At 72.2% G+C, this 57,671-nt stretch carries 44 protein-coding genes (2 of these 44 running past the window's edge); 22 read left to right on the forward strand and 22 right to left on the reverse strand.

The window, feature by feature from the left end; genetic code table 11:
• From H305_RS0128920 to H305_RS0128930, 3 genes are all read left to right on the forward strand, one after another.
• Positions 1–899, forward strand: the 3' portion of a protein-coding gene (locus tag H305_RS0128920; protein WP_028803528.1) for a sodium:solute symporter. The gene continues 562 nt to the left of window position 1, outside the view; only the last 899 of its 1,461 coding nucleotides appear in the window; the start codon falls outside the window, past its left edge; its stop codon occupies positions 897–899.
• A gap of 103 nt (positions 900–1,002) precedes the next feature.
• Positions 1,003–1,971, forward strand: a complete 969-nt coding sequence (gene speB / locus H305_RS0128925) for an agmatinase (protein ID WP_028803529.1) — start codon at positions 1,003–1,005, stop codon at positions 1,969–1,971.
• A complete protein-coding gene (locus H305_RS0128930) occupies positions 1,968–3,653 on the forward strand; it encodes a thiamine pyrophosphate-binding protein (RefSeq protein ID WP_028803530.1) in 1,686 nt (561 codons plus the stop codon). The genes speB and H305_RS0128930 overlap by 4 nt, the downstream gene beginning before the upstream one ends.
• A 69-nt stretch (positions 3,654–3,722) precedes the next feature.
• Here the strand turns inward: H305_RS0128930 and H305_RS0128935 are convergent, their stop codons facing one another.
• On the reverse strand, positions 3,723–4,526 hold the full coding sequence (locus tag H305_RS0128935) for an endonuclease I family protein (protein ID WP_028803531.1): 804 nt from the start codon (positions 4,524–4,526) through the stop codon (positions 3,723–3,725).
• A gap of 366 nt (positions 4,527–4,892) precedes the next feature.
• On the opposite strand from H305_RS0128935, the gene H305_RS0128940 reads away from it, so the two are divergent.
• On the forward strand, positions 4,893–5,828 hold the full coding sequence (locus tag H305_RS0128940) for a serine hydrolase (protein WP_028803532.1): 936 nt from the start codon (positions 4,893–4,895) through the stop codon (positions 5,826–5,828).
• Positions 5,829–6,161: 333 nt separating this feature from the next.
• Positions 6,162–9,896 (forward strand): ABC transporter ATP-binding protein, encoded by a 3,735-nt coding sequence (locus H305_RS0128945; protein ID WP_037765660.1) that lies wholly within the window; start codon positions 6,162–6,164, stop codon positions 9,894–9,896.
• 52 nt (positions 9,897–9,948) lie between these two features.
• Here H305_RS0128945 and H305_RS0128950 read toward each other — a convergent pair whose 3' ends face one another.
• Entirely contained in the window at positions 9,949–10,425 is a 477-nt protein-coding gene (locus tag H305_RS0128950) for a hypothetical protein (protein ID WP_028803534.1), read from the reverse strand.
• 155 nt (positions 10,426–10,580) lie between these two features.
• Here H305_RS0128950 and H305_RS0128955 point away from each other — a divergent pair, with 155 nt between their 5' ends.
• Together H305_RS0128955 and H305_RS0128960 are read left to right on the forward strand one after the other, a co-directional pair.
• A complete protein-coding gene (locus H305_RS0128955; protein WP_028803535.1) occupies positions 10,581–10,970 on the forward strand; it encodes a hypothetical protein in 390 nt (129 codons plus the stop codon).
• A gap of 92 nt (positions 10,971–11,062) precedes the next feature.
• Entirely contained in the window at positions 11,063–12,511 is a 1,449-nt protein-coding gene (locus H305_RS0128960; RefSeq protein WP_028803536.1) for a S28 family serine protease, read from the forward strand.
• Between the two features lie 28 nt (positions 12,512–12,539).
• On the opposite strand, the gene H305_RS0128965 is transcribed toward H305_RS0128960, so the two are convergent.
• The 3 genes from H305_RS0128965 to H305_RS0128975 all read right to left on the reverse strand — a co-directional run bounded on the left by H305_RS0128965 (position 12,540) and on the right by H305_RS0128975 (position 16,845).
• Positions 12,540–13,139, reverse strand: coding sequence for a hypothetical protein (locus tag H305_RS0128965; protein WP_037765662.1), 600 nt, complete (start codon positions 13,137–13,139; stop codon positions 12,540–12,542).
• Positions 13,140–13,342: 203 nt separating this feature from the next.
• Positions 13,343–15,241, reverse strand: a complete 1,899-nt coding sequence (locus H305_RS0128970) for a glycoside hydrolase family 3 protein (RefSeq protein WP_028803538.1) — start codon at positions 15,239–15,241, stop codon at positions 13,343–13,345.
• 692 nt (positions 15,242–15,933) lie between these two features.
• The gene (locus H305_RS0128975) at positions 15,934–16,845 is read right to left on the reverse strand and encodes a LysR family transcriptional regulator (protein ID WP_028803539.1); all 912 of its coding nucleotides are present in this window, start codon (positions 16,843–16,845) and stop codon (positions 15,934–15,936) included.
• Between the two features lie 88 nt (positions 16,846–16,933).
• Here H305_RS0128975 and H305_RS47275 point away from each other — a divergent pair, with 88 nt between their 5' ends.
• Together H305_RS47275 and aroA are read left to right on the forward strand one after the other, a co-directional pair.
• On the forward strand, positions 16,934–17,842 hold the full coding sequence (locus tag H305_RS47275) for an EamA family transporter (RefSeq protein WP_037765671.1): 909 nt from the start codon (positions 16,934–16,936) through the stop codon (positions 17,840–17,842).
• Between the two features lie 4 nt (positions 17,843–17,846).
• Complete coding sequence (gene aroA, locus H305_RS0128985; protein ID WP_028803540.1) at positions 17,847–19,082, forward strand: 3-phosphoshikimate 1-carboxyvinyltransferase; 1,236 nt, start codon at positions 17,847–17,849, stop codon at positions 19,080–19,082.
• 23 nt (positions 19,083–19,105) lie between these two features.
• On the opposite strand, the gene H305_RS56450 is transcribed toward aroA, so the two are convergent.
• Positions 19,106–20,752, reverse strand: coding sequence for a caspase, EACC1-associated type (locus H305_RS56450; RefSeq protein ID WP_028803541.1), 1,647 nt, complete (start codon positions 20,750–20,752; stop codon positions 19,106–19,108).
• A gap of 206 nt (positions 20,753–20,958) precedes the next feature.
• Between H305_RS56450 and H305_RS0128995 the strand changes: the two genes are divergently transcribed.
• Positions 20,959–21,603 carry a GNAT family N-acetyltransferase gene (locus H305_RS0128995; RefSeq protein ID WP_028803542.1) on the forward strand — a complete coding sequence of 215 codons (645 nt, stop codon included), beginning with the start codon at positions 20,959–20,961 and terminating at the stop codon, positions 21,601–21,603.
• Between the two features lie 79 nt (positions 21,604–21,682).
• Here H305_RS0128995 and H305_RS0129000 read toward each other — a convergent pair whose 3' ends face one another.
• The 4 genes from H305_RS0129000 to H305_RS0129015 all read right to left on the reverse strand — a co-directional run bounded on the left by H305_RS0129000 (position 21,683) and on the right by H305_RS0129015 (position 25,982).
• Positions 21,683–22,483: a sugar phosphate isomerase/epimerase family protein gene (locus H305_RS0129000; protein ID WP_028803543.1), complete on the reverse strand. Its 801-nt coding sequence runs from the start codon at positions 22,481–22,483 to the stop codon at positions 21,683–21,685.
• Positions 22,484–22,538: 55 nt separating this feature from the next.
• Positions 22,539–23,471: a bifunctional helix-turn-helix transcriptional regulator/GNAT family N-acetyltransferase gene (locus tag H305_RS0129005; RefSeq protein ID WP_028803544.1), complete on the reverse strand. Its 933-nt coding sequence runs from the start codon at positions 23,469–23,471 to the stop codon at positions 22,539–22,541.
• A gap of 692 nt (positions 23,472–24,163) precedes the next feature.
• The gene (locus H305_RS0129010; protein ID WP_028803545.1) at positions 24,164–24,760 is read right to left on the reverse strand and encodes a dihydrofolate reductase family protein; all 597 of its coding nucleotides are present in this window, start codon (positions 24,758–24,760) and stop codon (positions 24,164–24,166) included.
• 172 nt (positions 24,761–24,932) lie between these two features.
• Positions 24,933–25,982 (reverse strand): LacI family DNA-binding transcriptional regulator, encoded by a 1,050-nt coding sequence (locus H305_RS0129015; protein WP_028803546.1) that lies wholly within the window; start codon positions 25,980–25,982, stop codon positions 24,933–24,935.
• A 722-nt stretch (positions 25,983–26,704) separates the two neighbouring features.
• Here H305_RS0129015 and H305_RS0129025 point away from each other — a divergent pair.
• Genes H305_RS0129025 through H305_RS0129035 form a run of 3 tightly spaced genes read left to right on the forward strand, consistent with a single transcriptional unit; the run spans position 26,705 to position 29,831 of the window.
• Entirely contained in the window at positions 26,705–27,856 is a 1,152-nt protein-coding gene (locus H305_RS0129025) for a Gfo/Idh/MocA family protein (RefSeq protein ID WP_028803547.1), read from the forward strand.
• Positions 27,853–29,007: a dihydrodipicolinate synthase family protein gene (locus H305_RS0129030; RefSeq protein ID WP_028803548.1), complete on the forward strand. Its 1,155-nt coding sequence runs from the start codon at positions 27,853–27,855 to the stop codon at positions 29,005–29,007. Before H305_RS0129025 ends, H305_RS0129030 begins: the two co-directional genes overlap by 4 nt.
• Positions 29,004–29,831: a sugar phosphate isomerase/epimerase family protein gene (locus H305_RS0129035; RefSeq protein ID WP_028803549.1), complete on the forward strand. Its 828-nt coding sequence runs from the start codon at positions 29,004–29,006 to the stop codon at positions 29,829–29,831. Before H305_RS0129030 ends, H305_RS0129035 begins: the two co-directional genes overlap by 4 nt.
• 307 nt (positions 29,832–30,138) lie before the next feature.
• On the opposite strand, the gene rbsD is transcribed toward H305_RS0129035, so the two are convergent.
• The 5 genes from rbsD to H305_RS0129060 form a co-directional block, all read right to left on the reverse strand.
• Positions 30,139–30,528, reverse strand: a complete 390-nt coding sequence (gene rbsD, locus H305_RS0129040) for a D-ribose pyranase (RefSeq protein WP_028803550.1) — start codon at positions 30,526–30,528, stop codon at positions 30,139–30,141.
• Positions 30,525–31,427 (reverse strand): ribokinase, encoded by a 903-nt coding sequence (locus tag H305_RS0129045; RefSeq protein WP_028803551.1) that lies wholly within the window; start codon positions 31,425–31,427, stop codon positions 30,525–30,527. Before H305_RS0129045 ends, rbsD begins: the two co-directional genes overlap by 4 nt.
• 159 nt (positions 31,428–31,586) lie before the next feature.
• Positions 31,587–33,539, reverse strand: coding sequence for a substrate-binding domain-containing protein (locus H305_RS0129050; RefSeq protein ID WP_028803552.1), 1,953 nt, complete (start codon positions 33,537–33,539; stop codon positions 31,587–31,589).
• Positions 33,529–35,091: a sugar ABC transporter ATP-binding protein gene (locus H305_RS0129055; RefSeq protein WP_028803553.1), complete on the reverse strand. Its 1,563-nt coding sequence runs from the start codon at positions 35,089–35,091 to the stop codon at positions 33,529–33,531. Before H305_RS0129055 ends, H305_RS0129050 begins: the two co-directional genes overlap by 11 nt.
• Complete coding sequence (locus H305_RS0129060) at positions 35,088–36,104, reverse strand: LacI family DNA-binding transcriptional regulator (RefSeq protein ID WP_028803554.1); 1,017 nt, start codon at positions 36,102–36,104, stop codon at positions 35,088–35,090. The genes H305_RS0129055 and H305_RS0129060 overlap by 4 nt, the downstream gene beginning before the upstream one ends.
• Positions 36,105–36,336: 232 nt before the next feature.
• Here H305_RS0129060 and H305_RS0129065 point away from each other — a divergent pair, with 232 nt between their 5' ends.
• Both H305_RS0129065 and H305_RS0129070 read left to right on the forward strand, forming a co-directional pair.
• The gene (locus H305_RS0129065; protein WP_028803555.1) at positions 36,337–38,583 is read left to right on the forward strand and encodes an ATP-dependent RecD-like DNA helicase; all 2,247 of its coding nucleotides are present in this window, start codon (positions 36,337–36,339) and stop codon (positions 38,581–38,583) included.
• Positions 38,584–39,023: 440 nt separating this feature from the next.
• Positions 39,024–40,313, forward strand: a complete 1,290-nt coding sequence (locus tag H305_RS0129070) for a citrate synthase (RefSeq protein WP_028803556.1) — start codon at positions 39,024–39,026, stop codon at positions 40,311–40,313.
• 666 nt (positions 40,314–40,979) lie between these two features.
• On the opposite strand, the gene H305_RS0129075 is transcribed toward H305_RS0129070, so the two are convergent.
• From H305_RS0129075 to H305_RS47280, 4 genes are all read right to left on the reverse strand, one after another.
• Positions 40,980–43,271 (reverse strand): heavy metal translocating P-type ATPase, encoded by a 2,292-nt coding sequence (locus tag H305_RS0129075; RefSeq protein ID WP_028803557.1) that lies wholly within the window; start codon positions 43,269–43,271, stop codon positions 40,980–40,982.
• A 110-nt stretch (positions 43,272–43,381) separates the two neighbouring features.
• Positions 43,382–43,621, reverse strand: a complete 240-nt coding sequence (locus tag H305_RS0129080) for a heavy-metal-associated domain-containing protein (RefSeq protein WP_028803558.1) — start codon at positions 43,619–43,621, stop codon at positions 43,382–43,384.
• Positions 43,622–43,711: 90 nt separating this feature from the next.
• Positions 43,712–44,662 (reverse strand): PrsW family intramembrane metalloprotease, encoded by a 951-nt coding sequence (locus H305_RS0129085; RefSeq protein WP_028803559.1) that lies wholly within the window; start codon positions 44,660–44,662, stop codon positions 43,712–43,714.
• A 326-nt stretch (positions 44,663–44,988) separates the two neighbouring features.
• Positions 44,989–45,660 carry a TetR/AcrR family transcriptional regulator gene (locus H305_RS47280; RefSeq protein WP_051371044.1) on the reverse strand — a complete coding sequence of 224 codons (672 nt, stop codon included), beginning with the start codon at positions 45,658–45,660 and terminating at the stop codon, positions 44,989–44,991.
• 172 nt (positions 45,661–45,832) lie between these two features.
• On the opposite strand from H305_RS47280, the gene H305_RS47285 reads away from it, so the two are divergent.
• Both H305_RS47285 and H305_RS0129100 read left to right on the forward strand, forming a co-directional pair.
• A complete protein-coding gene (locus tag H305_RS47285; protein WP_234021089.1) occupies positions 45,833–48,295 on the forward strand; it encodes an MMPL family transporter in 2,463 nt (820 codons plus the stop codon).
• Between the two features lie 42 nt (positions 48,296–48,337).
• Positions 48,338–49,381 (forward strand): zinc-dependent alcohol dehydrogenase family protein, encoded by a 1,044-nt coding sequence (locus tag H305_RS0129100; RefSeq protein ID WP_028803560.1) that lies wholly within the window; start codon positions 48,338–48,340, stop codon positions 49,379–49,381.
• On the opposite strand, the gene H305_RS0129105 is transcribed toward H305_RS0129100, so the two are convergent.
• The 3 genes from H305_RS0129105 to H305_RS0129115 form a co-directional block, all read right to left on the reverse strand.
• Positions 49,362–49,955, reverse strand: coding sequence for a GNAT family N-acetyltransferase (locus H305_RS0129105; protein ID WP_028803561.1), 594 nt, complete (start codon positions 49,953–49,955; stop codon positions 49,362–49,364). The two genes, H305_RS0129100 and H305_RS0129105, sit on opposite strands and share 20 nt — an antisense overlap.
• 48 nt (positions 49,956–50,003) lie before the next feature.
• The gene (locus tag H305_RS0129110; RefSeq protein ID WP_028803562.1) at positions 50,004–50,204 is read right to left on the reverse strand and encodes a helix-turn-helix transcriptional regulator; all 201 of its coding nucleotides are present in this window, start codon (positions 50,202–50,204) and stop codon (positions 50,004–50,006) included.
• Positions 50,205–50,794: 590 nt separating this feature from the next.
• Positions 50,795–51,748 carry a sugar phosphate isomerase/epimerase family protein gene (locus tag H305_RS0129115; protein WP_037765676.1) on the reverse strand — a complete coding sequence of 318 codons (954 nt, stop codon included), beginning with the start codon at positions 51,746–51,748 and terminating at the stop codon, positions 50,795–50,797.
• A gap of 122 nt (positions 51,749–51,870) precedes the next feature.
• Between H305_RS0129115 and iolC the strand changes: the two genes are divergently transcribed.
• The 5 genes in view from iolC to mmsA are tightly spaced (at most 14 nt apart) and all read left to right on the forward strand, a layout consistent with a single transcriptional unit that may run on beyond the window.
• A complete protein-coding gene (gene iolC, locus H305_RS0129120) occupies positions 51,871–52,821 on the forward strand; it encodes a 5-dehydro-2-deoxygluconokinase (RefSeq protein WP_028803564.1) in 951 nt (316 codons plus the stop codon).
• Positions 52,818–53,813 carry a Cgl0159 family (beta/alpha)8-fold protein gene (locus tag H305_RS0129125; protein WP_028803565.1) on the forward strand — a complete coding sequence of 332 codons (996 nt, stop codon included), beginning with the start codon at positions 52,818–52,820 and terminating at the stop codon, positions 53,811–53,813. The genes iolC and H305_RS0129125 overlap by 4 nt, the downstream gene beginning before the upstream one ends.
• Before the next feature lie 7 nt (positions 53,814–53,820).
• On the forward strand, positions 53,821–54,654 hold the full coding sequence (gene iolB, locus H305_RS0129130) for a 5-deoxy-glucuronate isomerase (protein ID WP_028803566.1): 834 nt from the start codon (positions 53,821–53,823) through the stop codon (positions 54,652–54,654).
• Positions 54,651–56,534: a 3D-(3,5/4)-trihydroxycyclohexane-1,2-dione acylhydrolase (decyclizing) gene (gene iolD, locus H305_RS0129135; protein ID WP_028803567.1), complete on the forward strand. Its 1,884-nt coding sequence runs from the start codon at positions 54,651–54,653 to the stop codon at positions 56,532–56,534. The genes iolB and iolD overlap by 4 nt, the downstream gene beginning before the upstream one ends.
• 14 nt (positions 56,535–56,548) lie before the next feature.
• Positions 56,549–57,671, forward strand: partial view of a CoA-acylating methylmalonate-semialdehyde dehydrogenase gene (mmsA, locus tag H305_RS0129140; protein ID WP_028803568.1) — the 5' portion only. The gene runs 380 nt beyond the window's last position; the window shows 1,123 of its 1,503 coding nt (coding positions 1–1,123); the start codon lies at positions 56,549–56,551; its stop codon lies off the right edge, out of view.

Here is a 57,671-nt window from a genome sequence, read left to right on the forward strand (position 1 = left end):
TGCTGCTCCTGCTGCCCATCGCGGTGGTCAAGGCCGGCGGCTTCAGCGAGATGAAGGCCAAGCTGCCCACCGAGTACTTCGACCCGCTGGGCATCGGCGGCGAGACGATCTTCACCTACGTGCTCATATACACCTTCGGCATGCTGATCGGGCAGGACATCTGGCAGCGCGTGTTCACCGCGCGCAGTGACAAGACGGCCAAGTGGGGTGGCACCGTCGCGGGCACCTACTGCCTGGTCTACGCCCTCGCCGGCGCCGTCATCGGCACCGCCGCCAAGGTGATGTACCCCAAGCTGCCCAGCGCCGACACCGCCTTCGCGACCATCGTCAAGGACGAACTCCCCGTCGGTGTGCGCGGACTGGTGCTGGCCGCCGCCCTCGCGGCCGTCATGTCCACCTCCTCCGGCGCCCTCATCGCCTGCGCCACCGTCGCCAACAACGACATCTGGTCGCGGCTGCGCGGTGTCGTGCGGCGGGACGGCGAGGAGCACGACGAGGTCAAGGGCAACCGCGTCTTCATCCTCGTCATGGGTGTCGCGGTGATCTGCACGGCCATCGCGCTCAACAACGTCGTCGAGGCGCTGACCGTCGCCTACAACCTGCTCGTCGGCGGCCTGCTCGTGCCGATCCTCGGCGGCCTGCTGTGGAAGCGCGGCACCGCGGCCGGCGCGCTGGCCTCCGTCGTCGTCGGCGGCCTCGCGGTCATCGGCCTGATGGCCTCCTACGGCATCCTCGCCAACGAGCCCGTCTACTACGGCCTGCTGTCCTCGCTCGCCGCCTACGTGGTGGCCTCCCTGTCCACCGAGCCGACCGAGGCCGCCGTCCTCGCCGCCTGGCGGGAGCGCCTGGCCGGCCGGGGCACCGAACCCCAGTCCGAGCCGGTCCCGGTTCACCAGTAGAGTCCTCGCAGCCGTACAAAGAAGTACATAGCCGTGCATACATGTACAGCGCTGCGTATAGCTGTAAATACGCGATGACGCGTAAGAGGAAAGGCACTTCACCATGAGCAGCAACGAGACGCCCCGCGGTCCCGTCGACTCGTCCCGCATCCCGCGGTACGCGGGCCCCGCGACCTTCGCCCGGCTGCCGCGCCTCGACGAGGTCGGCACCGCCGACGTCGCCGTGGTCGGCGTGCCGTTCGACTCCGGCGTCTCGTACCGGCCGGGCGCCCGCTTCGGCGGCAACGCGATCCGCGAGGCGTCCCGGCTGCTGCGCCCCTACAACCCCGCGCAGGACGCCTCCCCGTTCGCCCTCGCGCAGGTCGCCGACGCCGGCGACATCGCGGCGAACCCGTTCAACATCAACGAGGCCGTGGAGACCGTCGAGGCCGCCGCGGACGAGATCCTCGGCACCGGCGCCCGCATGATGACTCTGGGCGGCGACCACACCATCGCGCTGCCCCTGCTGCGCTCGGTCGCCAAGAAGCACGGCCCGGTCGCGCTGCTCCACTTCGACGCGCACCTCGACACCTGGGACACGTACTTCGGCGCCGAGTACACGCACGGCACCCCGTTCCGCCGTGCCGTCGAGGAGGGCATCCTCGACACCGAGGCGCTCTCCCACGTCGGCACCCGCGGCCCTCTGTACGGCAAGCAGGACCTCACCGACGACGAGAAGATGGGCTTCGGCATCGTCACCTCGGCCGACATCTACCGCCGCGGCGCGGACGAGGTCGCCGACCAGCTCCGCCAGCGCATCGGCGACCGCCCGCTCTACATCTCCATCGACATCGACTGCCTCGACCCGGCCCACGCCCCGGGCACCGGCACCCCCGAGGCGGGCGGCATGACCTCCCGCGAGCTGCTGGAGATCCTGCGCGGACTGTCCTCCTGCAACCTGGTCTCCGCCGACGTCGTGGAGGTCGCGCCGGCCTACGACCACGCGGAGATCACCGCCGTGGCCGCGTCCCACACGGCGTACGAGCTGACCACCATCATGTCCCGCCAGATCGCCGAGGCCCGGAACAAGTGACCCACGACCACGACCTGGTACTCCGCCCGACGCCGGCACAGACGCAGGCCGCGCTCGACCCGCCCGCCGGCCGCAACGGCGGAGACCTGGTCGTGGAGACTCTCACGGGTCTCGGGGCGACCACCGTCTTCGGACTGCCCGGCCAGCACGCGCTGGGCATGTTCGACGCGCTGAGCCGTTCCTCGCTGCGGTACGTCGGTCTACGCGTCGAGAACAACGCGGGGTTCGCGGCCGACGCCTACGGCCGGATCACCGGCGAGGCGGCGCCGCTGCTGCTGTCGACCGGCCCGGGGGCGCTGACCTCCCTGGCCGCGCTCCAGGAGGCGGCGGCGGCCTCCGCCCCCGTCCTCGCGATCAGCAGCCAGATCCCCACCACGGGTCTCGGCGGCGGACGCCACGGCTATCTGCACGAACTCCCCGACCAGCAGGCGTCGTTCCGGGGCATCGTGAAGTCGGTCCACACGGTCCGTACGCAGTCGCAGATCCCGTCGGCGATCGCGGCGGCGTGGAAGTCGGCGCTGACCGCTCCGCACGGACCGGTCTGGGTGGAGATCCCGCAGGACGTGCTCCTCGCCGGGACGGACCTGCCGGTCGTGACCGCCGTGGACGCGACCCCCGAGGACCTGGCGCCGCGCCCCGAACTGACCGCGGTGGCGGCCGACCTGCTGTCGAAGGCGGCCCGCCCGGCGATCATCGCGGGCGGGGGAGTGGTCCGCGCGGACGCCGCGGGCAAGCTGCTCCAGCTGGCGGAGCGGCTCCAGGCCCCCGTCGTCACGACCTTCGGCGGCAAGGGCGCGTTCCCCTGGGAGCACCCCCTCTCCCTCCAGTCCTGGCTGGAGGACCGTCACACCACCGACTTCCTGGAGGACGCGGACGTCCTCCTGGTCGTGGGCTCCGGCCTCGGCGAACTCTCCTCGAACTACCACACGTTCAAGCCCCGCGGCCGGGTGATCCAGATCGAGGCGGACCTCGGCAAGCTGGAGTCCAACCACCCCGCGCTCGGTGTCCACGCCGATGCCCGCCTCGCCCTCCAGGCGCTGCTGGAGACGGTCGGGGAGCGCACGGACCCGACGGCCGCCGAGCGGGTGCGCACGGTCCTCGACAAGGTCGCCGAGCGCATCGGCTCCCAGGAACTCACCCTGGAGCAGCAGGTGCTGGCGGCGGTGCGCCGGGCCCTGCCGGACGACTCCCCGTCGTTCTGGGACATGACGATCCTGGCGTACTGGGCGTGGTCGGCGTTCGACGCGCGCGGCGCGAACACCATGCACTCCGCCCAGGGCGCGGGCGGCCTCGGCTACGGCTTCCCGGCGGCCCTCGGCGCCGCGGTGGCCGACCCCACCCGCCCGGTCCTCGCGGTCTCCGGCGACGGCGGCGCCCTCTACTCGATCGCCGAGCTCGCCGCGGCCCGGCAGCACGACCTGAACGTCACCTGGCTCATCGTCGACGACGGCGGGTACGGCATCCTCCGCGAGTACATGAAGGACGCCTTCGGCCGGCCGACCGCGACGGAGCTGTCCCGCCCGGACTACGTGGCCCTGGCCGAGTCCTTCGGGGTGCCGGGCGTGCGCACGAGCCCCGAGACCCTGGAGGAGGACCTGGCGCAGGCGCTGGCCACGTCCGGCCCCTCGGTGGTGCTGCTCCCCGCGGTCCTGCGGATGTTCGCGCCGACCCACCTGGACTGACCGGCCGCGCCGGACGCCGGACGGCGGTGAACTCCTCTCGTGGAGGGGGAGTCCACCGCCGTCGTGGTGCTACCAGATCGCGTCCACCCACTCCGGGTGGTCGATGAACGGGTTGCGGTTGTGCTGGTAGGTGTCGTAGATGACCTGGTTGCGCTTCTCCTCGAAGGCGCTCGGCGGGTCCTCGTCGTTCCACTGCTTGAGGACGGACAGCTTGCCGATGTACGGGTCGCTGCCGTTGCCGACCTTCTCGTTGGGCTCCAGGTCGGCGAAGCCGTCGCCCCCGTCGTAGCGGACCGCCATGTAGAGGATCATGCGGGCCACGTCGCCCTTGTCCGCGTCGCGCGGCTCGAAGGAGTCGGAGTCGGTGAGGCTGCCGCCCCCGCCGCTGACCGCGCTGCCGCCGTCGTCGAAGTCCTTGTTGCCGCGGATGCTGTTGACCTGGACGTCCGCGGGGCGCAGGTGGTGCAGGTCGGTGCCGGGTCCGGTCACCTCGCCGAAGTCGCCGTGCGATTTGGCCCACACGTGCTCGCGGTTCCAGTCGCCCGTGTCGCCGCCGTTGAGGGACTTGGCGCGCGAGACGCCGCTGTAGAGCAGGATCACGTTGTTGCTGTTGTTCGGGTCCTGGTCGGTGACCTTCAGCGCGTCCCAGACCGCCGCGTACGAGATCTTGCTCTGGCTGCTGATGATGGTGTGCAGCGAGGACTTGAGGCTCGCGCCCGACTTGCCGACGGCGTTCTTGTAGTACGTGCTGTCGTACGAGGTCGTCGTCGCGCTCGCCGGGCCGGCGGTCGCCGCGGGCAGCGTGAGGCCGACGAGCAGGGCCGAAACGGCCAGTGCCGGCGTCTTCCAGCGGTGCATGTGCGTCACGGGCATGTGGGGGCCGTCCGATCTACGCGGGTTGATTGAGCGGGCAACCGGAGCGTGACATGGACATGTGCACCAGGTGGTGAAGGCGAGGTGACCGTTGTGTGTCGGACCCTCGCAAGTCGCCCGCCGTGAAGGCCCTTTGGCGTGCCGGCGGCCCTCGTCCCGGAGCACGACGGCAGGCCCGCCCGGCGAGCTGGATCGGGGCCCGCGCGGCGGGGTGGTCCGGCCCCCGCCGGGCGGCTTGGCCGGGGGCGCCGGACCCGAACCACCCCGCGGGGAACGTCCGTACAACTTTCGGCCAGGAACGTGAGTCAACAGAGGCGAGCGCGCCTCAGGCGCCCTCGTATCGGTTCAAGGGGATGGGAAGCCTCCATGACTCACCGGATATCCCGGGGTGCCCGTGTGCTCGCAGCGAGCCTCGGTGCCGCGGTGGTCGTGCCGTTCGTGGCGTCCGCCGCACCCGCCGCCGCCGCGACACCGCAAGTCAGCTGCACATCGGCCAAGGCGGGCCTGGCCGCCAAACTGCAGAGGGACATCACCGCCGCGCTCGCGGGCCGTTCGGGCACCGTCGCCGTCGGTCTCTACGACCGGACCACGAAGACGACGTGCTCGCTGCGCTCGAGCACGGCCTACGACTCCGCCAGCGTCGTCAAGGTGACCGTCCTCGCCACACTGCTGTGGGACGCCAAGAAGCACAACCGCTACCTCACGCAGCGCGAGGCCGACCTCGCCAAGGCCATGATCACCAAGTCGGACAACAACGCGACCACGAGCCTGTGGAATCAGCTCGGCATGACGAAGATCAAGGGCTTCCTCGCGGCCGCGGCCATGACCCAGACCAAGCCGGGTACCGGCGGCTACTGGGGTCTGACCCAGATCACCGTGACGGACGAGCAGAAGCTGCTCAAGCTCGTCACCGCCAAGAACACCGTGCTGAGCGACAACTCCCGGGCGTACATCCTCAAGCTCATGGGCCAGGTCATCTCCTCCCAGCGCTGGGGCACGCCGGCCGGTGCGCCCTCGTCGGTCGCCGTGCACGTCAAGAACGGCTGGCTGTCGCGGTCCACGCACGGCTGGCGGGTGCACAGTGTCGGCACCTTCGACGGCGGCGGCCACGACTACATGATCACGGTGCTCACCCACGGCAACAGCACCATGAGCTACGGCGTCACCACCATCCAGAACGTCGCCAAGGTCATCCACAGGGACCTGGTCCCGACGACGTCCACGAGCAGCGCCACCGTCCAGCGGTACGTGCCGACCAGCACGCCCCAGGAGGCGTTCCCGGCGGTCCCGTCCAACGGCTGACCCGCCCCACGGGCCCCGGAGCACGGCCAGCCGGCTCCGAGGCCCGGCCGGGTGGACCTCCCGCGTCGTCGCGCGCAGCGAACGGCCCGGTCCACCCCTCTCCACGGCGACACCGAGGCGGACCACGGTCACGGACCGTGGCCGAGGCCGCGCGGCCTCCCGCCTCCGGCCGGCGACGACGGCCGCGGCACCGTGCAGGTCACCTCACACGGAACTTCGTCACCGAGCGTGACTCCCACCGTCGTTCCGTACCGGAATCGTTGCGGAGGGATGAAATCCGGTTGTTTCGGCGTTGGCCCTTCCGGCAGATCAGGACGGACGGAAGGCATCGGCGTGGAGACGCAGCGGGGATGGGCACGGCGGCTCGCCGGGTACGCGTGGCGCTACCCGAAGGACGTTGTGCTCGCGCTCGGCTCCTCGCTCGCGGGCATGGCGGTCCTGGCGCTGGTCCCGCTGATCACCAAGGTGATCATCGACGACGTCGTCGGTGACCACACCCGCGGCATGGCTCCCTGGGCCGGCGCGCTGATCGGCGCCGCAGTCCTCGTCTACGGCCTCACCTACGTCCGCCGCTTCTACGGGGGACGGCTCGCGCTCGACGTCCAGCACGACCTGCGGACCGAGATGTACGAGACGATCACCCGGCTCGACGGGCGGCGTCAGGACGAGCTGTCCACCGGCCAGGTCGTCGGGCGGGCCACCAGCGACCTCCAGCTGATCCAGGGCCTGCTCTTCATGCTCCCGATGACCATCGGGAACCTGTTGCTCTTCGTGATGTCTCTCGTGATCATGGCCTGGCTGTCCCCGCCGCTGACCCTGGTCGCGCTCGCCGTCGCCCCGGCCCTCTGGTTCATCGCCAAGCGCAGTCGCTCCCGTCTGCACCCCGCCACCTGGTACGCGCAGGCACAGGCCGCCGCCGTCGCGGGCGTCGTCGACGGCGCCGTCACCGGAGTCCGCGTGGTGAAGGGCTTCGGACAGGAGGAACAGGAGACCGGAAAGCTCCGCGAGGTCGGGCGCCGGCTCTTCGCCGGGCGCCTGCGCACCATACGGCTGAACGCCAAGTACACCCCCGCGCTCCAGGCCGTCCCGGCCCTCGGCCAGGTCGCGATGCTGGCCCTGGGCGGCTGGCTCGCGGTGCGCGGACAGATCACCCTCGGCACCTTCGTCGCGTTCTCCTCCTACCTCGCCCAGCTCGTCGGACCCGTGCGGATGCTCGCCGTCGTGCTCACCGTCGGACAGCAGGCCCGCGCCGGTGCCGAGCGCGTGCTGGAACTGATCGACACCCGGCCGTCCATCCAGGAGGGCACCAAGACGCTGCCCGCCGACGCGCCCGCGAGCGTCGAGTTCGACGACGTGTCCTTCGGCTACGAGAAGGGGCGGCCGGTCCTCGACGGGCTCAGCTTCGAGATCCGGCCGGGCGAGACCCTCGCCGTCGTCGGCTCCTCGGGATCGGGCAAGTCGACGGTGTCGCTGCTCATGCCCCGCTTCTACGACGTGACGCACGGTGCCGTCCTCATCGGCGGGCACGACGTCCGCGAGCTGACGACCGAGTCGCTGCGCGCCGCGATCGGGCTCGTCCCCGAGGACTCCTTCCTCTTCTCCGACACCGTGCGCGCCAACATCGCGTACGGCCGCCCCGAGGCCACCCAGGACGAGATCGAGACGGCCGCGCGTGCCGCCCAGGCCGACCGGTTCATAGCCGAGCTGCCCGACGGGTACGACACGAAGGTCGGCGAGCACGGCCTCACGCTCTCCGGCGGCCAGCGCCAGCGGGTCGCGCTGGCCCGCGCCATCCTGACCGACCCCCGCCTGCTGGTCCTCGACGACGCCACGTCCGCCGTCGACGCCCGTGTCGAGCACGAGATCCACGAGGCGCTGAAGCACGTCATGGAGGGCCGCACGACCCTGCTGATCGCGCACCGGCGGTCCACCCTCAACCTCGCCGACCGCATCGCCGTGCTCGACGCCGGGCGCCTCGCCGACATCGGCACCCACGAGGAGCTCCAGGACCGCTCCCCGCTCTACCGGCGGCTGCTCACCGACCCGGACGAGCTCGGCGGGGTCTCGCCGGGCCACGAACAGCCGTCCGCCCCGCCGGAGGACACCTCCGTACGGGATGAGCTGGACGCCGAGTTCGACGCCGAGCGTGGCGTCACCCCGCACCTGTGGACCGGCGACCGGGAGCCCAAGGACGACGCGCTCACCGGCATGCCCGCCACCCCCGAGCTCCTCGCCCAGGTGGAGGCCCTGCCGCCCGCCGTGGACGCCCCGCACGTCGACGAGGCCCGCGCCGTCACCCCCGAGGACTCCTACGGTCTGCGGCGGCTGCTGCGCGGCTTCGGGACGCCCCTCCTGGTGAGCCTCGGGCTCGTCGCCGTCGACGCGGGCATGGGCCTGTTGCTTCCCGTGCTGATCCGGCACGGCATCGACGAGGGCGTGACCCGCATGGCCCTCGGCGCGGTGTGGGCGGCGGCCGGCCTCGGACTGGTCACCGTGCTCGTCCAGTGGGCGGCCCAGATCGGCGAGACCCGGATGACGGGACGGACCGGCGAGCGCGTCCTGTACACGCTGCGCCTGAAGATCTTCGCGCAGCTCCAGCGTCTCGGACTGGACTACTACGAGCGGGAGCTGACGGGCCGGATCATGACCCGCATGACGACCGACGTCGACGCCTTGTCGACGTTCCTCCAGACGGGCCTGGTCACCGCGTTCGTCTCGGTCGTCACCTTCTTCGGCATCATGGGCGTACTGCTGGTGATCGACGTGCAGCTGGCGCTGGTCGTCTTCGTCACGCTGCCGCCGCTGATCGTCGCCACGTTCTTCTTCCGCCGGGCGAGCGTGAAGGCGTACGAACTCGCCCGCGAGCGCGTGTCGGTGGTCAACGCCGACCTCCAGGAGTCGGTGTCCGGACTGCTGATCCTCCAGGCCTTCCGGCGCGAGGGCTCCGGCGGGCGGCGGTTCGCCGAGCGCAGCGACAGCTACCGCCAGGCGCGGATCCGCGGGCAGCGGCTGATATCCGTGTACTTCCCGTTCGTGCAGCTGCTGTCGTCGGTCGCGGCGGCGGCCGTGCTGATCGTGGGCGCCCGCCGGGTGGACGCGGGCACACTGACGACCGGAGCCCTGGTCGCCTATCTCCTCTACATCGACCTGTTCTTCGCGCCCGTCCAGCAGCTCTCCCAGGTCTTCGACGGCTACCAGCAGGCCACCGTCTCGCTCGGCCGTATCCAGGAACTGCTGCGGGAGCCGACGTCGACGAAGGCCGCCGACGCGCCGATGAAGGTGCGCTCGCTGCGCGGCGAGATCGCCTTCCAGGACGTCGACTTCGCCTACAACGCCGCCGACGGCCAGGACGCGGAGGAGGCCCTCAGCGGGGTGTCGCTGCGCATACCCGCCGGGCAGACCGTCGCCTTCGTCGGCGAGACCGGCGCCGGCAAGTCGACGCTGGTGAAGCTGGTCGCGCGGTTCTACGACCCGACGGGCGGGCGGGTCACCGTCGACGGCACCGACCTGCGGGCCCTCGACATCACGGAGTACCGTCACCGGCTCGGGGTGGTCCCGCAGGAGGCGTACCTCTTCCAGGGCACTGTCCGCGACGCCATCGCGTACGGCCGCCCGGACGCCGCCGACGCCGAGGTGGAGGCCGCCGCCCGCGCGGTGGGTGCGCACGACATGATCGCCACCCTGGAGGGCGGCTATCTGCACGAGGTCGCCGAGCGTGGCCGCAACCTGTCCGCCGGGCAGCGCCAGCTGATCGCGCTGGCCCGTGCCGAGCTGGTGGATCCGGACGTCCTGCTGCTCGACGAGGCCACCGCCGCGCTGGACCTGGCGACCGAGGCCCTCGTCAACCAGGCCACCGACCGGCTCGCCGGGCGCCGTACCACCCTGGTCGTCGCCCACCGGCTGACGACCGCCGCCCGCGCGGACCGGGTCGTCGTGATGGACCACGGCCGGGTCGTCGAGGACGGCACGCACGACGAACTGCTGCGGCAGGACGGCCGTTACGCCGAGTTGTGGCGGACGTTCGTGGGGGCGCCGGAGCCGGAGGAACCCGTGGGATCCACCGCCTGACGCCCCCGGTGGCCCGGCGGCGGCGGGTGCGCCGCCGCCCGGTGTGCCCGCGTCAGGACCTGGGCTTGATGTCGGAGATCTTCTTCGTGGCGAGGTCGGACCGCACCGTCAGATAGGTGTACGTCGGGTGCTGGGCGGACCCCCAGGTCAGGCGGACCGTCGACCAGGTGTGGCCCATGCCGCTGTCCCCGGCCGTGACCTTCCAGGCGCGCGGCACGTCCTGGGCGCGCAGGACGCCGTCCGCGTGTTCGCGGTTCTCCCAGCCGGCCAGGCGCGAGCGGAGGCCCGAGGTCAGGTAGAAGCCGCGCAACTGGCTGTCGAGGCGGCCGGATCCGGAGTCGGTCACCGCGTCGATGTAGGCGCCGTAGAAGTCGGCCACCCGGTCGTAGGCGGGGCCGTTGCTGCCGCTGCGGGCCGGTGGCGGAGCGGTGGAACTGGCGACTGCGGGCACGGAGGCGCCGGCCGTGGCGAGGAGGGCCGCCGCGACGAGTGCGCGCGTGGTGGTACGAGAGGGCTTCATGCCGGTCATGGATTACCGCCTTTCGTTTTCCGACCAGTTGGACCTCGGGTAAACGGGCACGGTTGCCCCAAACTCGGAAAAAACCTCTCATGGGCGAACGCAACCATTCGCCGCACGTCGTGCGTCCGTACACCAGTACGCTGATTGCTGCGGGAGGGACGACAGTGGACAGTGGTGCGATACGCCGACGACTGGCGATCGGTATGGCCGTGCTGACCGCCTCCGGTCTGTTCGCCCTGGCGAGCCCCGGCAGCGCGCAGGCCGCCACCTCCTACTGCGCCGGACGCAAGGTCCGCACCCTGCCCTTCTCGACCGGTTCGGTACAGGTCTACAAGCGCGGCGGCTACGTCTGCGCCGTCACCTTCCCCAAGACGCAGGGCGGCCGCAGGACGATGTCCGTCAGCGTGCAGGCGCGCGGCAACCGGCCCGTGGTCGACTCCGGCCACTTCGCCCACCACGCGGGCCCGGTGACCGTGCACGCCGGCCACCGCTGCGTCCGGATCAAGGGCTCGGTGGGCTCGGGCTCGGTGAACTCGGGCTGGATTCTGTGCTGAGTCGGTGACGCGTTCGCGCAAGCACCCCTGGTGTCACGGGAGTTGCTCCGCTAGGTTCCGGCGGACATCTGCGTAATCCCAGGGGAGGGCGTATGCGCAAGGCGCTCAGATGGCTGCTGGCGCTCACAGTGCTCATAGGCACGCTGAGCACGGCCGGGGCGGCCACCGCCGCCCAGCCGGAGGCCACCGGCACCAGCGGCACGACCAGCGAGGACATCAAGGACAGACTGCTCGCGATACCGGGCATGAGCCTCATCCAGGAGAAGCCCTACACCGGCTACCGGTACTTCGTCCTCAACTACACCCAGCCGGTGGACCACCGGCACCCGTCCAAGGGCACGTTCCAGCAGCGGATCACCGTGCTGCACAAGGACACCGCGCGCCCGACGGTCTTCTACACCGGCGGCTACAACGTCTCCACCACGCCCAGCCGCCGTGAGCCGACCCAGATCGTGGACGGCAACCAGGTCTCCATGGAGTACCGCTTCTTCACCCCGTCCCGTCCCGCCCCGGCCGACTGGTCCAAGCTCGACATCTGGCAGGCGGCCAGCGACCAGCACCGCATCTTCCAGGCGCTGAAGCCGATCTACGGCAAGAAGTGGATCTCCACGGGCGGCTCCAAGGGCGGTATGACCGCCACCTACTACGAGCGGTTCTACCCGCGCGACATGGACGGTGTCGTCGCCTACGTCGCACCCAACGACGTCGTCAACCAGGAGGACTCCGCCTACGACCGCTTCTTCGCGGGTGTCGGCACCAAGGAGTGCCGGGACAGGCTGAACGCCGTGCAGCGCGAGGCGCTGGTGCGCCGGGAGCCGCTGGAGAAGAAGTACGCGGCCTACGCCGCCGACAACGGCTACACGTTCACCACCGTCGGCGGCCTCGACCGGGCGTACGAGGCGGTCGTGCTCGACTACGTGTGGGGCTTTTGGCAGTACAGCCTGCTGTCCGACTGCGACGCGATCCCCGCGGACGCCGCGCACGCCGGCGACGACGACATCTGGAACTCCATCGACACGATCTCCGGCTTTTCGTTCTACACCGACCAGGGCCTGGAGCCGTACACCCCGTACTACTACCAGGCGGGCACCCAGCTCGGCGCGCCGACGATCCACTTCCCGTACATCGAGAAGAAGTACGTCCGTTACGGCTACCAGCCGCCGCGCAACTTCGTGCCGCGGTCCATCCCGATGAAGTTCCAGCCGTCGGCGATGCGTGACGTGGACACCTGGGTCCGCCACAACGCCCACCACATGCTGTTCGTCTACGGCCAGAACGACCCGTGGGGAGCCGAGCGCTTCCGCCTCGGTTCCGGCGCGCGCGACTCCTACGTCTTCACGGCACCGGGCCTGAACCACGGTGCCAACGTCGCCGGTCTCGCGGCCGACGAGAAGGCGCTCGCGACCGCACGCATCCTGGAATGGGCGGGCGTGGCCTCCGGCACGGTCCGGTCGGACCCGTCGGCCGCGAAGCCGCTGGCCGCGTTCGACGCGAAGCTGGACCGGCGTGACGTGGAGCGGGAGCCCGCCCTGCGTCCGTGACCCGCGCCGCGTGGGCTGGGCCCGTCCGCTACACGGGGCGGGCGCAGCCCACCGGCCTGTCGCCGCCGAGCCGCACGTACAGCTCCGTGGAGGCCGGGCACTTCGCCCGGGTCGTGACCGCCGATACGACCTTGTACTCCGGGGGGTTCTTGCCCTCGCCGTCGCAGGCCGTCTCGCGGACCTGCCCGGTGCCCGCGCCGTAGACGCAGTCGCCGACGACGGTGCGGGGACCTCCGCCGCCGCCCGGGTCGCCGGGGTGCGGGGGTTCGAGCTTGCGCATGCAGGCGTAGCCCTGGGGGATCGCGCCGTCGCCGTCCTCGTCGGAGGAGGGCCGCGTCTCGCTGATGTGCAGGACGAAGTCGGTGGTCGCGGGGCAGGACGGCCCGTCCGCCACCTTGCCGTCGTAGCGGGCGACCACCCGAGCCGCCGCCCGTTCGCTGGAGCACGGCACCTCGGTGAAGCTGGTCGTGCCGAAGGAGCTGCACTCGTCGCGAGCGAGGAACTCCGCCCCGTGGCCCGACGGCCGCTTCGACGCCGCGGCCGTGCCGGGCGTGTCCTGCGCGGAGCCGGAGTCGGTCCAGCGCTGGCAGCCGCAGAGCACGGCCAGGGTCAGCACGAGCGTGCACACCGCCCCGATGCAACCCCGACCCGCCCCGCTGCCTCGCATGGCTTCCCCCCGATACCCCCGTCCAGCGTGGCCCGCGGCAGCGGGCACACGCCAGACGTGCGGGGGCCTTTGCGCCAGTTGGGGGCGGGGCGCAGGTGGTGCGGCGTAGCCGTCGTACGACGGATGGACCGGGTGTACGACAGCGGGTGTCCGACCCGGTGGCCCTAGAAGCGCAATCCGTAGCCGATCGGATAGAGCTCCTTCGTCGGATCGTCCGCCCGCTGGACCGGCACCGGCAGTTCGCCCCGCGGACGCACGCGCCCGGCGATCACCCGCGCGGCGGCGCGCAGTTCGACGTCCGTCCAGGAGTAGGCGGCCAGACAGGCGCCCACGCCCGGGAGCTGGGCGACGTCGTACGGGTTGCGGATCGCGACGGCGATCACCGGGACGCCGGTGGCGACCAGTTGGTCGACGAGCGTCTTCTGACTGCCGGCCGCCGTCACGTTGTACGTGCCGACCACCACCGCGTCCGCGTCCTTCGCCGCCGCGACCGCCTTGGCGATCGTCGCCGACGAGGGCGCGGTGCCGGTGGACAGGGCCGTCGCCGTGAAGCCCAGTTCGGTGAGGGCGCCCGCGAGGACCGTGGTGGGCGGCCCGTCCGACAGGGACGGAGAAGCCGGGTCCGCTCCCACGACCAGCACCTTCGGAGTGCGCCGGCGCGACAGCGGCAGCAGCCCCTCCTTGTTGACCAGCAGGGTGGTGGTGCGCTCGGCGATCCGGTCGGCCTCCTTCAGGTGCGCCGGGATGCCCACCACACGGTCGACACCGGCGTCGCTGACGTACGGGTCGGACAGCAGGCCCAGCTTCGACTTCAGGCGCAGGATGCGCAGGATCGACTCGTCGAGGCGCGCCTCGGTCAGCTCGCCGCCGCGCACCGCGTTCAGGACCGCGTTCCAGGCCACCTCCATCGAGGGCGGGTTGAGGAGCTGGTCGACACCCGCCTTGAGCGCGAGGACGGGCACCCGGTCGTCGCCGTACTTCGTCCGGACGCCCTCCATGCCGAGCGCGTCCGTCACCACGACGCCGTCGTAGCCGAGTTCCTCACGCAGGATGCCGGTGAGGATGGGGTGCGAGAGCGTGGCGGGATCGCCCGCCGGATCGAGCGCCGGGACCATGATGTGCGCGGTCATGATGGAGTCGATGCCGGCCCGGATCGCCGCGCGGAACGGCACGGCGTCCAGGGTCTCCCACACCTCGCGGCTGTGCGTGATGACCGGGAAGCCGAAGTGGCTGTCCACCGCGGTGTCGCCGTGGCCGGGGAAGTGCTTGGCCGTGGCCGCGACGCCCGAGCTCTGGTACCCCTTCACCTCGGCGGCCACCAGGCCGGCCACCGCGTCCGGGTCGGCGCCGAAGGACCGTACGCCGATGACCGGGTTGGCCGGGTTGACGTTCACGTCGGAGACCGGGGAGTAGTCCTGGCGGATGCCGATGGCGTGCAGTTCGGCGCCGCCGATGCGGCCCACCGTGCGCGCGTCGGACCGCGATCCGCCCGCGCCCAGCGCCATCGCGCCCGGGAACAGCGTCGCGGGCTTGCCCACGCGTGCCACTATCCCGTGCTCCTGGTCGGTGGACACGAGGAGGGGCAGCCCGCCCGGCTGGTCCAGCGAGGCCTTCTGGAGGCCGTTGGAGAGCGCCGCGATCTGGTGCGGATCACGGGTGTTGTGCGCCCACGCGAAGTAGATGATCCCGCCGACGCGGTACTTGGCGATCAGCTCGGCGGCCGTCCGGATGCCGAGTTCCTTGAGGTTGGCGTCGATGTCGGCCTGGTCGGGTGCGGTGGCCGAGTGGCCGTAGACCCGCGAGACGAAGACCTGCCCGACCTTCTCCTCCAGCGTCATACGGGAGATCAGGGCGCGCAGTTGCCTGTCGTCGTGCCGGTCCGCCGGGACGGTCGTGCCGGCGGCCTGGGCGGCGGACGCGGTGGTGCCGGTGGCCAGGGCGCCGGTGACGCCCGCCGTCGCGGCGAGAACGGTCCGCCGGGACGGTCTCGGCGGTCCCGACCGCTCCGACGGTCTGTACGGGTCGTTCGGTCTTGCGGTGCTTCCCGTGCTGGAGTCGCGCACGTGCGCCCCTTCCCTCGTGAAGGAAACTTCCGAGGAGTCACGATTATCCGGGAAGTTTCTTCCAGTCAAGAGTGTGCACAGTAACCCGGGTTGGGGCCGCCACCGGCGCAGTTGGAGGGGGCGCGCCGGTGACGGCGTGCTGCCGGCCGCAGGCGGCGGAGAGGGTGGTCAGCGATCGCAGCCAGCAGCGAGGCCGACACCGCACTGCGGAGACTCGTCCGGCAGCACGCGCGTTGGACGAAGGCCGGACCTCCCGGGTTCCCCGCTTCGCCCCCGCCCCCGAAAGTCGTGACACGGGTGCCCCAGGAGCCGAATGAGCCCCCCGTAGGGTGTGCCCACGCGCTGCGGCGGACGTCTCGGCAGGGGGCGTCGTGGCCCAGGGTCCCGACGGACGGCGTCGTCGACCGCGGCGCCGGCGGGTGTCGCCCCGAGGCCCGCCGGGCGGTGTCGTCGACCGCGGACGATCGTGCCGCTGGGGCGGCACGGTTGGGCGCGGCGGCACCCCGTCGGCGCCGGTTGCGCAGCGGGCCTGCACCCGGACCCGAGCGGACCTCGGCTGGAGAACCGGCCTGCGTGGGGCGACGCCACGCGCGAGCGGAGGCAGCCCCATGGACCGGACGGCGCGTCAGCAAGGCGCCCCACCAAGCGCAGAGGGCGCAACAGCGGGACGGCGGACCCGGCGGCCCGTGGGCTCAGGCGTGCTCCGAGACCAGAGGCCAGTGCCCCTGAAGCGTCCGTACCGTCTCCGCGATGGCCGGCCGCCGCGCCGCCCCCGCCCGCCACAGCGCGTACAACCGCCGTACGGGCATCGGATCCAGCGGCACCTCCACGACCCCTTCTGGCAGGGCCCCGCGCCCGAGCCGTGGAATGAGCGCCACACCGAGCCCCGCGGCGACGAGCGCGACCAGCGTCGGGTTCTCGTCGGCCTGGTGCACGATGTCCGGCTCGCATCCCGCCGCCCGCAGCGTCCGCACCAGCCAGTCGTGGCACACCCGCCCCGGCGGCTGACAGATCCACCGCTCGCCCGCGAGGTCCTCGCGCCGCACGGCGGCACGCCCGGCGAACGGATGCCCCGCGGGGACGAGCAGATCGCACAGGTCGTCCCCGATCACCGCCTGCTCCACTCCGGCCGGGGCGGGCAGCGGCGCGATGTCCCAGTCGTGCGCGACGGCCAGGTCCACCGCGCCCTTGGCGACCAGGTCGATGGACAGGTGCGGGTCGACCTCCGACAGCCGGGTGTCGAGCGCGGGATGCCGGACCGCGAGATCCGCCAGCACGCCCGGCATCAGCCCGCGCGCCGCCGAGGCGAACGCGGCCACGGTCAGCCGCCCCGCGGGCAGCCCCCGACGCTCCTCCAGCTCGGTCTCGGCCCGTTCCACGAGCGCCATCAACTCCTGCGCGGTGGCGGCGAGTCGCTCGGCCTGCTCGGTGAGCCGCACACCGCGCCCCTGCCGCTCAAGGAGCACGGTCCTGGTCTCCCGCTCCAGCTTCGCGATCTGCTGGGACACCGCCGACGGGGTGTATCCGAGCGCTGCCGCGGCGGCGCCGACCGTGCCGTGCACGGAGACGGCGTGCAGGGCGCGCAGGCGTTGCAGATCGAGCACGGCCCGCCCCTTTCATTAGGAATGCTTCACCCCATCATGCAGCAGACTTTGCTGGTGCTTAACGGTCGACCGGGGTGATCCTCGACCCATGCGACCCGCCCACATCTGTCTCGCCGTCCTCGTCGCCGCCGTCTGGGGCGTCAACTTCACGGTCATCGAGGTCGGCCTCGACCACTTCCCGCCGCTCCTCTTCTCGGCGCTCCGCTTCCTGGTGGCGGCCTTGCCCGCGGTGTTCTTCGTGGGCCGGCCCAAGGTCGCCTGGAAGTGGATCGTGTCGGTGGGACTGGTGCTGGGCGTGGCGAAGTTCGGGCTGCTGTTCATCGGGATGGACGCGGGCATGCCGGCGGGCCTGTCCTCCCTCGTCCTGCAGATCCAGGCCGTCTTCACGGCGCTCATCGCCTTCGCGGCGCTCGGTGAACGCCCCACCCGCGTACGGCTGGCGGGCATGGCGGTGGCGCTGTGCGGGGTGGGCCTGGCCGCCCTGGACGAGGGCGCGTCCGGCCCCCTCGGCGCCTTCGCCCTGGTCGTCGCCGCGGCGGCCTGCTGGGGCCTGTCCAACGTCCTCACCCGCAAGGCGTCCCCGCCCGACTCGCTCAACTTCATGGTGTGGGTGAGCACCGTCCCCGTCCTGCCGCTGCTCGGCCTGTCGCTGCTGACGGAGGGCCCGTCCCGGGACCTCGACGCGCTGCGCGCACTGGACCCGCAGGGGGCGGCCGTCATCGTCTACGTCGCCTGGATCACCACGGTCTTCGGCTTCGGCGCGTGGGGCCGGCTGCTGCACCGCTACCCCGCCTCCACGGTGGCCCCCTTCTCGCTCCTCGTGCCGGTCTTCGGCATGTCCTCGGCCGCGCTCCTCCTGGGCGAGCCGGTCGGACCGCTGCGGTGGGGCGCGGCGGCGCTGCTGGTCGGAGGCGTGGCCCTGACCTCGTTCGCGGCGCCGACACGGGTCCATCTGGCGGACGTTCCGGCGCAGGAGCGGGCGCGGGAGCCAGCATGAGGGCATGGCCGTCGTCGACATCCCCGGTTCCAAGTCCATCACCGCCCGCGCCCTCTTCCTGGCGGCGGCTGCCGACGGGGTCACCACCCTCGTGCGCCCGCTCCGCTCGGACGACACGGAGGGCTTCGCCGAGGGGCTGACCCGGCTCGGCTACCGCGTCGGACGGGCCCCGGAGGCGTGGCACGTGGACGGCCGCCCGCAGGGCCCCGCCGTCCCCGAGGCCGACGTCCACTGCCGGGACGGCGCGACCACCGCCCGCTTCCTCCCGACGCTGGCGGCGGCCGGCCACGGCCGGTACCGCTTCGACGCGTCGGCCCAGATGCGCCGCCGACCGCTGCTCCCGCTCACCCGGGCGCTGCGCGACCTGGGGGTCGACCTGCGGCACGAGGAGGCCGAGGGCCACCATCCGCTGCGCATCGCGGCGGCCGGGGTGACAGGCGGCGACGTGACCCTGGACGCGGGCCAGTCCTCGCAGTACCTGACGGCGCTGCTCCTGTTGGGCCCGCTGACCCGCGAGGGCCTGCGGATCGAGGTCACGGACCTGGTGTCGGCGCCGTACGTGGACATCACCGTCGCGATGATGCGCGCCTTCGGGGCGGACGTGCGCCGCGACGGCGACGTCTTCACCGTGCCGCCGGGCGGCTACCGCGCCACCACCTACGCCGTCGAGCCGGACGCCTCCACCGCGAGCTACTTCTTCGCGGCGGCCGCTCTCACCGGCGGCGAGGTCACCGTACGGGGCCTCGGCGAGGAGGCGCTCCAGGGCGATCTGCGGTTCGTGGACGTGCTGCGCCGCATGGGCGCGCGGGTGGACGTCGGCCGGGACGTCACCACGGTGTCGGGCACCGGGCGGCTGGCCGGCGTCACGGTGAACATGCGGGACATCTCCGACACGATGCCGACACTGGCCGCGATCGCCCCCTTCGCCTCCGGACCGGTGCGCATCGAGGACGTCGCCAACACCCGCGTGAAGGAGTGCGACCGCCTCGAAGCCTGCGCGGAGAATCTGCGGCGGCTGGGCGTCCGGACGCGGACCGGCTCCGACTGGATCGAGATCCACCCCGGCATCCCTGCTCCGGCCGAGATCAGGACGTACGGGGACCATCGCGTGGTCATGTCGTTCGCCGTCACCTCGCTGCGCACTCCCGGGATCACGTTCGACGACCCTGGGTGCGTCCGCAAGACGTTCCCGGCCTTCCACGCGGCGTTCGCGCGGCTGCGGACGGCACTGCCGGCCTGACGCGCCGGTCCGGCCCGCCGGGTTCAGCCGCGGATCTCGACACGCGCCAGGAGGGCTCCGCGTCCGCCGCCCTGCAGGTGCGTCACCCCCTGGCTCGGGAGCCGCAAGGTCCGGCCGTCCGGGAACCCCTGGGGGAGGGTGACCGTCTTCCGGCCGTCCAGGGTCTCCACGGTGAGCTTGCCGCCCGTCGTCGCCAGGGCGCGGGAGACGGTCACGGTGCGGTGCAGGTCGTCGCCCACACGCCGGAAGACGGGGTGGGGGAGTTCCACGATCTCGACGTACAGGTCGGCCGGCTCGCCTCCGCCGGGACCGGCCTCTCCCTGGCCGGCGAACCTGATCCGGGTGCCGTTGTCGACACCCGCCGGGATCCGCGCCGTGAGCGTGCGCCGGGAGCGGACCCTGCCCTCGCCGTGGCAGGCGGGACAGGGCGTGGGCAGGACCGTGCCGTAGCCCTCGCACGTCCGGCAGACACGGGAGTCGGCGGCCTGGCTGAAGAAGCCGCGCCGCGTCCCGGTCTCGCCCCGGCCCCCGCAGGTGTCGCACTCGACGGGCCGGGTCCCCGGTGCCGTCCCCTCTCCCGAGCAGGCCGAGCACACCACGGCCGTGTCCAGCTGGATTTCCCTGTCGACCCCGAACGCGGTCTCCTCCAGGGGGAGTTCGAGCCGGATCAGCGCGTCGGAGCCGCGGCGTGCGCGCGACCGGCGGGGGCGGCCCGCCGTCTTCCCGCTCTGCGCCGCGTTCGCCGAGCCGGAGCGTGGGATCCCCATCTTCACGCCGATGACCTGACTGACGGCGTCCGCCGGACCCGGCCGCTCGCCGGACACCGCCCCTGCCCCCGCCCCGGCCGGGGCCCGGGGCGGCGGCGCGGTGAAGGTGTCCTGCGCGGGCGGTGTACGCGGCATGGGCGGGATGCGGGTGTTTTCCGCCCGCGCCGTCCGCGCGATCGTCACCTGGTACTCCAGGTCGGCCCACATCCGCGGGGTCTGCTTCACCCCGGCGCCGTGCAGGGACTCGTACACGTAGTCGTACAGCTCGGTGACCGTGATCCGGCCGTCCCCGTTCAGGTCCGCCGCTCCGGTGCGCAGACCGTGGATCAGCGCGCCCGTGAACAAGGAGGGCTGGGGAGTCATGGATTCGACGCGCTTGCCCTCCCACGCGTACTCGGTGCGGCTGGTCGCGGTCAGCACGACACGGCCGTGGCCGCCGAGTTCGTCGCGCAGGTGGACCTGGTCGTCCGCCGCCTTCGCGCCGTGCAGGAAGGCGCCGCTGTAGCAGCAGTCGAGGAGCACGACGACCGTGCGGGCGCGGCAGCGTTCCATGCGGTCGCGCAGGAAGGCGGCCGGGACGGCGCTGGAGGCGGGCAGGTCGCGGTCCGTGTCGCGCGCGGCGAAGTACAGGCGCCCGTCGTCGTCCTTGATGCCGTGACAGGACACGTGCAGCAGGAGCAGGTCGTCGCGGCTGCGGTCCATGAAGAAGCGGTCCACCGCGCGCATCACCCGACTCGCCGGCGCGTCCCTGACCTGGTCGGTGCGGAAGCCGCCGATGCGGGGATCGGACAGCACGCCGGCGAGGCCCGCGCAGTCCTGTGCGGGTGAGCGCAGTGCGTGGAACCTGCCGTCGTCGTACGCCCCGGTCGCGATCAGGAGGGCGTCCCTGCGGCCTGCGCCCATCTCGTCCCCCGTTTCCGAACTGCGCCCATTCTAGGGGTGAACACCCCTTCAGGACGCGGGAGTCGACCAAGGTCCCGTGGGGCACGCCGGCCCGCCCGGTTATTCCGTTCGACGGGCCCGGAGGCGTACGGAAGACTCTGCCGGGCCGCGGCGAGCCGTTCGCCGGGCCGGCCGTGCGGCCGTGTGGGACGAAGGGGTGCCGGGCGTTGGGCTTTCATCTGGAGGGGCCGGTTCTCGAAGGCGCGCTGGTGCGTCTGGAGCCGCTCGGTCACGGTCACACCGCCGACCTCGTCGCGGCGGCGGAGGAGCAGCGCGACTCGTACGCGTTCACCTGGGTGCCCAGGGCGGCCGAGGTCGGCGACTACATCGACGCGCAGCTCGCGCGTGCCGCCGACGGACGGCTCGCCCCCTACGCCCAGGTGTCCGTCGCCACCGGCCGCGCGGTCGGCGCGACCTCCTACTGGGAGCCGCGCTGCTGGCGGTCGGACGACCGGCTCGACGCGATCGAGGTCGGATTCACCTGGCTGGCCGCGTCCGCCCAGGGTACGGGCGTGAACGCCGAGGCCAAGCTGCTGCTGTTCCGGCACGCCTTCGAAGAGTGGGACGTCTCCCGCGTCGACCTGAAGACCGACGCGCGCAACAGCCGCTCCCGCGCGGCGATCGAGAGCGTCGGCGCCCGCTTCGAGGGAGTCCTGCGCAACTGGTCCCGCTCCTGGGCCCCGGGGGAGGACGGCCGGCTGCGGGACTCCGCGATCTACTCGATCACGGCGGACGAGTGGGCCGCGTGCCGCGACCGGCTGGTGGAGCGGGTGCGCAGGGCGGTCCCGGCGGCCGGGGGGACCGTGGTGTAGCCGTACGCCGCGTCACCGCACCGGCCGACGTGCCGGGGAGCGCCGGACGCGGCGAGGGGAGCCGACGGGACCGCCGCTCTCACGCGGAGTCGTTCAGCAGCCGGGCCAGGTGCTCACGGCCCGCGGTCAGCAGGTCCGGCAGCGGGGCCGCGCCCTCGTACCAGCGCTTCTCGTACTCCCAGCACAGCCAGCCGTCCCAGCCCTGGCGGGACAGCAGTTCCACGCACTCGGCGAGCGGCAGGGCGCCCGCGCCGAGCGGGAGCGGGCTGCAGTCCTCGGCCGACGCGATGTCCTTGACCTGGACGTATCCCAGATACGGGGACAGTGCGGCGTATGTGTCCGCGGGCTGTTCGCCGCCGAGCCAGGTGTGCATCACGTCCCACAGCGCGCCCACCTGCCGGTGCCCGACCGGTCCGAGGATCCGGATCACGTCGGCGCCCGTGCGGTGCGAGTCGTGGGTCTCCAGGAGGATGCGGACACCGGCGTCGGCGGCGTGCTCCGCGGCCGTGCCGAGGCGGCGGGCCGCCCTCAGGTCGGACTCGCCCGGATCCTGGTCGGCGTCGCCGCCCGGGAAGACGCGCACGAACGGCGCGCCCAGGTCCCGGGCCAGGTCGACCAGCTCGCGGATCTCCGCCAGCACGGGGGCGTCGTCGCCCGGCGCCGCCACCCGCGCGTACCCCGCGAGGCCCAGGATCTCGATGCCGGGCGACTTGAACGCGACCGCCACGTCAGCCCGTTCGGCCGCGGTGAGGCCCGGGTGCACGGGCTCCTCGGGATGGGCGCGCAGTTCCACGCCGTGGTAGCCGTGCGCGGCGGCGAGCCGCGCGACGTCGGGGACCGGGAGCCCGGGTACGCCCAGGGTGGAGAACGCCAGTTTCATGGGGCGGACCCTACGGGCTGGTGTCGCTGCGAGGAAGGCGGTCGCCGAGTCCCGGTCATTCGTGTCCGCCGTGCAGGTCCCGGCGCCAGTCCTGGCCGAGGAGGTCCGCCCCGAAGGAGCGGTGGGGCTTCTCGGAGACCAAAACGAAGCCGTGGCGCTGGTAGAGCCGGCGGGCGGCGGCCAGGACGTCGTTGGTCCACAGGACGAGCTCGCGGTAGCCGACGCCGCGGGCGAAGTCGACGCAGGCGCCGACGAGCCGGTCCCCGATGCCGAGTCCGCGCGCGCCGGGCTCGACGAGGAGGAGGCGGAGCCGGGCCGTGCCGGGCGCGTCGTCCCGGACGCACATCACGCAGCCCACGGGCCGTCCGTCGAGCTCGGCGATCCATACGCGTTCCAGGTGCGGGTCGTGGTCCCCCGCGAAGTCGGCGACGATCCGCGCGACGAGGCTCTCGTAGTCGGTGTTCCAGCCGTACTCGGCCGCGTACAGCGCGGCGTTGCGCTGCACGATCCAGCCGAGGTCGCCGGGGCCCGGCTCGCGCAGTACGACGTCCTCGGGGCCGGGGGAGCGGCCGTCCCCCAGGATCGTGCGCACCGTGCGCATCGCTTCGGCGAGCCGCGGCCGGTCGGCGGGCGGCACGGTCGCGAGCAGCGTGCCCACCGTCTCCCGGGCCCGCTCGTCGAGCAGGGCGGCGGCGTCCCGGCCGCGCGCGGTGAGGGTGATGCGGCGGCGGCGCGGATCCGTCTCGGAGGGGGCGCGCTCGACCAGTCCGTCCTGCTCGAACTTGTTGAGGATGCGGCTCAGATAGCCGGAGTCCAGGGAGAGCTCGGTGCGCAGGTCGGCGGCGTCGGCGCCCCGGGAGTGGGCGAGCTCGTAGAGCACCCGGGACTCCGTGAGCGTGTACGGGGCGTAGAGGTGGCGGCCGTAGTCGAGCGCGCCGATGACGTTCGTGTAGAAGCGGTTGAAGGAGCGGATGTCCTGGACGGTCATGGTGGGCTCCGCGAGGTCTGCTCTGGGCGGTCCCTGGAGGATCGGCCCCCGGATGACTGACTCAGTCAGAGATGTCGACGCTCCGAGCATAGGCCGGACCCTCGCGCACCGCCTACCCCCGGGGCCCTCCGCCTCGGCCATGCCGCCGTGCACCGCTCGCTGCCGGGGCCGTCAGCCTCTGCCGAGCCGCCGTGCACCGCTCGCTCCCGGGGCCCTCCGCCTCGGCCATGCGACCGTGCACCGCTCGCTCCCGGGGTCGTCAGCCTCGGCCATGCGACCGTGCACCGCTCGCTCCCGGGGCCGTCAGCCTTGGCCATGCGACCGTGCACCGCTCGCTCCCGAGGTCGTCAGCCTCTGCCGGGCCGCCGGATGCCGTCCGCCACCGGAGCGGCCTCCCGCTGTGGTGGGGCCGCCTGGACCGCTCGCCCCGGGGCTGTCAGCCTCTGCCGGGCCGCCGTGCACCGCTCGCTCCCGGGGCCCCCGCCTCTGCCGGGCCGCCGGGTGCCGCCCGCCCACGGAGCGGCCTCCCGCTGTGGTGGGGCCGCCTGGACCGCTCGCCCCCGGAGCGGCCCTCCGCGATGGTCGGGCCGGCGTGCACCGCCGCCCCGGCGCCCGCTCCGGCCGGCCCGCCGTGCCCCCGGCGGCCCCGCCCGCTCGGCCGGGGGCGGCGCACTCCGCCTCCCGGCGTGCCCTCACGCCTCGTCGGCCGGCCGGTAGACGCACACCTGCACGCCCGTCTTGCCCGTGGCGGAGGAGACCAGTTCCAGCGGGCACTTCACCCCGTCGACGGGGAAGATCGACTTACCGCCTCCGAGGATCACCGGCATCCGGATGAGCTGGAGCTCGTCGACCAGGCCCTCGCTCAGCAGGGTCCGTACGAGGGTGGGGCTGCCCATCATCGCCAGGTCCCCGCCCTCGGCCGCGCGGAGCTCCCGGACGCGGGCGACGGCCTGGTCGCCGGGGATCAGCGTGGTGTTGTTCCAGGTGAGGTCGGACTCGTCGAGCGTGCCGGACACCACGTACTTCGGGAGGGAGTTCATCCGGTCGGCGAACGGGTCGCCCGCGCGCTCGGGCCACGCCGCGGCCATCGTCTGCCAGGTGCGGCGTCCGAAGAGGAGCGCCTCGGCCTTGCCGAGCCCCTCGGCGAAGGCGCCGCCGACGACCTCCGGGTCGAAGTAGGGGTGGGACCAACCGCCGTGGGCGAAGCCGCCGTCGGTGTCCTCCTCGGGGCCGCCGGGCGCCTGCACGACACCGTCGAGGCTGATGAAGGCGCTGATCACGATACGCATGGGAGATGCTCCTCTTCGTCGTTCGTTCCGTTACGGCAATGAAGACCGCGGTGCCGCCGAAAACTCATCGCTCCGCGCACCCCGTTCCGAAACGGGCCCTTCGCGGGGGTGCAGGGCCCGTGTTCCGCGTGCACTCCGAGCCCCGCGGCACCTCCGCGCACCCTGGGGCACCTCAGTCCCGCGGCACCCCCGTGGACCCGCGGACCATCAACTCCCCGCGCACCGTGGCGATTCCGCCCGGCGGCGGCTCCTCGCGCCCCATGGCGATCCGCCCGGCGCGGGCGCCCGCCTCGGTGAGGGGGAGCCGCACGGTGGTGAGCGCGGGTACGGCGTCGATGCTGAACGGCAGGTCGTCGAAGCCCGCGACGGACACGTCGTCGGGGATGCGCAGACCGGAGTCGCGCAGCGCGGCACAGGCGCCGAGCGCGACCGTGTCGTTTGCGGCGACGACGGCCGTCAGGGACGGGTCGCGGCGAAGGAGTTCGAGGGTCGCCTCGTATCCCGAGCGGCGGTCGTAGCGGCCGTGCACGGTCCACCGAGGATCGTCCTCGACGCCGTGCGCGGCCAGCGCGGCGCGGTGGCCTTCCAGTCGGTGCCGGGTGGTCGTGCGCTCCTCGGGGCCCGCGATGTAGCCGAGCCGCCGGTGGCCGAGGCCGATCAGGTGCTCGGTGAGCTCCCGGCCGCCACCTCGGTTGTCGAAGGTGAGCGCGATCGCCTCGGGGGCCTCGGGCGCGGGCGGACGTCCGCAGAGGACCACCCGGGTGCCCGCCTCGGCCAGCCTGCGCAGCTTCGCGGAGACGGCCGACGCGTGGGTGGCGTCCTCGATCGCGCCGCCGGTGAGGACGACGGCGGCGGCGCGCTGGCGCTGCAGGAGTGTGAGGTAGGTGAGCTCGCGCTCGGGGGAGCCGCCGGTGTTGCACACGACGCCCAGCCGCTCGCCGCCGGCGCGTCCGCCGGGTCCGCCGATCTCGGACTGGATCGCGGCCGCCATGATCCCGAAGAAGGGGTCGGCGATGTCGTTGACCAGGATGCCGACGAGGTCGGAGGTCGCCGCCGCGAGCGAGCTCGCGGGCCCGTTCAGCACATAGTCCAGCTCGTCCACCGCGCGCAGTACCCGCTCGCGCGTGGACGCCGCGACGGGATAGTTCCCGTTCAGCACCCGGGACACGGTCGCGGGCGAGACCTGTGCGCGGGCCGCCACGTCCGCCAGGGTCACGGTCATCTCGTCGTCCTCCGGTCACGCATCTCGTTGTCCTCGTTCTCAGGGACGCGGACGCGCGCCATGCGGTCCGTGCCCATGCCCCAGCCGTACACCGCCCGACCGCGGCAACCCGCACCGCAGCCGTACGCCGCCCGACCCGGGACGACGTACACCTCGGCCACGCCGCCCGTCCCGCCACGACCTGCGCCGAAGCGGGACCCCCCGGCCGGACGGCCGGAGACCGCGCGCCGCGACCGTCCGGCCGCACACCCGCGGTATGTCCCGGGGCCCGCGGCCCGGGGCCACTCCGCGCGGTCGTACACCGGGCAACCGCACCGCCGTACGCCGCGACGACGCCCGCCGTAACGGCGTACGCCCGCACGTCGCGCGGCCGTCGGGCCGTCCGTCGTGCCGCCGTACGCCATCGCGTCGCACGCCGTGCGGCCGTCCGGCCGTACCTCGTGCGGCGGTCCCGGCCGCACGCCGTGCGGCCGTGCCCGTGCGCAGCCGCAAGGTCCCAGGTCCGTGGCCGGACCGGTCACGCGCGACTGTCACGTGCGGGTACATCCGACCGTGCCCATGGCCTCCACGTCCAGCCGTCCGGAGGGTCGAACATCTCCTCGCCCGCGTGGTCTTGTCCGATCGGCCCGGCAGAGGCTAGCTTCTCTCTGGATAGAAAGCGCTTGCTGTCCTGCTCACCAGTAGGGCGTGACGGCGCGGAACTCGCGTACGAAGGGAATGACGTGACACGCAAGACGGTGCGGATCGCCATGAACGGCGTGACGGGACGCATGGGCTACCGCCAGCACCTCGTCCGCTCGATTCTCGCCCTGCGCGACCAGGGCGGCCTCGACCTCGGGGACGGCACCGTGCTGTGGCCCGAACCCGTCCTCGTGGGCCGCCGCGAGCACGCCCTGCGGGCACTCGCCGGGCAGCACGGCCTGGAGCACTGGTCGACGGATCTGGACTCCGTCCTCGCCGACCCGGCGACCGACATCTACTTCGACGCGCAGGTCACCTCCGCCCGCGAGGAGGCCATCCGCAAGGCCGTCGCCGCCGGCAAGCACATCTACACCGAGAAGCCCACCGCCACCGGCCTCGACGGCGCCCTCGAACTGGCCAGGCTCGCCCACGAGAAGGGCGTCAAGCACGGCGTCGTCCAGGACAAGCTCTTCCTCCCCGGCCTGCTCAAGCTGAAGCGGCTCATCGACGGCGGCTTCTTCGGGCGGATCCTGTCCGTCCGCGGCGAGTTCGGCTACTGGGTCTTCGAGGGCGACTGGCAGAGCGCCCAGCGCCCCTCCTGGAACTACCGCGCGGAGGACGGCGGCGGCATCGTCGTCGACATGTTCCCGCACTGGGAGTACGTCCTGCACGAGCTGTTCGGCCGGGTGACCTCCGTGCAGGCGCTCACCGCCACCCACGTCCCGCAGCGCTGGGACGAGCAGGACAAGCCGTACGACGCCACCGCCGACGACGCCGCGTACGGCATCTTCGAGCTGGAGGGCGGCGCCGTCGCCCAGATCAACTCCTCCTGGGCCGTGCGCGTCAACCGCGACGAGCTCGTCGAGTTCCAGGTCGACGGCACCGAGGGCTCCGCCGTCGCCGGTCTGCGCAACTGCCGCGTCCAGCATCGGTCCGCGACCCCCAAGCCGGTCTGGAACCCGGACATCCCCGCCACCTACTCCTTCCGCGACCAATGGCAGGAGATCCCCGACAACACGGAGTTCGACAACGGCTTCAAGGCCCAGTGGGAGCTCTTCCTCAAGCACGTCTACGCCGGTACGCCCTACCACTGGGACCTGCTCGCCGGCGCCCGCGGCGTCCAGCTCGCCGAGCTGGGCCTGAAGTCCTCGGCCGAGGGCCGCCGCCTCGACGTGCCGGAGATCTCCCTGTGACCCTCCGACTCCCGGACGCGGCCGGCCGGCTGAGGACGTACCGGCCGCGCACCGAGCCGCGCACCGTCACCACCGGGGCGCCGCTCGCCTCCCGCACGGTCTTCTCGGCCGCGCACGTCGTCGCCGACCCGTACGCCGACGTCTCGCCCGACTCGCCCGCCGCGATCGACTGGGACGCCACTCTCGCCTTCCGGCGTCACCTGTGGTCGTACGGCCTCGGTGTCGCCGAGGCCATGGACACCGCGCAGCGCGGGATGGGCCTGGACTGGGCGGGCGCGGCCGAACTCGTCCGCCGCAGCGCCGCCGAGGCCCGCGCCGTCGGCGGCCTGATCGCCTGCGGGGTGGGCACGGACCAGCTGACGGGCCCGGCCTCCCTGGCGGAGATCCGCGAGGCCTACGAGGAGCAGCTCGCCGTGGCCGAGGAGGCGGGCGGCCGGGCGATCCTCATGGCGTCCCGGGCGCTGGCCGCGACCGCCGCCGGACCCGAGGACTACCTGGAGGTCTACGGTCATCTGCTCCGGCAGGCCGCCGACCCGGTGATCCTGCACTGGCTCGGCCCGATGTTCGACCCGGACCTGGAGGGCTACTGGGGCTCGTCCGACCTCGACGCCGCGACCGCCACCTTCCTGGAGGTCATCGCCGCCCACCCGGACAAGGTCGACGGCATCAAGGTCTCGCTGCTGGACGCGCAGCGGGAGGTCGACCTGCGCCGCCGCCTCCCGGACGGCGTCCGCTGCTACACCGGCGACGACTTCAACTACCCGGAGCTGATCGCGGGAGACGAGCAGGGCTTCAGCCACGCGCTCCTCGGCATCTTCGACCCGCTGGGCCCGCTCGCCGCGCAGGCGGTACGGGTCCTGGACACCGGCGACGTCAAGGGCTTCCGCGAACTCCTCGACCCCACGGTCGAGTTGTCCCGCCACCTGTTCCAGGCACCGACGCGCTTCTACAAGACGGGCGTGGTGTTCCTGGCCTGGCTGGCCGGCCACCAGGAGCACTTCGCCATGGTGGGGGGACTCCAGTCGGCCCGCTCGCTGCCGCACTTCGCCCGTGCCTACGAACTGGCGGACGGACTGGGTTTGTTCCCGAGCCCGGAGCTGGCCGAGGCACGGATGAAGTCCCTGCTGGCCCTGTACGGAGTGACCCCATGAGCCTCTCCCGTTTCTCCATCAACCAGATGACGGTCAAGCAGCTGTCCCTGCCGGAACTCGTCGACGCCTGCCGGGAACTGGGCGTCCCCGGCGTCGGTCTGTGGCGCGAGCCCGTCCGGGCCCACGGACTCGAGGCCACGGCCGGGCTCGTCCGCGACGCGGGCCTGACGGTGACGACGCTGTGCCGCGGCGGCTTCCTCACCGCGACCGACCCGGCCGAGCGCGCGCGGGCCCTGGACGACAACCGGGCCGCGGTCGACGAGGCGGCGACGCTCGGCACCGACACCCTGGTGCTGGTGTCCGGTGGTCTGCCGGCCGGCTCCAAGGACCTGCACGGCGCGCGGGAGCGCATCGCCGACGCCCTCGGCGAACTGGGCCCGTACGCCGCCGCCCGCGGCGTGCGCCTGGCCGTCGAACCGCTGCACCCCATGTACGCGGCGGACCGCTGTGTGGTGTCGACCCTCGCCCAGGCCCTCGACCTCGCGGAGCGATTCCCCGCCGAGCAGGTCGGCGTCACGGTCGACACGTACCACCTCTGGTGGGACGACACGGCACCCGCCCAGATCGCCCGCGCGGGTGCCTCCGGCCGCATCCACTCCTTCCAGCTGGCCGACTGGACCACCCCGCTGCCGGAGGGCGTCCTCACCGGCCGGGGCCAGATCGGCGACGGCGCGATCGACATGCGTGCGTGGCGCTCGTACGTCGAGAAGGCCGGGTACGACGGCCCGATCGAGGTCGAGCTCTTCAACGACGCGCTGTGGGCGCGGGACGGGCGGGAGGTGCTGGCGGAGACCGCGCAGCGGTTCCTCGCCCACGCCGTCTGAGGCGCCCGGCGCCCGGAACAGGCCACCGGAAAAATCTTGGAAAGCCCGTGCAACCCTCCCCGTACCTCGCGGGTCGTACTTGGCATCAGGACTTCTGGAGGGGGGATCTGGGGGGATCCGCGGGGGTTCTGATACGGAGGGGAAAGCCGAGGGGCCCGGTCGACGGACCGGGCCCCTCGAAGTCTTCCGGCACGTCTTGCGGCACGGATGTCCGCGCCGTCGCCCCCGGCAGGCCACCGCGGTCGGCGCCGGTGCGGCACGCGACCGCGGCCCGCCGCCGAGGTCCGCCGGGCGCCACAGGACCGGCCTAGAAGAAGACCCCGCAGTGCAGCAGCACGTTCGCGTAGGGCCGCGCCTCGCCGGTGCGGACGATCAGCCTCGCGCCCGCCGACAGCGCCTTGAGCTCCTCGTGCGGCACGAGTTCGAGGGCGGGGAAGTGCCCCGTGAGCAGCCGGGCCGCCGCCGGGTTGGCCTCGCGGACCTCGCGCGCGGCCGTCGCGCCCTCGATCACCAGCTCGTCCAGCAGACCGTCCAGGACCTCGGCGAAGGACGGCACCCCGGCCCGGAACGCGAGGTCGACGAGGCGGGGGCCGGCGGGCACGGGCATCCCCGCGTCGCACACCAGGACCCCGTCGCCGTGGCCCAGCCCCGCGAGCGCGCCCGCGAGATGACGGTTCAGGATTCCGGCCTTCTTCACAGCGCCGCGACCTCCTCGGCGGTGGGGAAGGACTCCTGCGCCCCCGGCCGGGTGACGGCGGCGGCGCCGACCCGGACGGCGTACCCGGCGGCCTGCGCCAGCGACTCCCCGCGGCCCAGCCGCCAGGCCAGCGCCGCGGTGAACGCGTCGCCCGCACCCGTGGTGTCCACGGCCGCCACCGGCACGGACGGCACCCGGACCCGGGCGCCCGCCCGCTCGGCCACCAGCGCGCCCCGGGCTCCCAGCGTGATGACCACCGAACGCGGGCCGAGCGCGAGCAGGGCCTGCGCCCAGTCCTCGGGACGTTCCCCGAGTTCGGTGCCGGCGATCACCCGCGCCTCGTGCTCGTTCACGATCAGCGGATCGCAGGCCGCCAGCACCTCGGCGGGCAGCGCCTGCGGGGGCGAGGGGTTCAGCACGAAACGACCGCCGTCCGCGAGATGCCGTACGGCCTCCGCGACCGACTCCAGCGGCACCTCCAGCTGCGCCGACACCACCCGGGACGCCTGGAACAGGCTTCCCGCCGCGCGCACGTCCTCGGGCGTCAGCCGTCCGTTGGCGCCGGGCGAGACCACGATGCTGTTGTCCCCGGACGGGTCCACCGTGATCAGCGCGACGCCGGTGGGCGCCCCGCCGACCAGCACGCCGACGGTGTCGACACCGGCCTCCCGCTGCGAGTCGAGCAGCAGTCGGCCGTGCGCGTCGTCGCCGACCCGGGCCAGCAGAGCGGTACGGGCGCCGAGGCGGGCGGCGGCGACCGCCTGGTTGGCGCCCTTGCCGCCCGGGTGGACGACGAGGTCGGAGCCGAGCACCGTCTCGCCGGCCGCGGGCCGCCGCTCGACCCCGATCACCAGGTCGGCGTTGGCCGAGCCCACGACCAGAAGGTCGTAGTCGTACATGAACTGTCTCCCTGCTTGGGTGGGTCGTGGCGGAGGTGCGGCGTTGCGCCGACCGCCGTCGGGTGGGCCGGTGCGGCGCCCCCGCACGTCCGGGGGCCCGGGGACGGGGCTTACGGGAGGCCGGTGCGGCCTCCCGTACGCCCGCCGTCCGTGGCCGGGTCAGCCGCCGAAGCCGGCCACGTTCTCCTTCGTGACCACCTTCACCGGCACCTTCACCGTCTCCTCGACCTTCTTGCCCTCGGCGGCCTTCAGCGCGTTCTCCACCGCGATCCGGCCGAGCTCCTTGGGCTGCTGGGCGACGGACGCGTACAGCGTGCCCGCCTGGACCGCCTTGAGACCGTCGGGGGTGCCGTCGAAACCGATGACCGAGACCGACTTGCCCGCCTTGGAACCGAGCGCCTTGATCGCGCCGAGCGCCATCTCGTCGTTCTCGGCGAAGACGCCCTGGATGTCGGGGTGGGCCTGGAGCAGGTTCGTCATGACGTCGAGGCCCTTGGTGCGGTCGAAGTCGGCGGGCTGCCGGGCGACGACCTTGATACCGGGGTAGGCCTTGAGGCCCTCGGCGAAGCCCGCGCCGCGCTCACGGCTCGCGGACGTGCCCGCCAGACCCTGCAGGATCACGATCTTGCCCTTGCCGCCCAGCTTCTCGGCCAGCGCCTCGGCACCCAGCTTGCCGCCCGCGACGTTGTCGGAGGCGACCAGCGCCGCCGTGTCCGCCTTGTTCACGCCCCGGTCGACGCCGACGACGGGGATGTCGGCCTTGTTCGCCGAACGGACCGCCGGGCCCGCCGCGTCCGAGTCCACCGGGTTGACGATGATCGAACCGATGCCGGAACTGGTGAAGTTCTGGAGCTGGTTGGCCTGCTGCGAGGCGTCGTTCTGGGCGTCCGTGACGGTCAGGTCCGCGCCGAGCTTCTTCGCCTCCTGCTGAGCACCCGCCTTGATCTGGACGAAGAAGGGGTTGTTCAGGGTGGACAGCGACAGTCCCACCTTCTGCGTCGTCGACGAGGACGAACCGGTGTGCAGGAAGGACATGGCGCCGACGACAGCCGCCGCGACCACCGCGGCGATGACGTACGTCGCCGCCTGCTTGCCCTTGCCGCCCGGGGTGCCCGCCCCGGCGGCGACCGGAGTGGCCCCGGCCTTGCGCCGCACCGTGTCGAGCAGCACCGCCAGCGCGATCACCACACCGATGACGACCTGCTGCCAGAAGGCCGACACGGACAGGAGGTTGAGGCCGTTGCGCAGCACCGCCAGGATCAGCGCGCCGATCAGCGTGCCGGACGCCTTGCCCGTGCCGCCGGCCAGCGAGGCGCCGCCGATGACGACCGCGGCGATCGCGTCGAGCTCGTAGCCCTGCGCGGCCTGCGGCTGCGCGGAGGAGAGCCGGGAGGCGAGCACGATGCCCGCGGCGGCCGCGAAGAGGCCGGACAGGGCGTAGATGGCGAGCTTCTGCTTCTTCACGCGCAGCCCGGACAGGCGCGCGGCCTCCTCGTTGCCGCCGATCGCGTACATGGAGCGGCCGATGTAGGTACGGCCCAGGATCACCGCGGTGATCAGGCCCATCACGACCATCACCAGGACCGGGACCGGCAGCCAGCCGCCCAGGGTGTCACCGAGGTGCGAGACCGAGTCGGGGAACGCGATCGGGCTGCCCTGCGAGATCACCAGGGAGAGTCCGCGGCCCACCGAGAGCATGGCGAGCGTCGCGATGAACGGCGGCAGCTTCCCGTACGAGATCAGCACACCGTTGACCAGGCCGCAGGCGATGCCCGTGGCGATGGCGAGGATCACCGCGATCCAGACCGGCACGCCCTGCGAGGTCGCCGTCCAGGCGAGGACGGTGGCGGAGAGCGCCGCGACCGAACCGACCGACAGGTCGATGCCCGCCGAGACGATGACGAAGGTGACACCGAAGGCCAGGATGGCCGTCACGGCCGCCTGGACGCCGATGTTGAGCAGGTTGTCCGTCGTCAGGAAGTCGCCGGACAGCGCCGACATCGCGATGACGAGGACGATGAGCGCGGTGAGCGCGCCGTTGTCGAGCAGGAGGCGGCGGACCGCCGAGGCGCCACTCGCGCCCGATGTGCTCAGATGCGTGTCAGTGGCCACGGGAGCCCTCCACAGCGGTTTCGGAGTCGGTAGTCGGTGTGCTGACGGCGAGCGCCATCACGGAGTCCTGCGTGGCCTCGTCGGCGGACAGTTCGCCCGCGATCCGGCCCTGCGCCATCACGAGGACGCGGTCGCTCATCCCGAGGACCTCGGGAAGGTCGCTGGAGATCATCAGGACGGCGGCACCGGCGGCGGTCAGTTCGTTGACGAGCTGGTAGATCTCGACCTTGGCGCCGACGTCGATGCCGCGGGTCGGCTCGTCGAGGATCAGCACCCTGGTCTCGGCGAGCAGCCACTTGCCGATGACGACCTTCTGCTGGTTGCCGCCGGACAGGGTGCGTACGTGCTGGCCGAGGCCCGCCATCCGGACACCGAGCTGTCCGGCGATCCGGGCGGCCGCGGTCCGCTGGCCCTTGAGGTCGACGAGCCCGCCGTGCGTGGCGGCGCGCAGGGTGACCAGGCCGAGGTTCTCCTCGACGGAGGCGTCGAGGACGAGGCCCTGGCCCTTGCGGTCCTCGGGGACGAGCCCGATGCCCGCCTCCATCGCGGCGTTCACGTCGTGCCGGCGCAGCGCGGCCCCGGCGACCTTCACGGCGCCCTTGTCGTACGGGTCGGCGCCGAAGACGGCGCGCGCGACCTCGGTGCGGCCCGCGCCCACCAGGCCGGCTATGCCGACGACCTCGCCGGCCCGCACCTCGAAGCTCACGTCGTGGAAGACACCGTCCCGGGTGAGCCCCTCGACGGTGAGCAGCGCCGAGCCGGCCGCCGCCCCGTCGCCGGCGCCGTCCCCGGACACGGGGCGCACCCGCGGGTACTGCTGCTCGATGGAACGGCCCACCATCAGGCGTACGAGTTCGTCCTCGGGCGTGGACGCGGGTACCTGGCCCACGCTCTTCCCGTCACGGATCACCGTGACCCTGTCTCCCAGGGCGGCGATCTCCTCCAGGTGGTGGGTGATGAACACGATGCCGACGCCGTCCTCGCGCAGGGCACGCACGATCGCGAAGAGCTTCTCGACCTCCTCGGAGGTGAGCACGGCGGTCGGCTCGTCCATGATCAGGACGCGGGCCCGCAGGCTCAGCGCCTTCGCGATCTCGACCATCTGGAGGCGGGCGATGCCCAGTTCGCGCACTCGTGCGCGGGGGGACACGTTCACGCCGACGCGCCGGAGCAGCTCCGCGGCGTCGGCCTCCATCGTCTTGCGGTCGATCATCCCGAAGCGGCGCGGCTGCCGGCCCAGGAAGATGTTCTCGGCGACCGTGAGATCGGGGACCAGGTTGAACTCCTGGTAGATGGTGGCGATCCCGAGGCGCTCGGAGTCCTGCGCCCCGTGGATGCGGACCTCCTCGCCGTCGACGAGGACCCGCCCGGCGTCGGGGTGGTAGGCGCCGGAGAGCATCTTGATGAGCGTGCTCTTGCCGGCGCCGTTCTCTCCGAGCAGCACGTGCACCTCGCCGCGGCGCAGGTCGAAGTCCACGCTGTCGAGTGCGACGACACCCGGGAACGTCTTGCGGATCCCTTCGATGCGCAGCAACTCGTCCTGGTTGCTCACGACTCGCTCCTGTTCGTTGCGGGGGACTCGCCGCACGAGCGGCGTACGACGAGCCGGGCGGGGAGGGTGACGGACTGTGGGGGCCGCCCCTCGATGCGGTCGACCAGGGCGCGTACGGCGGCCCGCCCCAGGTCTCCCGTCGGCTGTGCGATCGCCGTGATCGGCGGATCGGTGTGCACGAACCACGGGATGTCGTCGAACGCGGCGAGCGCGATGTCCTCGGGGACCCGCATCCCGCGCGCGCGGACGGCGTCCAGCGCGCCGAGCGCCATCAGGTTGTCGGCGGCGAAGACGACCTCGGGCGGCTCGGGCAGGTCGAGGAAGCCCTCGGTGACCCGCCGTCCGCTCTCGGCCTGGAAGTCGCCCTGCCCTATGTAGGCGTCCGGCAGCGGGAGTCCGTGCTCGGCGAGGGCTTCCCGGAAGGCGTGGACGCGCTCGCTGCCGGTGGTGGTGGCCGCGGGTCCCGCGATGATCGCGAGCCTGCGGTGTCCCAGGGCGTGCAGGTGCGCCACGAGGTCCCGGACGGCCGAGCGGCCGTCCGACCGTACGACCGGCACCTCGACGCCGGCGATCCAGCGGTCCACGAAGACCATCGGCGTCCCCGTGCGCGCGGCGTCCAGCATGCCGGGGGAGCCGCCGTCGGTGGGGGAGACCAGCAGTCCGTCGATGCGCCGGTCCAGCAGGGTCCGTACGTGGTGGTCCTGGAGGTCGGGCCGCTCGTCGGCGTTGCCGATGATGACGCTGTAGCCGAGGGCGCGGGCCTCCTCCTCGACGGACCGGGCCAGTTCGGTGAAGTACGGGTTGAGCACGTCGCTGATGACCAGGCCGAGGGTGCGTGTCTGGTCGGTGCGCAGTGAGCGGGCGACGGCGTTCGGGCGGTAGCCCAGGTTCTGTACGGCGGCCATCACGCGGGTGCGTGCCTCCGCGCTGACCGACGGATGGTCGTTCAGGACGCGCGAGACCGTGGCGACGGATACGCCGGCCTCGGCGGCCACGTCCTTGATGCTCGCCATCGCCGCTCCACCTCCTCATGGAATCGATTACACGAGGGATTGGAAACGATTACACGCGCGGAGGCAACCCCCTGAGACCGGATCGTGATGAACGGAACACCGGCCCTGCGCACCGCCGGCCAGGTACTTCACCGGCCGGGGCGCGGGGTGGACCGCATGTCCGCGGCCCTGCCCGGCGAGGAGCCGCCGACGCCGTCCGCGCACTGTCGGAGGCGGGCGGTAGCGTCGGATCATGTCCAATCAGGCGGGGAGCCGGCAGGTGCACCTGGCGGTCGTCGAAGGCGTACTGGAACGCATCACGTACGCCAACGAGGAGAACGGCTACACGGTCGCCCGGGTCGACACCGGCCGGGGCGCCGGCGACCTGCTCACGGTCGTCGGCTCGCTCCTCGGCGCCCAGGTCGGCGAGTCGCTGCGCATGGAGGGCCGTTGGGGCTCCCACCCGCAGTACGGCAAGCAGTTCACCGTGGAGAACTACACGACGGTCCTGCCCGCCACCGTCCAGGGCATCCGCCGCTATCTGGGATCGGGCCTGGTCAAGGGCATCGGACCGGTCTTCGCCGACCGCATCACCCAGCACTTCGGCCTGGACACCCTCCAGATCATCGAGGAGGAGCCGAAGCGGCTCATCGAGGTCCCGGGCCTGGGGCCCAAGCGGACCAGGAAGATCGCCGACGCCTGGGAGGAGCAGAAGGCGATCAAGGAGGTCATGCTCTTCCTCCAGAGCGTCGAGGTGTCCACCTCGGTCGCGGTCCGGATCTACAAGAAGTACGGAGACGCGTCGATCTCCGTCGTCAAGAACCAGCCGTACCGCCTGGCGGCCGACGTCTGGGGCATCGGCTTCCTCACCGCCGACAAGATCGCCCAGTCCGTCGGCATCCCGCACGACAGTCCGGAGCGCGTCAAGGCCGGCCTGCAGTATGCGCTGTCGCAGTCCACCGACCAGGGCCACTGCTATCTGCCCGAGGAACGGCTGATCGCCGACGCGGTGAACCTTCTCCAGGTGGACACCGGCCTGGTCATCGAGTGCCTGGCCGAGCTGGCGGCACCCGCCGAGGAGGGCGAGGACCCCGGTGTCGTCCGGGAGAAGGTGCCGGGCCCCGACGGCGGCGAACCGGTGACGGCGGTCTACCTGGTCCCCTTCCACCGTGCCGAACTCTCCCTCTCCGCCCAGTTGTTGCGCCTCCTGCGGGCCGGCCAGGACCGGATGCCGGCCTTCGGTGACGTGGCCTGGGACCGGGCGCTGGCCTGGCTGAAGGGGCGTACGGGCGCGGAGTTGGCCCCCGAGCAGGAGGCCGCCGTCCGGCTGGCGCTCACCGAGAAGGTCGCCGTGCTGACCGGCGGCCCCGGCTGCGGAAAGTCGTTCACGGTCCGCTCCATCGTGGAACTGGCCCGCGCCAAGCGGGCGAAGGTCCTGCTGGCCGCGCCCACGGGCCGTGCCGCCAAGCGCCTCGCGGAGCTCACCGGCACCGAGGCCTCCACCGTGCACCGCCTTTTGGAGCTCAAGCCGGGCGGCGACGCGGCGTACGACAAGGACCGTCCGCTCGACGCCGACCTGGTCGTCGTGGACGAGGCCTCCATGCTCGACCTGCTGCTGGCCAACAAGCTGGTCAAGGCCGTTCCGCCGGGTGCGCACCTGCTGTTCGTGGGCGACGTCGACCAGTTGCCCAGCGTCGGCGCGGGCGAGGTGCTGCGCGACCTGCTCGCCGACGGCAGCCCCGTCCCCGCGGTCCGTCTGACCCGCGTCTTCCGCCAGGCCCAGCAGTCCGGGGTGGTGACCAACGCCCACCGGATCAACTCCGGCCTGCATCCGGTCACCGACGGCATGAGGGACTTCTTCCTCTTCGTCGAGGACGACACCGAGGAGGCCGGCCGGCTCACGGTGGACGTGGCCGCACGGCGGCTTCCGGCCAAGTTCGGCCTGGACCCGCGCCGGGACGTGCAGGTGCTGGCACCCATGCACCGGGGCCCCGCGGGCGCGGGCCACCTCAACGGCCTTCTCCAGCAGGCGATCACCCCCGGCCGTCCCGACCTCGCCGAGAAGCGTTTCGGCGGACGTGTCTTCCGCGTCGGCGACAAGGTCACCCAGATCCGCAACAACTACGAGAAGGGCGAGAACGGCGTCTTCAACGGCACCGTGGGCGTCGTCACCTCGCTCGACCCGGTCGACCAGCGGCTCACCGTCCTGACCGACGAGGACGAGGAGGTGCCCTACGAATTCGACGAACTCGACGAGCTGGCCCACGCGTACGCCGTGACCATCCACCGCTCCCAGGGCAGCGAGTACCCGGCGGTGGTGATCCCGGTCACCACGGGCGCGTGGATGATGCTCCAGCGCAATCTGCTGTACACCGCCGTCACGCGCGCCAAGAGACTGGTCGTCCTCGTCGGCTCGCGCAAGGCCATAGGGCAGGCGGTGCGCACGGTGTCCGCGGGGCGCCGGTGCACGGCCCTCGACCACCGGCTCGCCCAGCACTGAGACCGCCGGCGGACCCGTGACCAGGCCTTCGGGCCCGGGGCCGGGCCTTCGCGCATCCGTGCACGGGCCTTCGCGCGGCCCGGGGCCGGGCCTTCGCGCATCCGTGCACGGGCCTTCGCGCATCCGGCGAGAGAAGCCGGGTGCGTTCAGGGAACGGACCTCGGCCCGACGGACGAACGCTCCGCGCGCGACCATGGAGAGGCCCCTGCCGACGCCCGGACGGCTCCGGTCACCAAAAATGATCGATCAAACGAGTCGTAAAGGTCACAGAGCACTTCCGGAACCGGCGCGAGGGGAGGCAGGATGTGCAGGTTGGCGGCACTGAGTGCCGCCAATAGGCCCAATGGTCGACCCCGAGTGCACTCTCCAGGGCCAAATGGGGGATGGTAGAGACAGTCAGGGCACCTCGAAGAAGAGGCACAACGTCGGTGAGGGATGACGTGAGCGACAACTCTGTAGTACTGCGGTACGGCGATGGCGAGTACACCTACCCGGTGATCGACAGCACCGTCGGCGACAAGGGCTTCGACATCGGGAAGCTCCGCGCCCAGACCGGGCTGGTGACGCTGGACAGCGGATACGGGAACACCGCCGCCTATAAATCCGCGATCACCTACCTCGACGGTGAGCAGGGCATCCTCCGGTACCGCGGCTACCCGATCGAGCAGCTGGCCGAGCGCTCCACCTTCCTGGAGGTGGCGTACCTGCTGATCAACGGCGAGCTGCCGAACATCGACGAGCTCTCCACCTTCAAGAACGAGATCACGCAGCACACCCTGCTGCACGAGGACGTCAAGAACTTCTACAAGGGCTTCCCCCGCGACGCCCACCCGATGGCCATGCTGTCCTCGGTCGTCTCGGCGCTGTCCACCTTCTACCAGGACAGCCACAACCCGTTCGACGAGAAGCAGCGCAACCTCTCCACGATCCGCCTGCTCGCCAAGCTTCCGACGATCGCGGCGTACGCGTACAAGAAGTCGATCGGCCACCCCTTCGTCTACCCGCGCAACGACCTCGGGTACGTCGAGAACTTCCTGCGCATGACCTTCTCGGTCCCCGCGCAGGAGTACGACCTCGACCCGGTGGTCGTCTCCGCGCTCGACAAGCTGCTGATCCTGCACGCGGACCACGAGCAGAACTGTTCGACCTCCACCGTGCGCCTGGTGGGCTCCTCGCAGGCGAACATGTTCGCCTCGATCTCCGCCGGCATCTCCGCCCTCTGGGGCCCGCTGCACGGCGGCGCCAACCAGTCCGTCCTGGAGATGCTGGAGGGCATCCAGGCTTCCGGCGGCGACGTCGACTCCTTCATCCGCAAGGTGAAGAACAAGGAGGACGGCGTCCGCCTGATGGGCTTCGGCCACCGCGTCTACAAGAACTTCGATCCCCGGGCGAAGATCATCAAGGCGGCCGCGCACGACGTCCTCTCCGCGCTCGGCAAGTCCGACGAGCTGCTGGACATCGCGCTCAAGCTGGAGGAGCACGCGCTCTCCGACGACTACTTCGTCTCGCGTAGCCTCTACCCCAACGTCGACTTCTACACCGGCCTGATCTACCGCGCCATGGGCTTCCCGACCGAGATGTTCACGGTCCTGTTCGCCCTCGGCCGCCTCCCGGGCTGGATCGCCCAGTGGCACGAGATGATCAAGGAGCCGGGATCCCGCATCGGCCGCCCGCGCCAGATCTACACGGGCGTCGTCGAGCGCGACTTCGTCCCGGTCGAGGCCCGCTGACGAGCGACGCGTGACGGCCGGGGGCCCGCCTCCCGGTCGCCGTGGCGGTCCCGGCGCCCGAGCCGAAGGGTGCACCGCAGGTGTTCCGCACCTGCCGGGGCGCCCTCGAGCCGTTTCCGCCTGAACCGGAAGCGCTCCGCGGGCGAACCGACCCCGGACAGACGGAAAGCGCCCTGCTACCGGTCCCCCCACGGGCCGGCAGTCAGGGCGCTTTCCTTGTCCCGGTGCGGATTCCCCCCACGGGATCCGGCCGGGCGTCTGTGGAACAGCGCCTGAATCGCTGCGAGCAAAACGAGCAAAACCATCGGTACTGCGGTGCGAACTGTCCTGCGGTGCGATCTGCCGGGACCCGTACGACGGGAGGGCCGCTCAAAGCTCCCCGGTGTACGCGCCCCGGCACCGCAATTTCCGGGAACGTCCCCCAAGACATCCCCAGATGTCAGTCACGCCCCCCAAGACGCTTCTGACATCGCCAACTTAGACTCACGAACCCCTTCGATGGTTACGTTCACATCACTGTGATCTGCGTCTCTTGCATATGTCCCGAAGATGCGCAAGAGCCCCGGTACGTCAATGGGGGCCCAAGCGTAAGGAAGATGCGCGAGCCTTGTGAAGAGCTTATGTGAGGCTGCGGTTGGACTCTAGGGGGGCTCCCCTGCTCAGTCGTCATGAGAATGTCCTGAGCCGAAGACTGTTCGTCACCACGAACACCGAGGAGAAGGCCATCGCCGCCCCAGCGATCATCGGGTTCAGCAGTCCCGCGGCGGCCAGCGGCAGCGCCGCCACGTTGTAGCCGAAGGCCCAGAACAGATTCCCCTTGATCGTCGACAGGGTCCGCCGTGCCAGCCGGATCGCGTCCGCGGCCACCCGCAGGTCCCCGCGCACGAGCGTCAGGTCGCCCGCCTCGATCGCGGCGTCCGTGCCCGTGCCCATCGCGAGCCCGAGATCGGCGGTGGCGAGCGCCGCCGCGTCGTTGACCCCGTCGCCGACCATCGCGACGGTCCGGCCCTCGCGGCGCAGGCGCTCCACCACGGCGACCTTGTCCTGCGGCAGGACCTCGGCGATCACATCCTCGGAGCCGATGCCGACGGCGCGTGCCACGGCGTGCGCGACCGCTCGGTTGTCACCGGTGAGCAGTACCGGCCTGAGCCCCAGGGCGCGCAGTTCGCGCACGGCCTCGGCGCTGGTCTCCTTGATCGCGTCGGCGACGGTCAGGACGCCGACCGCCACCCCGTCCCGGGTGACCACCACGGCCGTGCGCCCCTCCGCCTCGGCCGCGTCCTTCGCGCGGGCCAGCTCGTCCGGGAGCGGGTACCCGTCGACGGCGGTCGCGTCGGGCAGGACCCGGCCCACCGTGATCTCGTGACCCTCCACGTGCCCGCGTACTCCGCGCCCGGGCACGTTCTCGAAGTGCTCGACCGGGGGAAGCGCTCCGGCGCGGTCCTGGGCGCCTGCCGCGATCGCCTGGGCGATCGGGTGCTCGGAGGCGTGTTCCAGGGCTCCGGCGAGCCGCAGGACGTCCTTCTCGGTGTCTCCCGCGACGACGCGGACCTCCTGGAGCCGCATCTTTCCCGTCGTCACCGTGCCGGTCTTGTCCAGGACGACCGTGTCGACGCGCCGGGTGGACTCCAGGACCTCGGGCCCCTTGATGAGGATGCCGAGCTGGGCGCCGCGCCCCGTGCCGACCATCAGGGCGGTCGGCGTGGCCAGGCCGAGCGCGCACGGGCAGGCGATGATCAGGACCGCGACGGCCGCGGTGAACGCGGCGACCGTGTCGCCCGTGACGCCGAGCCAGGTCCCGAAGGTGCCGACCGCGATCAGCAGTACGACGGGCACGAAGACGCCGGAGATCCGGTCGGCGAGGCGCTGCACCTCGGCCTTGCCGTTCTGCGCGTCCTCGACGAGCCGTGCCATCCGTGCGAGCTGGGTGTCCGCGCCGACCCGGGTGGCCTCGACGACGAGCCGGCCGCCCGCGTTCACCGTCGCGCCGGTCACCTCGTCACCGACGGTGGCGTCCACCGGCACCGACTCGCCCGTCAGCATTGAGGCGTCGACGGCCGAGGAGCCCTCCACGACCGTGCCGTCGGTGGCGATCTTCTCGCCGGGCCGTACGACGAAGCGGTCGCCCACCTCGAGCTGCCCGACCGGGACGCGGATCTCGCGGTCGCCCCGCAGTACGGCCACGTCCTTCGCGCCGAGCTCCAGCAGGGCCCGCAGCGCCGCTCCGGCGCGCCGCTTGGAGCGGGCCTCCAGATAGCGGCCCAGCAGGATGAAGGCGATGACGCCGGCGGCGACCTCCAGGTAGAGGGTCGACGCGCCGTCCGTGCGGGAGACGGTGAGCTCGAAGCCGTGCCGCATCCCCGGCATCCCGGCGTCGCCGAAGAACAGGGCCCACAGCGACCACCCGAACGCGGCGAGGGTGCCGACCGAGACCAACGTGTCCATGGTGGCGGCGCCGTGCCGGGCGTTGGTCGCCGCGGCTCGGTGGAAGGGCAGCCCGCCCCAGACCACGACGGGCGCGGCCAGTGTCAGCGAGAGCCACTGCCAGTTGTCGAACTGGACGGCCGGGATCATCGACAGCAGGACGACGGGCAGGGCGAGCAGGGCGGAGACGAGCAGGCGTCCGCGCAGGGCGGCCAGCTCGGGGTCGTCGCCGGAAACAGTCGTCCGCGCCTGGTCGCCGTCCGCGGGGAGGTCCGCGGGGAGCGGGGGCGGCGGGGGTTCCTCCGCCGTGTACCCCGTCTTCACCACGGTGGCGATCAGATCCGCGACGTGTACCCCCTCGGGGTATGAGACCTTCGCCTTCTCCGTCGCGTAGTTGACGGTGGCGCTCACGCCGTCCATGCGGTTGAGCTTCTTCTCGACGCGGGCCGCGCAGGAGGCGCAGGTCATGCCGCCGATGGTGAGTTCGACTTCCGAGGTCGTCGCTATCGGTGTCGCAGCGGTGGTGCTCGTCACGTCCGTACTCCAGGGAGCGGACCGGGCCGCACGGAGCCAGTATCAGCTGGTCGGTACGGCCCGGTGGGGAGAGTTGCGTTTCAGAGTCGTGTGCAGGGTCCCGGTGCGGGTCAGGCCGGGCCGACGAGCTCGAAGCCGGCCTCGTCCACCGCGGCGCGGACGTCGGCCTCGGCGAGCGGGGTCGCGGAGACGACGGTGACCTCACCGGTCGAGGCGACGGCCTTCACCGAGGTGACGCCGGCGATCCCGGAGATCTCGCCGCCGACCGAGCCTTCGCAGTGTCCGCAGCTCATTCCGCTCACCTTGTAGACGGCGGTGACGGAACCCGGGGTATCGGTCTGGGCGGTCATGTCGTTCTCCTCGTCTGGACCTGTGCGGTGTGCGTGTGCGGAGGGGGTCCTGTTGGGCCAGGTTCCCCCGATACTCGACACACTATACCCCTAGGGGGTATTTTTCCAAGCAGGTTCGCGGCGCGCCAGGGAACGCACCCAGGCGATCCCGGCGAGGGCGACGAGCACCAGGCCGCCGACGGAGAAGAGTGTGAAGAGGTGCCTTTGCTCGTCGGTGGACCACGGCAGGTGCCCTGGGGTGAACAGCGTCCGGTCCAGCCCCCGGGCGGTCAGCCGGGCCACCAGCCACAGGGCGATGCCGTGTGTCGCGTCCCACAGTGCGTGCAGCAGGGCCGCCCCGGCCCAGGCGGCGACCGCCGGCGAGGCGGGCCGGAAGCGCCCGTCGGGGCGGCGGCAGGCCAGCAGCGCGGCGCCGGTGACGGCCGTCCACAGGCCGTGCCCGAAGGGGGTGAGCACCCCGCGCAGGATCTCGGTCTCCAGCAGTGCGCGCAGATCGATGCCCTGGAGCGAGACGGTGGCGTTGAAGGCGTAGCCCGCGCTCTCCAGGGCCGCGAAGCCGAACCCGACGCTCGCGCCCAGCACCAGGCCCGCCCGCAGCCCGCGCACGCGGGAGTGGCGGTGCAGCATGAACACCAGCGCGGCGAGCTTTCCCGCCTCCTCGATCAGTCCGGCGCCCACGTACATCCCCCAGGAGGGATGGAGCAGGTGGCGCTCCGTCATCGACGCGCCCACGACGCCGAGGGTCCCGCCGGTCAGGAAGCAGCCCAGGATCAGATGGACGCCCAGGTCGCGGCCGTGTCGCTGGTACGCCCACAGCACGAACGCGACCGGGACGAGGAAGCTGCCGAGCAGGATCAGGGTCGGCAGCAGGGCGGTGTCCCGTGTCGCGTACGTGACGGTCGCCGTCAGCGCCCAGAGCGCGAGTCCCACCGCCAGACAGCGCCTCCAGAGGCCGGCGTGCGGGCGGGGGTACGGCGGCGGGGGCTGTGAGGGGCCTGGAATGCGGGCCCGGGGTGCGCCGGGCGGCTGATTCTGGGTCACGGCTCATCCCTCGGGCTCGGGCAGTCTGATCCGACGTCAGTGCGATCCGATGCGGCGCGCGATGAGGGGCGAGGGGCCGATCTCCCCTGCGGCGCGTATCGATTCGACGAGTCGATTTGTCCGAACCTTATGGGAAGTGTCCCCTATGTCGCAGGCTGGAGCGCTGATTCTGAGCACGTCGTCGCGGCACCCGCTCCGTCGCCGGTGGCGGGCTTCGGTGGGGCGGGGGCGTGACGGGGCCGGTCGGCGGGTCCCGCGAGGTGTGGTGAGGGCGGTCGGCCGGTGCCTGAGGGGCGCGGTGAGGGCCGGCGGCCGGGGCCGGTCCGTCAGGGGAGCGGGGGCGCGGTGCGGTCGGGCTTCGGCGCGGCACCGTCGCGCGTCAGGGGTTCGAGGTAGCGGAAGAGGGCGTTCTTCAGCTCCTGGACGTAGGCGCCGCGCTCGGCCTCCTCGTGGGCGAGGACCAGCTCCAGGCCTGCCTTGTACATGCCCAGGCACATCTGCGCCGTGCGCGTGACGTCGGCGTCCGGCGCGGCGGGCAGCAGCGAGCGGATCAGGTCTTCGATCCGCGCGATCAGTGTCTGGTGCAGGGCGTCGTGGTCCTCCGTGATGCGGCCGGGGACGTCGGGGCCGTGCATCAGGGCGAAGAACACCGGGTGCTCGCAGTTGAAGGCGATGAAGCGGTCCACGGCGGCGCCGACGGCCTGCTCCAGCGGTGTCGCCGGGTCGACCGGTGCGAGGGCCTCGCCGTACGTCTCGCGCATCTCGTGCATGAGCCGGTCGCCCAGCTCGATCGCGATGGCCTCTTTGTTCGGGAAGAACTGGTAGAGCGTGCCCGGCGAGACACCCGCCTCGCGTGCGATGGCGTTGGTGCTCGCGGCCGTGTAGCCGGTCGTGCAGAAGACGGCGGCGGCGGCCTCCAGCAGTTGGGCGATGCGGCGCTCGCCACGGGCCTGCCGGCGGCGCGGCCTCTCGTCGCCGGTCTGCTGCTTCCCGGGCATCTCGGGCACGAGTTATCCCCAGCTCTCCGAACGCGATTGACAAACGCGAGTGCTCGCTCGCATTCTGGTGAAACGCGAGCGATCTCTCGTGTTTGCCAGTCTATGGCAATGGTCGACCCGTGCTGCCTGCTCGTGCGCGGGCAGCGGGTCACGGTGAAGGGGACACCGCAGGATGACCGACGTCAAGAGCGCAGGTGAGGACCGCGGGAGGGGCGGCGACGACCGGGCGACGCGCGTCGGCGGAAGCGGCGCCGACCCGGCCGACGCGAGCCGGGGGGACGGCGGCGGGGACGCGCTGAGCGGGGGCGGCGGAGACGCGTCGACGGTCGGTGCGGGTGACGACACATCGAAGACCGGCGCGGGTGACGGCGTGCGGATCGGCGGCTGGACCCGGTTCGTGACCGCGCGCCCCCGGCTCTCCCTGCTCGTCGCACTGCTGATCACCGCGCTCGCCGTGGTCGCCGGCAGTGACGTCGCCGACCGGCTGGGCAGCGGAGGCTGGGAGGACCCGGCCGCGCAGTCGGCGTACGCGACCAAGGCGCTGGAGCGGGAGTTCCCCGCCTCGCAGCCCAATCTGCTGCTCCTCGTCGACTCGGGCGGCACCTCGGTCGAGGACCCCGCGGTCGCCGCGGAGGCGAAGCGGCTCGCGGCACGGCTGGCCGCCGAGCGGGGCGTCACCGGCGTCGGCTCGTACTGGCAGTCCGGTTCCCCCGCGCTGAAGGCGAAGGACGGGCACGAGGCGCTTCTCGCCGCGCGGATCACGGGCGACGAGAAGACGGCGGGCGAGACCCTGGACCGCCTCGCCCCCGCGTACAGGGGGAAGCACGGCCCGGTCGAGGTCGAGATCGGCGGACCCGTGGCCGTACGGCACGAGATGCAGACGACCATCCGTGAGGACCTCACCCGGGCCGAGCTGATCGCCCTGCCCGTGACCCTCGTGCTGCTGGTGATGGTCTTCGGCAGCGCGGTCGCGGCCCTCCTGCCGCTCGGCGTCGGCATCATCGCGATCCTCGGCACGAACGCGGTGCTGCGCGGCCTCACCGAGTTCACGGACGTCTCCGTCTTCGCGATGAACCTCACCACGGCACTGGGGCTCGGCCTCGCCATCGACTACGCCCTGTTCATCGTCCGCAGGTTCCGTGAGGAACTGGACTCAGGTTCCGTGCCGCTGGCGGCCGTCGCCACGACCCTGCGCACCGCGGGCCGTACGGTTCTGTTCTCGGCCCTCACCGTCGCCGTGTCGCTGGCCGCGATGCTGCTCTTCCCGCAGTACTTCCTGCGCTCCTTCGCCTACTCGGGCATCGCCGTGGTGCTGCTGGCCGCGAGCGCGGCCCTGATCCTGCTGCCCGCGGCGCTGATCCTGCTCGGACCCCGGGTGAATTCCCTCGACCTGCGGCGCCTGTTCCGCCGGGGCGGGCAGCGGACGACCGGAGGCGGAGCCGCCTGGGGACGCATGGCATCCCTCGTGATGCGCCGGGCCCCGCTCTTCGCGGTGGCCACCACGGTCGGCCTGATCGTGCTCGGACTTCCCTTCCTGGGCGTGAAGTTCGGCACGGCGGACGACCGGCAGCTGCCCTCGGACGCCGAGTCCCATGTGGTCCAGCAGCACATCCGCGACGGGTTCCCCGGCAGCCCGGGCGGCGGACTGGAGGTCCTTGCCGAAGGACCGGCGACCGAGACCCAGTACGCGCAGTACAAGGCACGGATCGCCGCGCTCCCCGAAGTCCTCCGCGTGGACGGACCCCTGGTGCAGGACGACTCGGCGTACTTCACGGTGCTGCCGAAGGGCGAGGCCGTGGACGAGGAGGCCCAGCACCTGGTCGGCGAACTCCGCGCGACGAAGGCGCCGTTCGCCACGTCGGTCACGGGCACCGCCGCCGTCCTGGTCGACTCCAAGCACGCGATAGCCGACCGGCTTCCCTGGGCCGCGGCGTTCATCGCCGTCGTCACCCTGTTCCTGGTCTTCCTGCTCACCGGCAGTGTGCTCATCCCCGTCCAGGCGGTCCTGCTCAACGCGCTCAGCCTGACGGCGATGTTCGGCGCCGTGGTCTGGGTCTTCCAGGACGGCCATCTCTCCGGACTGCTCGACTTCACCAGCCCGGGTTCGATAGAGACGACCCTCCCGGTGCTCATGTTCTGCGTCGCCTTCGGCCTCTCGATGGACTATGGAGTCTTCCTCCTGTCCCGCATCAAGGAGGAGTACGACCACACCGGCGACCACCGGGAGGCGGTCCGCTCGGGCCTCCAGCGCACCGGCGGTCTGATCACCGCGGCGGCGGTCATCCTCGCGGTGGTGATGGTCGCCATCGGCACCTCGCGGGTGACCAACACCAAGATGCTCGGTCTGGGCATCGCCCTCGCGGTGCTGATGGATGCGATGGTCGTCCGCAGCCTGCTGGTTCCGGCGGTCATGCGCCTCACGGGCCGCGCCACCTGGTGGGCGCCGGGACCGCTGCGGCGGTTCCACGACCGGTTCGGGCTCAGCGAGGGCGAGTCCCCCGCGGAGCCCGCGCCGAACGGGGACGCTCACGCCCGCCGGACCGAACCGGACGGGCCCGCCGGCCGCCGGGACGGCGAGGAGGAGCGGGGCCGGGAGGAGGGCCGGGACCGGGACAAGGCCGAGGCGCGCGGCTAGCGTTCGCTGCGGAAGCTGATCTCCGGGCGGAGGGCGAGACGGATGCGGGCAGTGGTGTTCGAGCGGTACGAGGAACCGGCCGAGGTACGTGAGGTCGCGGACCCGGCGCCCGCGGAGCACGGGGTCGTGGTGCGTGTCGAGGCCACCGGGCTGTGCCGGAGCGACTGGCACGGCTGGATGGGCCACGACCCCGACATCACCCTGCCGCACGTACCGGGCCACGAACTGGCCGGAGTCGTCGAGGCGGTGGGTGCCCGGGTGACCGGCTGGCGTGCCGGCGACCGGGTCACCGTCCCGTTCGTGTGCGCCTGTGGAAGCTGCCCTTCGTGCGCGGCGGGCGACCAGCAGGTGTGCGAGCGACAGACCCAGCCGGGCTTCACGCACTGGGGCTCCTTCGCCGAGTACGTGGCACTCGACCACGCCGAGGTGAACCTCGTCGCGGTGCCGGACGAGCTGTCCTTCGCGACGGCCGCCTCGCTGGGCTGCCGTTTCGCCACGGCCTACCGCGCGGTGGTCGCGCAGGGCCGGGTCGCGGCGGGGGAGTGGGTCGTCGTGCACGGCTGCGGGGGCGTGGGCCTGTCGGCGGTGATGATCGCGGCGGCGTCGGGGGCGCGGGTCGTGGCCGTCGACGTGTCGCCCGCGGCGCTCGACCTGGCACGGAAGTTCGGGGCGGCGGAGTGCGTGGACGCGTCCCGGACGGGGGACGTCGCCGAGGCCGTCCGGGAACTGACCGGCGGCGGTGCTCACCTGTCGCTGGACGCCCTCGGCTCCGAGGCCACCTGCGCGGCCTCGGTGCACGGGCTGCGTCGCCGCGGCCGGCATGTCCAGGTTGGTCTGCTGCCCTCGCCGACCGGCGCGACCCCGGTCCCGATGGCCCGCGTGATCGGCCTGGAACTGGAAGTGCTGGGCAGCCACGGGATGGCCGCGCACGCCTACCCCGGCATGCTGGAGCTGGTCCGCGCGGGTGTGCTGCGGCCCGACCTCCTGGTCACCTCGACGATCCCGCTGGACGCGGCGCCGTCCGCGCTGGCGGCGATGGGCGGGGCGCCGGGGTCGGGGGTGACCGTCATCGAGCCCTGGAGCTGACCTGACCCTCCGGGTGGCCTCCGTGGGTGGCCCACTCGTGGTCGAGGATCGCCATGAGCACCTCGTCGACCCACTCACCGTCACGCAGTGCGGCCTCGCGCAGGACGCCCTCCACCAGGAAACCGACCTTCTCGTACACGCGCCGGGCACGGTGGTTGTTGCCGTAGACGCCCAAGGAGATCCGGTGCAGGCCGAGTTGTTCGAAGCCGTGGCCGACGATGAGACGCACGGCCTCGGTGCCGAAGCCCCGGTCCCGGCCGCGGGGGCCGATGAGAGTGCGGAAGGAGCAGCTGCGCTGGACGGGGTCCCACTCGTTGAGGACGACCTCGCCGACGAGTTCGCCGGTGGCGGGGTCGGTCACCGCGAGGTCGAGCCGGTCGGGCTGGGTGGCGCGGGCGCCGTAGACGGCCCGCAGCCGTTCCAGGGTGAAGGGGGTGTCCGGCTGCGAGGGGAAGGTGAAGCGAATGACGTCGGGGTCGTCGAGGATCTCCAGGATCGCCTCCGCGTCGTCCGCGGTGAACGGGCGCAGGACGGTCTTCTCGCCGGTGAGGACGGGTTTCACGGAGAAGTTCATGCGAAGAAGGGTGCCCCACCCGGAGGTGGGGCAGCCGGGCGGGGCGGCTCAGTCGTCTCGGCGGCCCCGGTTTCCCGGGCGGGAGGCGACCCAGGCCCGGACGGTGTCGGCGTACCAGTAGGGCTTTCCCCGCTCCACATGGTCGGGCGCGGGCAGCAGTCCGTGCTTGCGGTACGACCGGACGGTGTCCGGCTGCACCTTGATGTGCGCCGCGATCTCCTTGTACGACCAGAGCCTACGGTCGGTCATGAGTGGCACCTCCCTGCGCGCACCGCAGCGGCGGCCGGGGGCGGCCGTCGGGGGAGCCGGGCGCTGCGCTGGCGATCACAAAGCCTGTGCTTCGTGAACGACGCGGCGTGAGCGCCGGGCAGCGGCTGTGAACCGGGTGTGACGCAAGACCCGCGTACACGCGACATGTGTGACAGGGAGGTGGCTTTTGTGACACGAGTGACGCATTGGCGAACGAGCGAAGAGGTGTACGCCGGGTGGCCCTGGGCATCAAGTGCCTTTTGGGCACAGGACGCCGGCGGACGCGCGCAGCGGAGCCGTCGGCGGGCCGGGCCTTTGTCCCCCGGGGCTCTCCCACCGTGTTCGCGCGGGAGCCGCCCTCGCCGGGCCCGGCCCACCGGTTCCCCGCATCCCCCCTGGTGCGTGGCCGGGAGGATCAGCGTGCCGTCAGCGCGTCCCGTGGGTCTTGGAAAAATCGCATTCGGGTCGATCACGTTCCGCGGCAGCGCCGTTCCCCCGGAGCGGTCCGGACCTGGCCGGGAGCGGGCCGGTCGGGAGCGGGCCGGGCGGGGCCCGTCCCGCTCCCCGTTCCCGACACGAAGACCGCGTCGCTACGCCCCGCACGACCTCAGGAACGCCCGGGTCCGCCGGGCGATCGGCAGCGGCTTGTCCGGCGGGCACGGGTACATGTCCTGCTCGACGATGGCGAAGAGCTCGACGCCGAGCCGCTGCGCGGCGGCGAGCACGGGCTCCAGCGCCGGTACACCGGACGGCGGTTCGCACATCACGCCGCGGGCCACGGCGGGCCCGAACGGCACCTCGCCGGCCCGCACCTCGGCCAGGACCAGCGGGTCCACCTGCTTGAGGTGGAGGTAGCCGATGCGCTCGCCGTACGTCTCGATGAGCTTGACGCTGTCCCCGCCGCAGTAGGCGTAGTGGCCGGTGTCGAGGCACAGGGACACGAGGGAGGAGTCGGTCGAGTCGAGGAAACGCGTGACGTTCTCCTCGCTGTCGATGTGTGTGTCGGCGTGCGGGTGGACGACGATCCGCAACCCGAAGCGTTCGCGCACCTCGTGGGCGAGCCGCTCCGTCTGCGCGGTCAGGTTGCGCCACTGCGTGGGGGTCAGAGTGCTGTCCTCCAGCACCGCGCCGGTCTTGTCGTCGCGCCAGAAGGCGGGGATGACGACGAGGTGCTCGGCGCCCGTCGCCCGGGTGAGTGCGGCGATGTCCGCGACGTGCGCCCAGGTGGACTCCCACACCTCGGGCCCCTTGTGCAGTGCGGTGAAGACGGTGCCGGCCGAGACGGTGAGCCCGCGTCGCGCCGTCTCCTCCTTCAGGACGCCGGGATCGGTGGGCAGATAGCCGTACGGGCCGAGTTCGATCCACTCGTACCCGGACTCGGAGACCTCGTCCAGGAATCGCTGCCAGGGGACCTGTCGGGGGTCGTCGGGGAACCAGACGCCCCAGGAGTCGGGAGCCGAACCGATCCGGATGCGGGACAGTGAGGACGAAGGCGGCGACTGCGGCGACGGGTGAGGCGATGACTGCGGCGGCAACGACGTCATGGGCGTCAGCTTCGGTCGGCCCCGGAAAGCTGTCAAGCCATCGTCCGAATGTCTGGACAAAACGTTGACAGGGTTCCCCGGGCGGGACTAGACCTGGGTTCAGCCGTAGCGAAGGGAAGGCGATGGCGTACGACCTGATCACCATGGGGCGGATCGGTGTGGACCTCTACCCGTTGCAGACGGGGGTCACGCTGGCCCGGGTGACGTCCTTCGGGAAGTTCCTCGGCGGCTCGGCGACGAACGTGGCGGTGGCCGCCGCCCGGCTCGGACGGCGTACGGCGGTGATCACACGGACGGGTGAGGACCCGTTCGGCGCATACCTTCACGAGGCGCTGCGCGGTTTCGGGGTCGACGACCGCTGGGTCACGCCGGTTCCCGGACTGCCCACCCCCGTCACCTTCTGCGAGGTCTTCCCGCCCGACGACTTCCCGCTCTACTTCTACCGGCAGCCCAAGGCCCCGGACCTGGAGATCCACGCACGGGACCTCGATCTGGAGGCCATCCGCGCCGCCCGTCTGTTCTGGGTGACCGGCACGGGCCTGTGCGAGGAGCCCAGCCGCACCGCGACCCTCGCGGCCCTCGCCCACCGCGCCCGGTCCGCCGCGACGGTCTTCGACCTGGACTGGCGGCCCATGTTCTGGAAGGACCCCGGGGCGGCCCGCCCGTTCTACGCCGAGGCCCTGCGCCACACCACCGTCGCGGTCGGCAACCTCGACGAGGTCGAGATCGCGACCGGCGAGCGCGAACCGGACGCCGCCGCCCGCGCCCTGCTGGACGCGGGGGTCGAACTCGCCGTGGTGAAGCAGGGACCCAAGGGTGTTCTCGCCGTCCACCGCGACGGCTCCCGCGCCGAGGTCCCGCCGCTCCCGGTGGACGTCCTCAACGGCCTCGGTGCCGGTGACGCGTTCGGCGGATCCCTGTGCCACGGACTGCTCGCCGGCTGGGACCTGGAGCGCGTCATGCGGCACGCCAACGCCGCCGGAGCGATCGTCGCGTCCCGCCTGGAGTGCTCCTCCGCGATGCCGACACCCGAGGAGATCGAGGACGCGATCACGGCGGGAGAAATGCGATGAGAGCGGGCCACGTCGGGGGCGCCCGGCCCGAGCAGGGCGGCGACGCGACCGGCCCCGCCGGCGCGGCCACCGGTGCCCGCGCCGGCCACGGCGAACTCCGCCCGCCGTACCGCACGGTCGACCTCGCCGGACTCGTCCGCACCCGGGCCCGGCACCCCGAGGCGATCGCCGAGGCCGCCGCCCGCCGGGTGCGCCGTCCCCTGATGGGCGCCTCCGGGCGCCTGATGATCGTCGCGGCGGACCACCCGGCCCGGGGCGCGCTGGCCGTCGGCGACCGCAGACTCGCCATGGCGGGCCGCGCCGACCTCCTGGAGCGGCTCTGCCTCGCCCTGTCCCGTCCCGGTGTCGACGGTGTGCTCGCCACCGCCGACATCCTCGACGACCTGCTGCTGCTCGGCGCGCTCGACGACAAGGTCGTCCTCGGGTCGATGAACCGGGGCGGACTCGCGGGCGCCTCCTTCGAGTTGGACGACCGGTTCACCGGCCACCGGCCACGGGACATCGAGCGGCTCGGTTTCGACGCGGGCAAGCTCCTGCTGCGCATCGACTACGACGATCCGGGCTCCCTGCGCACTCTGGAGTCCACCGCCCGGGTGATCGACGAGATGGCCGAGCGGCGGCTGCCGGTCTTCGTCGAGCCGTTCCTGTGCCACCGCCGCGACGGCGGCACGCTGAGCAACGACCTGAGCGCCGAGGCCGTCACCAAGTCCATCGCCATCGCCAGCGGTCTGGGCGGCAGTTCGGCGTACACATGGCTGAAGGTTCCCGTCACGGACAACCCCGACGACATGGCCCGTGTCATGGAGACCTCCACCCTGCCCGCGGTCCTCCTCGGCGGCGACGTCGCGGAGGACCAGGAGGGCGCGTACGAGAAGTGGCGCGGCGCGCTCCGACTGCCCACCGTGCGGGGGCTGGTGGTGGGTCGCTCCTTGCTCTACCCGGCGGACGGCGATGTCGCCGCGGCCGTGGACACCGCCGTAGGACTCCTGTGAGGGCAGCATGAGCAAAGAGTTGTACGTCCCCCGAGGCGCCACCGCCGACGCGCACTACGCGCTCGACATCGACCCCGAGCGGGCCGGCTGGGCCCATGCGAGCCTGCGGGTCGTCGAACTGCCGCCCGACGGCACCCACACCTTCACCACCGGTGACAGCGAGTGGATCGTGCTCCCGCTCGCCGGCGGCTGCACGGTCCGCGTCAAGGACGGCATCGAGGAAGCAGAGTTCCCCCTCCTGGGCAGGGAAGGCGTGTTCGCCGGAGTCTCCGACTTCGCGTACGTGCCCCGCGACGCCCGGGTCCAGATCGCCTCCGGTGCGGGAGGCCGCTTCGCCCTGGCAGGAGCGAAGTGCGAGCGCCGACTCCCCGCCCGCTACGGCCCCGCGCCGGAGGTTCCCGTCGAAGCCCGCGGCAGCGGCAACTGCGCCCGCCAGGTCCGCAATTTCGCCTCCGCGGACGCCTTCGACTGCGACCGGCTCATCGCCGTCGAGGTCATCACCCCGGGCGGCAACTGGTCCTCGTACCCGCCGCACAAGCACGACGAGTACCGGCCGGGCGAGGAGAGCGAACTGGAGGAGATCTACTACTTCGAGATCGACGGCCCGAACGGTTTCGGCTATCAGCGCGTATTCCCTTCGCGCGAGGGCGGCTCCGACGTCCTCGCCGAGGTCCGCACCGGCGATGCCGTCCTCGTCCCCGACGGATGGCACGGCCCGTCCGTCGCCCAGCCCGGCCACACGATGTACTACCTGAACGTCATGGCCGGACCGGGCAAGGACAGGGAGTGGCGGATCTGCTTCCACCCGGGACACCTAGAGACCACAGAGGGATACCGATGACCTCAACGACGAGGCTGACGGTCGCACAGGCGCTGGTGCGCTTCCTGGCAGCCCAGTACACGGAACGGGACGGCGACCGGCAGCGGCTGATCGGCGCCACCTGGGGCATCTTCGGTCACGGCAACGTCGCCGGGATCGGCCAGGCACTCGTCGAGTACGCCGACGCCATGCCCTACCACCAGGGCTGCAACGAACAGGCCATGGTGCACGCGGCGGTCGGCTACGCCCGCCAGTCCGGCCGGCTGTCCACACACGCCGTCACCACCTCCATCGGCCCCGGCGCCACGAACCTCGTCACCGGCGCGGCCCTCGCCACCGTCAACCACCTCCCGGTCCTGCTGCTGCCGGGCGACGTCTTCGCGACCCGCCCCGCCGACCCGGTCCTCCAGCAGCTCGAAGTCCCCTACGCGGGCGACGTGTCGGTCAACGACTGCCTGCGCCCGGTGTCCCGGTACTTCGACCGGATCACCCGCCCCGAGGCGCTGATCCCGGCGGCCCTCCAGGCGATGCGTGTGCTCACCGACCCCGTCGAGACCGGCGCCGTCACCCTCGCGCTGCCGCAGGACGTGCAGGCGGAGGCGTACGACTGGCCGGAGGAGTTCTTCGCCGAGCGGACCTGGGCGGTGCGCCGCCCGGCGGTCGACCAGACCGAGCTGGCCGCCGCCGTGCGGGCGATCCGTGAGGCCCGGCGTCCGCTGATCGTCGCGGGCGGCGGCGTCCACCACAGCCGGGCCGAGGGGGCGCTCGCCGAGCTGGCATCCGCCACCCGCATCCCGGTGGCCTCCACCCAGGCGGGCAAGGGCTCGCTGCGCTGGGACCATCCGCAGGACGTCGGCGGCATCGGCCACACCGGCACCGCGACCGCCGACGAGCTGGCCCGCACCGCCGACCTGGTGATCGGTGTCGGCACCCGCTACACCGACTTCACCACCGCCTCGGGCACCCTCTTCGGCGGCTCGGACGTCCGTTTCCTGAACCTCAACATCGCGCCGTACGACGGTCACAAACTCGGCGGCCTCCCGCTGGTCGCCGACGCCAGGGCGGGACTCGAGGAGCTGACCGAGGCGCTGCTGCTGCACGGCCACCGCGCCGAGCCGGCCTACGTCACCGAGTACACGGACGACAAGGAGCGCTGGGAGTACCGGGTCGACGCGGCCTACGAGAGCGAGGACGTCGACATACGCCCGACCCAGCCGCAGGTCCTCGGCCTGCTCGACGAGCTGGTCACCGAGGACGACATCCTGATCAACGCGGCCGGCTCGCTCCCCGGCGACCTGCACAAGCTGTGGCGCACCCGGTCCCGGGACCAGTACCACGTCGAGTACGGCTACTCCTGCATGGGATACGAGATCCCGGCGGCGATCGGTGTGCGGATGGCGGCCCCGGACCGCCCGGTGTGGGCGCTGGTCGGCGACGGCACGTATCTGATGATGCCGACGGAGATCGTCACCGCCGTGCAGGAGGGCGTCGCGATCAAGGTGCTGATCCTGCAGAACCACGGGTACGCCTCGATCGGCGGTCTCTCCGAGGCCGTGGGCGGCGAGCGGTACGGCACGGCGTACCGCTTCCGGGCCGAGGACCGCACGTACACGGGCGCTCCGCTGCCCGTCGATCTCGCGGCCAACGCGGCCAGCCTGGGGATGCGCGTCCTACGCGCGAAGACCGTGCGTGACCTGCGGGCCGCCCTGGCCGAGGCACGCGCGGCGGACACTCCCACATGTGTCTACGTCGAGACCGAAACGGCAGACACAGTGTCGGGCGCGCCCCCGGCGCAAGCCTGGTGGGATGTACCTGTGGCCGAGACCGCGACGCGATCGTCGGCGGTCAAGGCGCGCGAGGAGTACGACCGGCACGTCGCCGCCCGACGCCGCCATCTGTGAAGGAGTTTTTGGCCATGACGAAGACCGTCAACCACTGGATCGGTGGCAAGACCGTCGAAGGTGCGTCGGGTACGTACGGGCCGGTCACCGACCCGGCGACCGGCGCCGTGACCACGCAGGTCGCCTTCGCGACCGTCGACGAGGTGGACGCCGCGGTCGCCGCCGCGAAGGACGCGTACGCGACCTGGGGCCAGTCCTCGCTGGCCAGGCGGACCACGATCCTGTTCAAGTTCCGCGCGCTGCTCGACGCCCACCGCGACGAGATCGCCGAACTGATCACCGCCGAGCACGGCAAGGTCCACTCGGACGCGCTCGGCGAGGTCGCCCGCGGTCTGGAGATCGTCGACCTGGCGTGCGGGATCACCGTGCAGCTGAAGGGCGAGCTGTCGACCGAGGTGGCCTCCCGGGTCGACGTGTCCTCGATCCGCCAGCCGCTCGGCGTCGTCGCGGGCATCACGCCGTTCAACTTCCCGGCCATGGTGCCCATGTGGATGTTCCCGATCGCCATCGCGTGCGGCAACACCTTCGTGCTCAAGCCCTCCGAGAAGGACCCGTCGGCGTCGATGAAGGTCGCCGAGCTGCTGGCCGAGGCCGGTCTGCCGGACGGTGTCTTCAACGTGGTGCACGGCGACAAGGTGGCCGTCGACCGCCTCCTGGAGCACCCGGACGTCGCCGCCGTCTCCTTCGTGGGCTCGACCCCGATCGCCCGCTACATCCACACCACGGCCTCGGCGAACGGCAAGCGCGTCCAGGCCCTGGGCGGCGCCAAGAACCACATGCTGGTCCTCCCGGACGCGGACCTGGACGCCGCGGCGGACGCCGCCGTGTCGGCCGCCTACGGCTCGGCCGGTGAGCGCTGCATGGCCATCTCGGCCGTGGTGGCCGTCGGCTCGGTCGGCGACGAGCTCGTCGCGAAGATCCGCGAGCGCGCCGAGAAGATCAAGATCGGTCCTGGCAACGACCCGGCGTCGGAGATGGGTCCGCTGATCACGGCCGCGCACCGCGACAAGGTCGCGTCGTACGTGGCCGGCGCGGCGGCCCAGGGCTCCGAGGTCGTCCTGGACGGCACCGGCTACACCGTCGAGGGCTACGAGGACGGCCACTGGATCGGCCTGTCGCTGCTCGACAAGGTGCCCA

The organism is Streptomyces sp. 142MFCol3.1 (assembly GCF_000424945.1).
Classification (GTDB): Bacteria; Actinomycetota; Actinomycetes; order Streptomycetales; family Streptomycetaceae; genus Streptomyces; species Streptomyces siamensis.

Bases quoted from the DNA above. Each gene is read 5' to 3' on its own strand.
- H305_RS56450 (WP_028803541.1), bottom strand. From the start codon at position 20,752: ATGGGCGCAGGCCGCAGGGACGCCCTCCTGATCGCGACCGGGGCGTAC.
- H305_RS0128960 (WP_028803536.1), top strand. From the start codon at position 11,063: ATGCGCAAGGCGCTCAGATGGCTGCTGGCGCTCACAGTGCTCATAGGC.
- H305_RS0129035 (WP_028803549.1), top strand. From the start codon at position 29,004: ATGAGCCTCTCCCGTTTCTCCATCAACCAGATGACGGTCAAGCAGCTG.
- H305_RS0129000 (WP_028803543.1), bottom strand. From the start codon at position 22,483: ATGAAACTGGCGTTCTCCACCCTGGGCGTACCCGGGCTCCCGGTCCCC.
- H305_RS47285 (WP_234021089.1), top strand. From the start codon at position 45,833: ATGACCGACGTCAAGAGCGCAGGTGAGGACCGCGGGAGGGGCGGCGAC.
- H305_RS47275 (WP_037765671.1), top strand. From the start codon at position 16,934: ATGCGACCCGCCCACATCTGTCTCGCCGTCCTCGTCGCCGCCGTCTGG.
- H305_RS0129015 (WP_028803546.1), bottom strand. From the start codon at position 25,982: ATGACCGTGACCCTGGCGGACGTGGCGGCCCGCGCACAGGTCTCGCCC.
- H305_RS0129045 (WP_028803551.1), bottom strand. From the start codon at position 31,427: ATGTACGACTACGACCTTCTGGTCGTGGGCTCGGCCAACGCCGACCTG.
- H305_RS0129100 (WP_028803560.1), top strand. From the start codon at position 48,338: ATGCGGGCAGTGGTGTTCGAGCGGTACGAGGAACCGGCCGAGGTACGT.
- H305_RS0129060 (WP_028803554.1), bottom strand. From the start codon at position 36,104: ATGGCGAGCATCAAGGACGTGGCCGCCGAGGCCGGCGTATCCGTCGCC.
- iolC (WP_028803564.1), top strand. From the start codon at position 51,871: ATGGCGTACGACCTGATCACCATGGGGCGGATCGGTGTGGACCTCTAC.
- iolB (WP_028803566.1), top strand. From the start codon at position 53,821: ATGAGCAAAGAGTTGTACGTCCCCCGAGGCGCCACCGCCGACGCGCAC.
- H305_RS0128940 (WP_028803532.1), top strand. From the start codon at position 4,893: ATGACTCACCGGATATCCCGGGGTGCCCGTGTGCTCGCAGCGAGCCTC.
- H305_RS47280 (WP_051371044.1), bottom strand. From the start codon at position 45,660: ATGCCCGGGAAGCAGCAGACCGGCGACGAGAGGCCGCGCCGCCGGCAG.
- speB (WP_028803529.1), top strand. From the start codon at position 1,003: ATGAGCAGCAACGAGACGCCCCGCGGTCCCGTCGACTCGTCCCGCATC.
- H305_RS0129065 (WP_028803555.1), top strand. From the start codon at position 36,337: ATGTCCAATCAGGCGGGGAGCCGGCAGGTGCACCTGGCGGTCGTCGAA.
- iolD (WP_028803567.1), top strand. From the start codon at position 54,651: ATGACCTCAACGACGAGGCTGACGGTCGCACAGGCGCTGGTGCGCTTC.
- H305_RS0129005 (WP_028803544.1), bottom strand. From the start codon at position 23,471: ATGACCGTCCAGGACATCCGCTCCTTCAACCGCTTCTACACGAACGTC.
- H305_RS0129110 (WP_028803562.1), bottom strand. From the start codon at position 50,204: ATGACCGACCGTAGGCTCTGGTCGTACAAGGAGATCGCGGCGCACATC.
- H305_RS0129080 (WP_028803558.1), bottom strand. From the start codon at position 43,621: ATGACCGCCCAGACCGATACCCCGGGTTCCGTCACCGCCGTCTACAAG.
- H305_RS0128950 (WP_028803534.1), bottom strand. From the start codon at position 10,425: ATGACCGGCATGAAGCCCTCTCGTACCACCACGCGCGCACTCGTCGCG.
- H305_RS0129105 (WP_028803561.1), bottom strand. From the start codon at position 49,955: ATGAACTTCTCCGTGAAACCCGTCCTCACCGGCGAGAAGACCGTCCTG.
- H305_RS0129010 (WP_028803545.1), bottom strand. From the start codon at position 24,760: ATGCGTATCGTGATCAGCGCCTTCATCAGCCTCGACGGTGTCGTGCAG.
- H305_RS0128935 (WP_028803531.1), bottom strand. From the start codon at position 4,526: ATGCCCGTGACGCACATGCACCGCTGGAAGACGCCGGCACTGGCCGTT.
- aroA (WP_028803540.1), top strand. From the start codon at position 17,847: ATGGCCGTCGTCGACATCCCCGGTTCCAAGTCCATCACCGCCCGCGCC.
- H305_RS0129125 (WP_028803565.1), top strand. From the start codon at position 52,818: ATGAGAGCGGGCCACGTCGGGGGCGCCCGGCCCGAGCAGGGCGGCGAC.
- H305_RS0129115 (WP_037765676.1), bottom strand. From the start codon at position 51,748: ATGACGTCGTTGCCGCCGCAGTCATCGCCTCACCCGTCGCCGCAGTCG.